This window comes from Priestia sp. GS2, assembly GCF_036409025.1.
Classification (GTDB): Bacteria; Bacillota; Bacilli; order Bacillales; family Bacillaceae_H; genus Priestia; species Priestia aryabhattai_A.
The window spans coordinates 1799711-1857381 of record NZ_JAZGJX010000001.1 but is presented as its reverse complement, the minus strand read 5'-3'; the positions used below and the strand labels follow the sequence as shown (position 1 = coordinate 1857381).

Genomic DNA, 57671 nt, shown 5'->3' with positions numbered 1-57671 from the left:
TCCTGTTGCGGGAATACCTCCAAACAAAGACGTGGCCATGTTAGCAATTCCTTGTCCTACAAGCTCTTTGTTGCTGTTGTGTTTTGTCTTTGTCATACTGTCAGCTACCATAGCTGATAGAAGTGATTCAATTCCGCCAAGCATAGCGATTACAAGTGCTGCTGGTAATAGCATAACAATGGTATCAACTGTTAATTCAGGCCACTTAAAAGCAGGGAGCTCATTCGGAATTGGACCATAGGTTGATCCAATAGTAGCAACCTTGCCTTGAAAAAAAAGAACGGCAATCAAGGTGGAAAACAGAATGCCTAACAATGCACCAGGAACCTTTGGAATAAATTTGGGCGCAATAAGGACAATTACTAAACAAATAATAGCTATTAGTATGCTATAAATATTGATAGCAGATAGGTTTGTGATAATTTCCCACATGCTAAGGTGAAAAGTCTCATGTTTTTCTATATTGTGTAACCCTAAAAAATTTGCAATTTGTCCTGAGAAGATAATAATTGCAATACCGGCAGTGAAACCAATTGTCACGGGCTTTGGAATGAATTTGATAAACTTTCCAAGCTTAAGAAGGCCCACAATAACTAAGATAATTCCTGCCATAAAGCCAGCTATAATTAAATTCTCATAACCATATTGCATGACAACTCCTAACAAAATAGGAACAAATGCACCTGTTGGACCTGCAATTTGGAACCGGGATCCCCCCAATAAGGAGACCAAAATCCCAGCAATAATCGTTGTATAAATACCATATTCAGGTCGGACGCCAGAAGCAATGGCAAATGCCATAGCTAAAGGGATTGCTACAATACCCACCACGAGTCCAGCAATCAAATCTTTTTGCAAACGTTCTGCGCTATAATCTTGAAATCTAGTCGCCTTTTTCATTTGAGTATCCTCCTTTTATGTAATTGGTAGACGAGTTGTTCTAAGTTGATACACTTAGTCTAAAGAGCAATCGTAAAGAAAGGTGAAAAGAATTATTAAAAAATTCTTAAAAGAGGGCAAAAGTTATCTAAAGTGAAGAATGAAAATATGCTTAAAATTATAATTAGGTAAAATCAATATATTGACATTAACGTTAACGTCAGGTATTCTTATATAAGTAAAGTTAACGTTAACGTTAACGTCCTGGAGGTTTATTGTACATGTACAAAATTGATGAAGTAACAAAAATGACAGGTTTAACAAAACGAGCAATTCGCTACTATGAAGAAATAGGGTTAATTTTGCCACCCTCACGTACTAAGGGAAATGTTCGACTCTACACAGAAAACGAAATAAATGAGTTAAAAAAAGTTGCTGAAGCGAAGGAAGTACTTGGCTTTTCCTTGCAAGAGCTTCAAGAATTTATGTCGTTAAAAAGAACGATTGAACAAGCAAAAAGAGATCAGAATGTCTCAGCTCAAGATGTATTGGAAATTGAAAATATGATCCATACCCAAATAGAAATGATTATGTATAAGGTCGATAAGATGATGACATTTAAACAAGAATTAGATGCCATGCATAAACGAGCTAGAGATATTCGAAAACGAAAGGAACAAGAGGAGTGACGCGTGTGGAACAACAGTATTCTAAAAGCCGTGTTGGTCAAATCATCACGGTTTTTGCTACGTTTTTAGCATTTATGGGAATAGGAGTTGTGGATCCAATTTTACCGGAGATTGCGGCTCAAATAGGAGCTTCTCACTGGCAAGTTGAAATGCTATTTACGTCATACTTATTAATGATGGCTATCATGATGATTCCAGCTGGTATCTTAGCTTCCAGATTTGGAGATAAACGCTTGATGGTTACAGGGCTTATTATTGTAACAATATTTGCTGCGCTCTGTGGGTTGTCGAGTAATATTCCACAGCTATCAATTTTTCGTGCCGGTTGGGGATTAGGTAATTCATTCTTCTTCGCAACTGCTATGACGCTGTTAATAGCCCTATCAGGCGAAGTGAAACAAGCAGTTGGAATGTACGAAGCAGCCATTGGATTAGGCATGGCTGGTGGACCACTGGTTGGTGGTGTACTTGGTAGCTCTTCATGGAGACTACCGTTTATTGGAACTAGTATTTTGATTTTTATTGCATTTATTCTTGTTTTAACAATCGTTAAACAACCTGCTTCTAGTAAGCCAAGAAAGGCAGCAGGCTTTAAAGATATTATTCAGCTCTATAAGTGTAAGCCGTTTACTCAAGGTGCACTTTCTGGAATGCTTTATTATTATGGCTTCTTTACCGTGTTAGCTTATACACCTCTTATCTTGCCGATTAGCGCTTTGCAAATTGGGTTTGTCTTCTTTGGTTGGGGGTTATGCTTAGCTTACGGATCTGCTATTTTAGCTCACAAATTAGAAACGAAATATCAGCCGAAACAAGTGCTCCATATTAGCTTGATTATCTTTGCTGTTATCTTAGCTTTACTATTTGTAACGGATAATACGGCGCTGCGGATTGTTCTTGTTATGCTATCAGGCTTAGTATCAGGACTAAACAATGCACTATTTACAAGCTACGTTATGGAAGTATCACCGTATGAAAGAGGAATTACTTCAGGTGGATATAATTTCCTTCGTTGGTTAGGAGCTGCGTTTGCCCCGTTATTATCAGGTGTAATCGGTCATGCAATAGCACCTCAAGCACCTTTTTTAGTTGCTGCTATTATTGCAGTTGTTGCGTTTATTATCATGAAAGTGAAAGTAAAAAAAGTTTAAAAACAATAGGTTAAAAGAACTAAGAGAAAGGCTGGCTAGCCTTTCTCTTTTTTGACTAACTTTGAGGGAATTAAAAAATAGTGTATAATAGAGACGAGAACGTAAATTTTGTTCTAGATTATAGGAGTGTGATGCGAGTGGCCACCTGTAAGAACTGTGACCATAAATGGAATTGGAAAACGTCTGTTAAAAAATTATTAACGCTTCGAAACGTAATGAAGTGTCCACATTGTGGAGAAGAGCAGTATATGTCCGCAAAATCTCAAAAAAGATTGTCAATCTACTTATTTACACCTCTGATTCTCTGGCTTATCTTATCCGTACTTAATTTCCCTCTACAAAGTGTAATGACGGTTACCGTTCTCGGATTTGTTGTTTCAATTATGATGATGCCTTTTTCATACGAGTTAAGTGATGAAGAAGAGCCGCTATGGTAAAGCTCATGTCTACATGAGCTTTTTTTATGCCTACTAATAAAAGTTACCATCGTAACAAAGTCTAATACTAAAGGCAGCCAGCTAACGGAAACGCGCCTTCAAAAAAGAACCATCTAGTCCTAAAATGTTTACAGCATATGAAAAAAGGGAAAATAATTTTATGTTTTTTATGGCTAATGACAGACCAGTTAGGCATTTATTTTAGGAATTTCAGCTCATTTTCAAGTCTGGGATGATCTTATATGCTTCTTTATTCGTTTAGTTAAGCGTAGCGGGTAAATATGTTACGAAGAAATAAGTAATGAAACATATTTTGATTTATTATACTAAAGCAAAGTGCATGTACAAAAAGAAGGTGTATACAAATGGTAGTTCAAACATCAAAAACGGTCTTGCAGCGCTTTTTTTCAGAGCGTTTTTTTGACCAAGCAGCCCAAACAGCATACTATTTTTTATTGTCCTTTATCCCATTCATCATTTTTTTATTTTCATTGCTAAGCTTCTTTCCCATTGACACCAATAATTTATTGGTGCTTATTCAGCCCTTTGTGCCGGAAAGTGCATACGATATTATTGAAAGATCCGTTACGTCTGTTTTAAACCAAAGCGGAAAGAAATTATTGTCTTTTAGTCTTATTGCTACGTTTTGGCTTGCTTCAATGGCAATTCAATCTCTTGTACGTTCTTTAAATGATGCGCATCAAATTCAGCGTAAGCAAACTTTTCTTCATGCATTAATCAATGACTTGATTTTGACTCTTGGCTTTATGATTATTGTATCATTATCGCTTTTTGTCCCAATCATAGAGGAGATTTCGCGACATTTTATCGTAACAAAAGTTAAGATTCCAGATTTTTGGTATACAAGTTGGACCATTATTCGTTGGGGAATTGGTACGAGTTTTCTGCTTTTATTCTTTGTCTTTTTCTATAAAATGGTGCCGAGTGCCAAAATTGCATGGAAAGAAGTATTACCAGGAGCTATCTTTGCAACCTTAGGCTGGCAGGTGGCTTCAACTGGATTTTCGTATTACGTGAAGTTTGGTAGCTATTCTGAAATATATGGTCAATTGGGGAGTATTATCATCTTAATGATTTGGTTTTATTTAACTGCTGCTATTTTATTAATTGGAGGGCTAATAAACGGTCATCGCTATCAACGATAAAACCCGCTGCTACAAGCAGCGGGTTTTTCTATTTACTATGAATAGAGCTGGTAGAAATACTTGGGCGCGTTACAGCGATTACGGTTGCGAGTAAACCTAGTAAAACTAAAATGGACCCGACCCAACCGTTAAATAATGAGGAATAGCCGTTAATAATTATTCCGCCCACATAAGATCCTGCAGCAATTCCCAGATGTGAAATAGCAACATTTGTACTGATTAAAACATCTGGGTTGCCCTTTGCACTTTGAATAATTAAATTGTTCTGAGCAGGTGAAACAGCCCAGCTTAGAGCGCTCCAAACCGTCATTACAATTAAGAACAAAATAAAAGGAAGCTTAACGGCAAAAGGAAGAGCGACCATGCTTAGAAAAAAAGCACCGATGATTCCAATGACGGCAGTAGGTGCTCCAAGCTTATCTGAAAGAACGCCACCCAAACCTCCACCTGCTACGGCTGCTAATCCGAAAATTCCGTATACAAGGGTCACCATTCCGCTTGATAACCCAAATGTTTCTTGTAAAAATGGCGTGAAGTAAGCATATAGCGTTAAGTGCCCGGCTAATACAAAAAAGGTTGCGATATGAATGGACAGCATTTTTGTATTTCGAAGTGCATTAAGCTGCTGCTTAATCGGTACTACTGGAGCAGGTTCTAAGCGCTCCATGCTAATTGCAACAATAACCATAATAACCGCTGTTAACAGCGCAATTAAAATAAAGACTTCACGCCACCCAAACGTGTTTCCAATGAAAATGCCAATTGGAATTCCAAGTACTAACGAAGCGCTAATACCCATAAATACAATTCCTAGTGCTCTGCCTTGGTATTCCGGTTTCACAAGGCGCGATGCCATTGTAGTAGATAATACTATAATGAACGAACCGCTCATAGCAGCTAATACGCGAGAAACCATCAGCATGGAGTAACTCGTACTAGCTAGCGCCACGATATTACTAAGTAAAAAGATAAATAAAGCCCATAGATACACTTTTTTACGTTCAAATTTTGCCGTAATGTTTAACAAAACTGGTGCTGAAATCGCATAAACAAGAGAGAAGATGGAGATTAGATACCCAGCCTTTGCAATTGATACTTGAAATGAACTTGCGATGAGGTCGAGAATGCCGCCTAAAATGAGCTCAACAGTTCCTACAACGAAGGAAGCAATCGCAAGTATGTACACTTTATGATTCATAAATAAAACTCCTTCTAATAAAAGTTACAACTGTAATAGTAACTTTTATTTCATCTTCTTTCAAGTGTAAAATAAAAAAAGATTGCTTTTATGCAATCTTTTTTACTTTACGTTTATTATGGAGTAAGCAAGTAACGTCGGAGAGCTAGGGTGACTACTAATAGCGAAGGCGAGTAAGAAGTCGCATAATCGTTTCATCTTCCAGCAGCTGCTCTTGGTATTTCTTTGTGATATAGGTAAGAGCGACATCGTGATAAAAAAAGTCGGTAAATACTTTAACAAGTGGCTGAGAATTTGTCTTAATAGCTTTCCAAGTCTCGTTTTCGATTCCTGCAAATAGCAAAGACTGTTCATCCACGATAACGAGCTGAGATGGTTCTAGCTTTTCATGGTGTTCCATGGGATGAAGGGTACTCGTATTTTCCAAGGTCGTTCGCAAGTCTCCAATTGTTAAGATTTCAACCGAAACTCCTTCTCTTTCTTTCTCTTCTAATAAGGGGCGGTAGTGCTCAAGCGTTGTATTCCAAGCCGATAGTAAAATCGAATGCGACGCATCTTGAATGAGTTCATCAATCGTGGCTATAATAGTTGCTTCATCTTTTAGTGTCCACACGTGATCATCTTGACTAACCTTTCTTATCTTATAAGACTGCAAATCGCGAATATCTTCTTCAAACTCTAAGCTTAATTTTTTAATAATGACATCAAGTGATACAGCGGAATAAAACTTTTTTTTACCTGAAAGAGTGTTTAATACGACACCTTTTTCAACGAGTTTATCTAATACTTCATAAATCTTTGCTTTTGGTACTTGAGATGCACGAACAATAGCCGTTGCGTCCAACGATTCTTCGCTCGATACAAGCGCTTCATATACCTGACTTTCATATTGAGAATAACCGAACTTTTGTAGCATAAAACCTCCAAGAGTCTCTAGTAATAAGTTGTATGTATTTTATTATAACAAATCTAGTTTACAAAACCATGTTGTTAGCGGGAATAGTGCGATTATTATCTGTTTTTTGCATAAATTGTTTGAGATGAAAATACTAAATGATGTATATTACATAGAATGTATATTGAGTAGTGTTCAATTAATCCTCTTAAAAATGGATGAGACACAAGGAATAAGAATGAATCCTTTCATGAATCTCTAGACGCACGCCTTGTTATAGCAGGATTTTATTCATGACTTTTAGCTGTTGAGTGTCTTACTTTCCCATATAAAAATTGAATGCCGGCATAAGTAAAGATAACAATACTACCTAGTAGTAAAACGACGCATGCGCCTGCTTGAAAAAAATACTTCAATCTAAATCTCTCCTTTAACTCTTTGTTTTCTATTTAAAATCTAAGTAGCGAATGTAGTCACATTAAATAGAAGACTATTTTTGTATCTCCATTATAAAAGAACGTACTAATCACACCCTACTACGGGAGCTTACAGTTTTCTTACAGAGCTGTAAGGAAACAAGGGTTCATAACATTTCTCTAATTAAAGCGCATACTATATAATAAGGATAAGAAAATACTGGAGAAAACAAGCATGGTCTTTTGGCGATGCTTTTATGTATAGAAAAGGAGGAATGAGTCGATGAGTTTACGAGAACGATTGCTATACGTTGCTGAAAATTTTTCTGCAAAGGAAAGCGATGCTTTGCTTTCTCACGAAGTCGACAATATGCTAACGAGACGAATTCCACTTTCGCTTTATAAGCTTTCTGAAATTAACCGCGAAGAATTCAAAATAACCGGGATGCAAACTGCGTCTTTTCCATACATCAGCATATTAGATAAAAAGAGCGTAACAGGCCTTGCGATATCGTATGTGCTGAGTGAAGATGGACAGAGGCTATACCTTGTTTTAAAAAGGGAAGAAGAGGATGCACCTACTATTGCTGACATTCGCTTTTATACTCCTGAGCATGAACGAATAAAGAAGGATCATTTATTGATGATTGGCACAAGTAGTTATGCAAAGAATTTTGAAGATAACGTAGCGTTATACGTGCCTTATCACATCGAAGACTTTGCAACTGATCGTCAGCTTTATGAAGATCTGACATTATTTATTGAAATCCACCGTCAGTTTTTAAAAGCACACGGAATGAGCAAAGAGCTTTTATCGGACAAAGATGTAATAACTCACATGAAAGAATATATCAAATCACAAGGCTTTACGTATGAAGATGAGGATTTAACAAACATTTATTTGTCACTAAAAACAAAGCCGTTTATCATTTTGTCAGGCATGAGCGGAACAGGGAAAACCAAACTAGCGCAGCTACTAGCAGAAAGCCTTGGCGCAACGTTTGAAAACGGAAGGTTAGCTCTAATTCCTGTTAGACCAGACTGGCATGATGGTTCAGACTTGCTTGGTTACATTGACCTTAGAGGTGATTTTCGAAAAGGAGCCTTCTTAGGAATTGTGCAACAAGCCATTCAACATCCCAGCTATACATACGTGGCAATATTGGACGAGATGAATCTAGCCCGTGTTGAACATTATTTAAGCGACGTGTTAAGCGTAATAGAAAGTCGAAAGTGGCAAGAGCGTAAAATTAAAACAGCACCGCTATTACCAGGCCACAGAATGTTTCGTGATGTATATATACCTCCTAATTTATTAATTGTAGGTACGATTAATATGGATGAAACGACTCATTCATTCAGTCAAAAAGTGTTAGATAGGACTAATACCGTCGAGCTTAATACAATTCACCTTGATTCTTTTGAAAGTCTTACACAGGATTCTATAGTTACGGCAGGAGTTGAAACAACACAGATTCAAAGTATATATATTCATTTAAAAGATGCGTACGTTGAGCATGCGGAGTTGATCCATGAAGTTACAAATGAATTAATGTCTTTAAATGAATTATTAAAGCCTATTGATTGTCAAGTTGGTTATCGGATGAGAGACGAGATTTGTTTTTATATGATTTATGCCATTAAAAGTGGCGTGTTTACGTTTGACCAGGCATTTGATTTTCAGCTGCTACAAAAAATAGCTCCACGCATTAGCGGAGGTGACGCATACACGTTTGAAGTGTTAAAGGAACTATACTATTACTGTACCAATACGTTTGTTGATCAAGATATTGAAACAGCTGTTATTGAAGCAGAACGAATGCGCTTCCCTCGCAGCGCGAAAAAAGTAATGGAGATGATTAGAAGGTATGAGGCATTCGGATATACATCATTCTGGACAAATACCGTTCGTTAAAATTACAACGAAAGACTGTGCGATCACTATTAGCGGAAAAGTTGAAACGCTTAATAAAGACGCAAGCGAGTCGATGTTCTTTTCTTGTACAGGGCAAGATATTGAAACGGTGGAGGTGTATCATCCTGAGGAGGGAGAACATGTACAAAGCTCACCTCTTCAGCCTTTATTTTTTGAAAATGAACAGTATGAAGTAATGGTTGTGTTAAAGGGGAAAAAAGAGCTGTTTTTAGTAAATGAAATGACAGGTATTAAGCAAAAAAGTCGTAATGTGTATGGAGAGGGACAGTCAATTTTGTTCAGTACAATTTTTCTGCAAAATGAAATTGGCTATACAACGTTCCACGTTATGAGCGGGATAGAAAAAATTATAGCGTTTACGCTAGAAATATTCCCTATCAAAATGGACTATAAAAGTGATTACCTTTCTATGGTTAAATCCATTAATCAATCAACGTATGGGATGGCTTACAAATTGATTGGCAATACGTATTTAGAAGGTTCTTTGGATTTGACAGTTAAAGAAGGAAATTGGCTGGAATTTTATCATGTTTTATCTCATCACTTTCAACCTTTTATGAAATATATTAACCAAATAGAAAAGCAGCCAACACGCACGATTTTAAAGGAGAAAGAGTTTATGAGAGGAGACCAGCTCAAAAAGCCAGATAGCTTATCAATAGGATACTTGCGTAAACACCCTAATTATTTCGTACCTGCTAAAAGAGGTATCCGTTTAAAACGGAATAAATATGTAATACCGAACAAAGCCATTGGCACAAGTAGAAGCGACACGGTAGATACGCTTGAAAATCAAACGATGAAATGGATGTTAATGACTGTTGAGAATAAGCTAGAACAGCTTTTTTTCCACGTTATGAATCGAAAGGAAGAGTATCATGGTTCCATGGTGAAACGGAATATGATAGAAGAAATTAATCGCATGCAGCAAGCTGTAAAAACAGTTCACTCCAACTTTTTTTGGAAACAGATAAGTACTAAATCAGTCTATTCAATAGATCGTCGTATTCGCCAAATTCCTGTCTATAAAGAAGTATGTAAGTACTATATGATGTTAATGCGAGGAATTACATTGAATGGAGAATTTTATACGCTATCTCTGAAAAATACGGCGTGGTTATATGAATATTGGGTTTATTTACGAATACGTGATCTACTTCAGACACATGCGACCTTAATAACACATAACAGCATAAAAATGATAGAAAATGGGCTGTTTATGAATACTGGAGCATCACACCATGCATTTGTTTCAAACAGCGGGAAGCGTATTTATCTTTTTTATCAAAAAGAATTCAGATCAAAGTACACCACTACTCAAAGGCCGGATTTAGTATTGGCGTTTGAACAAAGCAATGGAAAATACGAGAACTATGTTTTTGATGCCAAGTATCGGGTACAGCGCAAAAATCACAAACTTATTCCTAAGGAAGAAGATCTAAATACGATGCATAGATATCGCGATGCTATTTTAAATAGTGAAAATGAGCGTATTATTCAAAAGGCGATTGTATTGTTCCCGAGCAATGATAAATCTTCTGCAGACCCTTTTCTTCAAAGTGTTGAAAAAGTAGGGATAGGAGCGCTCCCTTTCTTACCGACCAATGAAAGCATAGTAAAAGACTTTATCTTAGGTCTTTTGACCAAATTTAACTAGCATATACTTTAAAAGAAACGTAAGGCTGCACCGTTTTCTCAACCAATCTATATACTGAAAATAAGTTCAATTGAACTCCTTTAAAAAATAGAAAATGGAGGGGAACAATGATGGTAGAACAATCAATATTTCAGCAATTAGTAAATGCTTCTGCTCATGATCGCTACACGTATTTTATCGAGCAAGTAATTAAATGCAAACGAGTTTGGATTGTTCTTGATGAACATAATCAGGTAAAGATGACTGGAAATGATGATAACAAGCGGTTAGTACCCGTATGGCCTTGCAAAGAATATGCACAGTGCTGCTTACAGCATGCACCATCTGGTTGCAGAGTCATTGCTATTTCTCTTGATACATTTATGAATGAACTCTTACTAGGTATGAAGAAAAAGGGCATGTTATCCTCTGTATTTTGGAATGGGTTAGATACCATTATTATCGGTGTTGATCAGCTATTGTTCGACTTAGAGTGGGAAATTGGAAAGACAGAGATTATTCATTAACCCTTTTAGGTCTTAGCGATTTTTATAGTTAGATATAGGACCTTTAGATTGTTTTGGATTTAAATTCTTCAGCTTATTTTTGAGATAATCCTGTAGAATTTTTCGCTTTTTCTTTCGCTGTTTGTCGCGGTTTTTCATAAGTAATCACCACCTTCCTTTACTTTTATTATACGTAATAATTAGTATTGGTCACTAGTCAAAATAAAAAAATAACCGAAAAGCGTTTGCTTTTCGGTTATTTTTTTTGAGGATCATGAATATCTGAATCATGTTCTTCTGCAAATTCGGTACTATATGCAAATCCTTTTCGAAACTCTGTTCTTTTTACAGAACGCGTTCGATTTTGAAAGAAATGCGCTAGTGAGTAGCGGTGTACAAGCACTTCAACACCAGTAATAATCGTTGCTGATAAAATGCTTCCCCATGCTATTTGCATATAGTTATTCAATAAAATTGTCCCGAACACCCATACGCTCATGTAGGTTAAGATGAAATCAAAAGCAGTAGCTGCTTTATTACCTAAAGCAGGAAGAATAATGCGATCACCTAATATGTAAGATGCAGCGGTTACAAAAGCGCTAAACGATAAAATGTCAACAAACGTTGCATCGAAAAATAAGTCTAGTCCAATGGCGAATGCAATTATACATGAAATGAATTTTACGACGATAATGGAAATGTGCTTCATGTGTTTTATAAACCTACCTTTTCTTCTTAGTATGGACGAAGAATTATTTTTTATACAAAATCAAATTTTATGTAATATTTCTGTGACAAATTTAGATATTAGTTGTAATTTCTTGTTGGATTTTCTAAAATGTAAAAAGATAGAGTCGCATCATATGTATATACGACAACGATGAATCTGACAGGAGGAGCAGATTGTGAAGAAGATTTTATTGTTCACAGTAGCTGCATTATTAGCTACATTTTTTATTGACCGTGCCTATAGTGAACGCAATCAGGCACAGCTAGAGTCTCAATTAGTAGATGAAATAAATAAAACAAAAGAAGAAACGAAAAGTGATTACGCAGTAATTGATTTTAATGAACTCTTTGATTTTAACTGGGATGAAGTATATGTCTTTGGTCCAGAAGCGTCAGTAAAAGATGTTAATAAAGAACTTGGATTTAAATGGTCGGATGCTACATTAAACAGCGTGTTAAATAGTGAGGAAAATGTCGTTGTATTTGTAGAAAACAAACAGATTACCCAGTATATCAAGGTTCCAGTCGATTATGGCACCATTATTCCTAAAGAATCTGTAGTAAAAAAAGCGAACAATTAACTGTTCGCTTTTTTTATGCCTTTTTCTCAATCGTCTTTTTACGAGGTTTTTTGGGCTTTAAGTTAGATTGATCAATACTCAGTTTTAACATTTGCATCAGCTTGGTAACGTCTTGTTCAGACTGCTGCTGGTTAAAAGAAGCCATCGCTTCTTTGTTTTGAATAAGCTCATGTAGCATATCGCGATAGTCATCATGATGCACTTTTGGTTCAAATGGAGCAGATAATTTATTAATAATCTCTACAGCGGCTACACGATCTTTCGTTGATAGAGATGGTAACGAATCAATATGAGGAACGTCTTGTATATGCCGAAGCTCTTCATGAAAGTGTAGCGTTTGTAATAAAAGGCAGCCTTCATAAGAGCGGATGATTGCAAGCTGTTGCTTAGAATATAAAAAGACTTTTGCAATACCAACCTTTCCACTTTGTGCAAGCCCTTCCAATAGTACGCTATATTCGCGCCCACCAAATTCAGTGGCTGAAATATAATAACTTTTATCAAAGTAGATTGGGTCAATTTCTTCTAGCTGGACAAAATGTAAAATATCGATAGTTTTACTTTGAGAAAATTGCTTTTTTAGCTTATCTAGCTCATGTTCTGATAGCGTCACAAAGTGACCTTCGCTTGTTTCATATCCCTTAATCAGTTCATCTGAATGAACATCACGTTCACAATGTTCACAGCGTTTTACATGATGAATGGGTTTGTAACAAACTGAGTGAAGCGTTCGCAATTTGATATCTTTGTCTTCAACTGCTCCGTGAAGCTTAATTGGAAATTCAATCAATCCAAAAGATAGCTGGCCTTTCCATGCTGTATGAAGCAAAAAATCACCTCGTTTTTTCTATAGTGTGCAACGAGGGACAGAAGATATGTACATCATTAATTAAGACTATTAAAACATAAATAGTCTTAATTAATCTATGTTCTAAATAAACAATATAAAAGAGGATTTGAGTAAAGCTTATTCATTGAAGAATGGTTGGATAGGAACATGAGAAGCAGGAGAAGTAACGTTTGAGTTTTTATAGATGGTGATTTCTAGTATGGAGTTTTGAAGAGTTCCAATAATCTTTTTATTGGTCAACAAAAATGGGAAATCAATGGTTTTTTCAATCTTTTCTTCACGTGAAGCTTTTTGAGACGTATGCTGTTTATCATCGTATTCCTCATAGGTCACTTGTTTCGTCGCTACAAGGAAAAGTGATTGTGATTCAACTGATACATGAATATGTTGAGGGTGGTAACCAGCAAGCTCTATTTCCACAATATAAGTATCTTCCGTTTCGAATAAATCTGCGCGAACAGAATCATAATCTAAATAGCTCATAAAAGGATTTTCCAAAATTAACTCTAGCAGTTCTCGAAAACTTTTTGAGCAATCGTTCTTAGAATGTTTGTTGTTCATACTTGTTTCCTCCGTTAAGATACACGTTCTTCCATAACCATCATATGCAAGCTTTCAAAGAGTGTGAAATGATGTATAGAAAGGAAAAGGTACCATGACTCGAGATAAACGAAGAACTGATGAAGTTACAACAGAAATTTTATCAGGAGTTATGCCATTATCTCTTTCAACAGAAAAAGGTAATGAGCTTCCAGAGGAAATTTAAGCGATGCAAGCCAATAAAGAAAAAAAGAGCCGCTAACGGCTCTTTTTTTGTTACATATCGTGACCGCTATTATGCTTTTGACGAGTATGCTGACGATTTTTTACTTTATGAGATCCACTAAGTGGTTCAGGTTGCCCAGTTTGATGTCCTTTAGGTGCGTTTTTATGCATGTCTTTACTATCGTTTTTGTTCATATGAAAGCTCCTCCTTTTCGTTGCTTCTCTTTTAATGTCGTTCATTATAGAAGCATTTATGCTCGGCATTTTTAACCTGTAAAACAAGGGTATGAATAACAGAAGGATATGAAACAATACAACAGAACAATGTAAAAAGGAGAGATATTATGCCATATCATAAAAATAGCCAGCAGGCTTTTCAAGCGGCTCAACAAGGTCATAAACAAACGTTAGACGCGTATGCACAATCAAATATTGTAAAACACGATGCAGCGTATGGACACGAACTAAAACTTCTTAAAGAAGAAATCAATGAAACATATCAACAAATTAATAATGCGCTGGAAACAGCTACTGAAACACAGCGTCAGCAGCTTACACAGTTTCAGCAGGACTTGCAGGGGATTATGAACGAAGTAAATGAGTAAACAACGAAAAAGCCATGTGGAAACATGGCTTTTTATGCTAGAAATCATGAGGTTTAAGGTATGTGCTTATCTAACACTAATAATCATTATGACCTATAAAAGCTCATGTTAAACGAGATTATTGATTTTTTTTACGTTTTTTATTATTTTGCTTTTGTTGTTCAGTAAGCGGCTCATTTGAAAATTCTTCGTTAAAACCCGCTCCTTTTCCTTGAGCGCTAGCAGCGTTTGCCCCAGGAATGACATGCTTTGATTTATGATTAGCCATTTGACTTCACCTCCATTTTTAATATGCGCAAAAGTCTATGAAATATGAATTATTAGAAAATGTTTGTGATTAATGATTATGTTATAAGAAAAACTTATGTAAATTAATAACATTCTTTTTATTTACTTATGTATAACATTATATTAAGATAGATGGTGAAGGGAATAGAGGATGGGGTAAGTAAAATCCTTTATACATAGCATTTAAGGGGGTAATGAAATGACTAAAAAAGACGTTTTTAACGCTCGTTCGTCATTCACAGTTAACGGTAGCACATATAATTATTACCGCTTACAAGCATTAGAAGAAGCGGGTTTAGGAGCGGTTTCAAAATTACCGTATTCAATTAAAGTATTATTAGAATCTGTTCTTCGTCAAGTAGACGGACGTGTAATTACAAAAGAGCACGTAGAAAATTTAGCAAAATGGGGAACTGATGAAATTCAAGAAGTAGATGTGCCGTTTAAGCCATCACGAGTTATTCTTCAAGACTTCACAGGTGTACCAGCAGTTGTTGATTTAGCATCTTTACGTAAAGCAATGGCTGATTTAGGTGGGGACCCAGATAAAATCAATCCAGAAATTCCAGTAGACCTTGTAGTTGACCACTCGGTACAAGTAGACAAAGCTGGAACATTAGATTCTTTACGAGTGAACATGGACCTTGAGTTCCAACGTAACACAGAACGTTATAAATTCTTGAACTGGGCTCAAAAATCATTTGATAACTATCGTGCTGTACCTCCTGCAACAGGAATCGTACACCAAGTAAATTTAGAATATTTAGCAAACGTAGTTCATGCAGTAGAAGAAAATGGCGAATATTTAGCGTTTCCAGATACATTGGTTGGAACTGACTCTCATACAACAATGATTAATGGTATTGGCGTTTTAGGTTGGGGCGTTGGTGGTATTGAAGCAGAAGCAGGAATGCTTGGTCAACCTTCATACTTCCCAGTACCAGAAGTTATTGGCGTAAAACTAACTGGTGAATTACCAAATGGTACAACAGCAACAGACCTTGCTTTAAAAGTAACACAAGTACTTCGTCAAAAGGGCGTTGTTGGAAAATTCGTTGAGTTCTTCGGACCAGGTGTAGCCCAGCTTCCATTAGCAGATCGTGCAACAATTGCTAATATGGCACCAGAGTACGGAGCAACCTGTGGATTCTTCCCAGTTGATAGCGAAGCGTTAGACTATATGCGTCTTACAGGTCGTGATGAAGCTGATATTCAGGTTGTCGAACAATATACAAAAGAAAACGGTTTATTCTACACTCCAGATGCAGCAGAACCAACGTTTACAGACGTAGTAGAAATTAACTTAGCCGAAATTGAAGCAAACCTTTCAGGTCCAAAGCGCCCTCAAGATTTAATTCCGCTTTCAGATATGCAAAGTGAATTTAAAAAAGCGCTAACGGCTCCTGTAAGTAACCAAAGCTTTGGCTTAAGTACTTCTGATGTAGAAAAAGAAGTAACTTTCAAGCTTGCTGATGGTACAGAAACAACAATGAAAACAGGTGCAATTGCGATTGCTGCAATTACAAGCTGTACAAATACATCAAATCCATATGTATTAGTAGCAGCTGGTTTAGTAGCTAAAAAAGCAGTTGAAAAAGGATTAGATGTTCCGGCTTACGTAAAAACATCATTAGCACCAGGTTCAAAAGTTGTAACGGGTTATTTACAAAGCTCAGGCTTACTTCCATACCTTGAAAAGATTGGTTACAATGTAGTTGGGTATGGCTGTACAACATGTATCGGAAACTCTGGTCCATTAGAGGACGAAATCGAGCAAGCAATTGCAGATAACGATTTATTAGTTACGTCAGTGTTGTCAGGTAATCGTAACTTTGAAGGTCGTATTCATCAGCTTGTAAAAGGAAATTACCTAGCATCTCCACCGCTTGTTGTAGCGTATTCTCTTGCTGGTACAGTTGATATTGATCTGCAAAAAGACCCAATTGGTGTAGGATCAGATGGTAAAGAAGTATTCTTTAGTGATATTTGGCCATCTCAAGACGAGATTAAAGAAGTAGTAAAAGCAACTGTAACGCCAGAATTGTTCCGTAAAGAGTACAATCGCGTGTTTGATGATAACGAGCGTTGGAATGAAATTGAAACAAGTGAAGAAGCTCTTTACACGTGGGATAATGATTCAACATATATTCAAAACCCACCATTCTTTGAAGGATTATCTGAAGAGCCAGGTGAAGTAGAAGCATTAAATGACCTGCGTGTTGTAGCGAAGTTTGGGGATTCTGTAACGACAGACCATATTTCACCAGCGGGTTCAATTGCAAAAGCATCGCCAGCTGGTCTGTATCTACAAGATAAAGGCGTTGAGCCAAGAGACTTTAACTCATACGGATCTCGTCGTGGTAACCATGAGGTAATGATGCGCGGTACGTTTGCAAATATCCGTATTAAAAACCAAATTGCGCCAGGCACTGAAGGTGGATGGACAACGTACTGGCCTGAAAATAAAGTGATGAGCATTTATGATGCTTGTATGAAATACAAAGAAGAAAACACAGGTCTTGTTGTGTTAGCAGGTAAAGATTACGGAATGGGAAGCTCTCGTGACTGGGCTGCTAAAGGAACAAACTTACTTGGTATTAAAACAGTTATTGCTGAAAGCTTTGAGCGTATTCACCGTTCAAACCTTGTATTAATGGGTGTTCTTCCACTTCAGTTTAAAGAAGGCGAAAGTGCTGAAACATTAGGCTTAACTGGAACAGAAACAATTGCTGTTCAAATTGATGAAACAGTAAAACCACGTGACTTTGTAAAAGTTACGGCAACGGATGAAGCTGGAAACAAAAAAGAGTTTGACGTATTAGTTCGTTTTGATAGCGAAGTAGAGATTGATTACTACCGTCATGGCGGTATTTTACAGATGGTATTACGCGATAAGCTTCAATCAAAAACGCACGCATAAGATAGCAAAAACGCACCTTTTGAAGGTGCGTTTTTCTTTTCATTTTTATAAAACGCTTTCAAGTATGATATGATAATAAAAGATTCACATTTTAGGATGATTTTGCATGTTCTTGTACATATATAAATAAAAAGGGTCTTTGATTTCATAGAAGTTGGCTGAAGGGAGTAAGCGTAATGCTAAAAAAAGTTATAGCAACATTTTTGTTGGTGGGATTTGCTGGTTTTGCTGTGTGGCAAGCTTTAGCACCAAAAGATGATGAAGGAGAAAAGCTGTCATCGTATGCAGATTTAAACCTAAAAGAAGGACAGGCTGAAGTAACAAATGGAGAGCCTTATGGCCTAGAGCCTGGAGACCAAGCCCCGCCCTTTACGTTAAAGGATACAGAAGGTAAATCAGTTCAGTTATCAGACTTTAAAGGGAAGAAAATTATTTTAAATTTTTGGGCTACGTGGTGCCCTCCTTGTAAAGAAGAAATGCCAGCTATGCAGCAGTTTCATGAAACATCAGGAAAAGAAGTTCATATCCTAGCTGTGAATTTAACGTCGTCTGAAGGTAGTAAACAAAGTGTTTCAACCTTTTTAAAAGAAAACAAACTATCGTTTCAAGTGCTTCTAGATGAAAAAGATGAGGTAGCTACAAAATCATATCGTGTGATGACCATTCCAACTTCATACTTTATTAATGAAAAAGGTAAAATCGTTAAGCGTATTAATGGACCAATGACGCTAGAACAAATGGAGGCCTTTGCGTCTGAAAGCAGCTCATAACAGCTGCTTTTTTTTGCGAATAAAATGAAACCTTTCATTAGGCATGTTCGTATAGAAAGTATGGTCGAAAATTGATCTTTACTTTAGAAAAAGCTGCGTGTTTTAGCAAAAAATGATCAAATTTGGAGCGTTTTGAATTTTTTAGGTTTAATGTAAAGGATTATGGCAAAAATAATAGTAATTTATTGCAAGGTTATTTTTCAGACTTTTCCAAAATTTAAAAAGAATAGGTGATAAAGATGAGAAGAGTAAATAAACGCACGTTTGAAGAGTTAGTAAAAGAGAATAAAACTAAGTTGTTAGAAGACCGACAAGAAATTGACAGAATTGAGCGTGCCATCGAAGAGCGTCTAGAAAAACGTATGCTTGAAAAGGCTGAATAGTCCCTCTTGAAACTGGTTACAGTAACAGCAAGGAGGGGTTAACATGGGAAATCCGAAGAAATTCGCCAAACGCTTTGTACCTGACCACATTGGCACTCAGCCGCGAGAAGCCGGTGGTAACAATGGCAAGAAAATGCAAGATAAATCAGGAAAACACCCTCAGGTTATTCAGACAAAGGGAGAATAAAAAGCCGCTGTTTAGCGGCTTTTTTTGTTTTAAAAGGGTGTTATTTTCCACTTATACAAAGAGGAAACCGCTGCATACTAGAGGTGTACGAAAAAAGTATTTTAAAGGAGGTTTTTACTATGACATGGGGTAAACCAAATCCAGATGACCGTAGCAACAACGTAGAACGTTTGCAATCAATGGTTCAAAATACAATTGATAATATTGAAAAAGCTGAGGCTACAATGGCGCATGCGACTGGAGAAGAGCGTGCAAAAATTGAGCAAAAAAATCATAATCGAGAAGTAAGCATAGAAGCGATGCGCAACGAAATTCAAGACGAATCTAAAGCGCGTGAAGAAGGATATCCTAATTCGACTAACTAAGAAACATAAAGGCCAATTTTGGCCTTTATGTTTCTTTTATGTTTCTAATGAACAAAGAAAGGGAATAAACAGCTGATACTATTCATGAGGAGGAAAACCAGTGGGGCGCCTATTAACAAGTAAAGCAACATATCTCATGCTTGCACTTATATTATTACTAGCAATCGTTGCATTCTATCATACATACAAGCCGTTGCCTCAAGGCGTTTCATATGAAGGAAACGTACATTATGTACAGGACGTATCGCTGTTATATGACTTAACGTATCAAAGCGGTGATGAAGGTAAGAGTGAGCAACAAATTTTCCGGCGGATTTTTGAAGCAATTGATAATGCTGAAAACTTTATCGTTATGGATATGTTCTTATTTAATGGCTATTATGATCAAGGTGAAACCTATCCAGCTATTAGCGATACGCTAGCAGGAAAATTAATTGAAAAGAAAAAGAAGGAACCCAACGTAGATATTTATTTTATTACCGATGAAGTAAACACAACGTATGGTTCACATCAATCAGAGTGGCTAGAGTCATTAAAACAAGCGGGGATTAAGGTTGTGGAAACGGACGTTACAAAGCTTAGAGATTCCAACCCTCTATACTCAAGCGTTTGGAGAAGTTTTTTGCAGTGGTTTGGACAATCTGGAGAAGGCTGGATTGCTAATCCATTTGGTGAGAATGCACCGAAGATTACGGCAAGGTCTTATTTGAAACTGTTTAACGTAAAAGCTAATCATCGGAAAGTAGTGGTTACAGATAAAACAGCTATTGTTTCATCAGCTAACCCTCACGATGCCAGTGGTTATCATTCTAATATGGCTTTTGAGGTGCAGGGAGATATCATTGATGATGTGGTTAAGACAGAAAAAGCCGTCGCCGATTTTTCGAGTAATGTGCAGGTACCGAAGCTCAGCTATGAAAAAGCTCCAAGTGGTGATATCGGTGTGCAGCTATTGACAGAGGGGAAAATATACAAAGAAATCATAAGCACGTTGGATCACGTACAATCAGACGATGAAGTATGGGTGGGGATGTTTTATCTTGCGGATCGCCAAGTTGTCAAAAAGTTAATACAAGCTTCTAATAAAGGTGCTAAAGTTCGGCTTATTCTAGATCCAAACGTCAATGCTTTTGGACAAGAAAAAATTGGTCTGCCTAATCGCCCTGTAGCTGCTGAGTTGTTAGATGATTCAAGCAACAAAATACAAGTAAGATGGTATAACACGGCCAAAGAGCAGTATCATCCCAAAACTCTATTTGTTCGTGGAAAGGGCGAGAGTACAATCATTGGAGGATCAGCCAACTTTACAAAACGTAATTTAGATGACTTGAATTTAGAGACCAATGTTAAAATTACCGCAGATTCTGATGAAGCTATTATGAAAGAAATGACTCAGTATTTTACACGTTTATGGGGAAATGAAGATGCAACTTATACCCTTCCATATGAAAAATACGAAAATAAAATGACCATTTTCCAAACATTACTTTATCGCATTCAAAAGATGCTTAGCTTCACAACGTATTGAATGCTGAGCCGATAAGTAGTGAAACTACACCAATTTGTGGTAATATAATACCGGTATGATTGCAATGTAGGAGGAAATGAAAAGTATGATTGCAATAAAAGAAATTGATGTGCGTTATAGTGAAACCGATCAAATGGGCGTAGTGTATCATGCAAACTATTTAGTATGGATGGAATTAGGGCGTACGCAGTTTATTCGAGATTTAGGCTTTAATTATGCTGAGATGGAGCAAGAGGGCATTTTATCACCAGTCATTGACATTAACGTTTCCTATAAAAAGCCACTTCATTATGGAGAAACAGCTAAAATTCAAACATGGCTTGATTATTATGATGGCTTGCGCGTGGTGTATGGATATGAAATTACAACGCCGGATGGAAGTATTGCTCTAACTGGCACTTCTTCGCATGTTTGTGTAAAAAAAGAAAACTTCAAGCCAATCTCCATTCGAAAGCAGTTGCCTGAATGGCATGCAGCTTACGAAAAAGCTAATAAAGGTAAAGAGTAAAAAAAGCATCGATGTATAGTCGATGCTTTTTTTATCATGCTTCGTAAATAAATTCAGGTTCACTTGCCTCTTCATTAAAAATGACTTTTAAGTCATGACCATCGAAATACCAGAGATCTTCTTCTTCTACAAAGAATGTTAAACCATTAACTTCAGTTTTTACACCGATATTGGACGGTTGGTCTTTATTAATACCAAGCGAAAATCCTTTTTGAACATTACTACAACCACCGTAGCGAACGAAAAAGCGTAAATGTTCATTGCCTTCTAACATCATTTCATCTTTGTACCATTGGGCAGCTTGTTCTGTTACGTTTAATTTCATTATGTGTTGCTCCTTCCATCACTAGGGTTCCTTTCTTATTATAGTAGAAAAAAGCTAAAATTACCATTAATACAATTGGATGAACGTGGAAGCGTAAAAAAGATAGTCAAAGGAGTTATAAAGTAAACACTGTTCTAAATAACCACTTTGACTACCTTCTTCATTTAAATTCATAGGGTTTCTCAATTGTTTCCCAACAATGAATACAGTAACGACTGCTTTGCGTTTGTTTATGAATCTTTTTTTCACGTTTGCACATTGGACAGCGGCTTTGCTTCATCTCAATCACCTCCTACTGTCAGTATAGCTAAAAAAACATAAATGTATTCGCTTACATTATTGAAAAAAAAGAAGTGAAGGCTTTTAACCTTCACTTCTTTTTTGAGAAAAACGTAACTTTTGGTTCTGTTCCTTGACGAATTCGACCAAGGTTCGCGCGATGACGATAGATAACAAAAGAAGCCAAGAATCCAACAATGATGATTAAAATTAGTTCGCCTGTAAATAGTGTATAAATAAATGCGATGATACCTGCAATCATTGAGGATAGCGATACATACTTGGTGATGTATAAGCAAATGAAGAAGCACGCAAGCAATGTTAAAAATAAAAGAGGCTCATAAAATAATAAAACACCAGCGGATGTGGCAACGGCTTTGCCACCTTTAAACTTCGCAAATAGCGGATATGTATGTCCAATAACAGCGAATAAACCGACTAAAAGAGGATGAAGCCCTGAATGAAATAAAACAGCTAATGAAGCAGCAAACGTTCCTTTCAAAATGTCTCCCAACGTTACAAGGATACCAGCTTTTACTCCTAGTGTTCGAAAGGTATTGGTTCCTCCTAGGTTTCCGCTCCCGTGTTCACGTATATCAATGCCGTATCCCCATTTTCCAACAACTAGTCCAAAGGGAATAGAGCCGATGATATAGGCCAGAATAGGTAATAGATAATCCATTTGACAAAAGCTCCTTTATCTATATATCGTATCTATTTTACCATGAGATAGCAAAAACACCATACATAGTTTTTAAGTAGGGTATTTTTTTCTATATGTTTAAAGGAAATGTTTACAAAACACTAAAAAACGGGTAACATATGCAGGAAAAATTATTTTATACATCGAACGTTTAAGCATAAAAGGAGATGAAAAGTGTGACAGTTCAAATTCCACCACGTGAAGAATTAGGAAAGATTCTAAAAAACAGCAAACGAATTGCGGTAGTAGGGTTATCAGATAATCCAGAACGAACGTCTTATATGGTTTCAGAAGCTATGCAAAAAGCTGGATATGAAATTATCCCCGTTAATCCATTAGTCGATGAAGTATTAGGCGTAAAATCGGTAAAATCATTAAAAGACGTTAAAGGACATGTTGATATTGTAAACGTGTTCAGAAGATCTGAGCATTTATTAGATGTCGCAAAAGAGTTCTTAGAAATTGATGCGGATGTTTATTGGGCTCAGCTAGGATTAATAAATGAAGAAGCATACGAGCTTCTAGCAAGTAAAGGCTATACGGTTGTCATGGATCGTTGTATTAAAGTAGAACATGCGCTAACGAAATAAACCCTTGATAGGATATGAAAAACCCATGCATGAATGGAAGCATGGGTTTTTCATATCTTCAATCAAATGACTGTTAGACAACGGTTCCAAGGTCATCTATAATCAAGGGATAAGGACTATATAGCTTTTATAATGCGGAAATATGTGCTAAAATCGTTTAAGTATGCTAAAATAGAAACGTATGTTCTTACTGAGCGGATAAAACACGAACAAGTAAAGATAAACATATAAAAGGCAGCACGCTGCTGCCTTCTACATAATGAGGAAAGTGTGTTTGTATGGAAGGGGTATGTATGAATGGCTCAAAAGCAAAAATTTAATTATAACGAAGACGCGATTCAAGTATTAGAGGGATTAGATGCTGTTCGTAAACGACCAGGAATGTATATAGGTAGCACAGATACAAGAGGGCTTCATCACTTGGTTTATGAAATTGTTGATAACTCCGTTGATGAAGCATTAGCAGGGTATGGTGAAGAAATCATTGTAACCATTCATCAAGATAACTCTATTTCAGTGCAGGACAAAGGGCGCGGAATGCCGACGGGTATGCATAAATTAGGAAAACCTACGCCGGAAGTTATTTTAACAGTACTTCATGCTGGAGGTAAGTTCGGACAAGGTGGCTATAAAACAAGCGGTGGTTTACATGGTGTAGGTGCATCGGTTGTAAATGCGTTATCTGAATGGTTAACGGTTACAATTTACCGAGAAGGAACTATTTATGAACAGCGCTTTGAAAACGGCGGGAAACCTGTTACAACGCTAGAAAAAAAAGGAACAACGAGAAAAACAGGAACGACAATTCACTTTAAGCCAGATCCATCAATTTTTTCAGCGACTGTTTACAACTTTGATACGTTAAGCGAACGCTTACGTGAATCAGCGTTCTTGTTAAAAGGTTTTAAAATTGAACTAATTGATAAGAGACATAACCAGCACGAAGTGTTTCACTATGAAACGGGAATTGAAGCTTTTGTTACATATTTAAATGAAGAAAAAGACACGCTGCATCCAGTTGTTTCTTTTGAAGGCTTTCAGAATAGTATTGAAGTCGAATTTGCTTTTCAATTTAATGATGGCTACTCAGAGACGATTTTATCCTTTGTTAATAACGTTCGTACAAAAGATGGTGGGACGCACGAATCGGGAGCAAAAACGGCAATGACACGTGCGTTTAATGAATATGCAAGGAAAGTAAACCTTTTGAAAGAAAAAGATAAGAATCTTGAAGGAACGGATATACGTGAAGGGTTAGGTGCCATTGTTTCGGTTCGTATTCCTGAAGAATTTCTTCAATTTGAAGGTCAAACAAAAGGGAAGCTTGGAACAAGTGAAGCGCGTTCGTCTGTAGATGCCGTGATCTCTGAACAATTAGCCTACTTTCTAGAGGAAAACCCAGACGTCAGCTCGCTGCTTGTAAAAAAAGCTATTAAAGCTGCTCAGGCAAGAGAAGCTGCGAGAAAAGCAAGAGAAGACGCACGTAATGGAAAGAAAAGAAAGCGTCAAGAAACAGTGTTAAGTGGCAAGTTAACACCTGCACAGTCACGCAATCCTCAAAAAAATGAGCTATATTTAGTTGAGGGAGATTCAGCGGGTGGTTCTGCTAAACAAGGACGTGACCGTCGTTTCCAAGCCGTATTGCCTTTGAGAGGGAAAGTTATTAATACGGAAAAAGCAAAACTTCAAGATATCTTTAAGAATGAAGAAATTAGCACAATCATTCATGCAATTGGTGGAGGTGTTGGAGCTGAGTTTGAAGTGGATGATATCAACTATGACAAAATCGTCATTATGACTGATGCAGATACGGATGGTGCTCATATCCAAGTATTACTTTTAACATTTTTCTACCGTTATATGAAACCATTAGTTGAAGCAGGGAAAGTATTTATTGCTCTTCCACCTCTTTATAAAGTAAGCAAAGGAACTGGGAAGAAAGAAGTTCTAGAATATGCTTGGAGCGATGAAGAATTACAAGGAGCAATAAAAAAAGTAGGAAAAGGCTATATCATTCAGCGCTATAAAGGTTTAGGAGAAATGAACGCAGATCAGCTATGGGAAACAACCATGAATCCTGATACAAGAACGCTCATTCGAGTGCGTATCGATGACGCAGCACGAGCAGACCGCCGCGTTACTACCTTGATGGGTGATAAAGTAGAACCGAGAAGGAAATGGATTGAAAGCAACGTTGCATTTGGACTCGAAGAAGATCCAAATATTTTAGATAATGAAAATGTAGTAACGGTCGCAGAGGAGGACGCACAATGACACAAGCAGAACGATTTTTAGATTTACCTCTTGAGGACGTAATTGGCGACCGCTTTGGACGATATAGTAAATATATTATTCAAGAGCGTGCGCTACCCGATGCAAGAGATGGATTAAAGCCGGTACAGCGCCGCATCTTGTATGCAATGCATGTGGAAGGAAATACGGCTGAAAAAGGGTTTCGTAAATCAGCAAAGACAGTTGGTAACGTAATTGGTAACTATCACCCTCATGGAGATTCTTCAGTTTACGATGCGATGGTGCGTATGAGTCAAGACTGGAAAGTACGAAACGTACTCGTTGAAATGCACGGGAACAACGGTAGTATTGACGGTGATCCACCAGCAGCAATGCGTTATACGGAAGCGCGTTTATCAGCAATGGCCTCTGAGCTGCTACGTGATATTGACAAACAAACAGTAGAGTTTGTTCCTAACTTTGATGATACTAGCGAAGAACCAACCGTGTTACCAGCAATGTTCCCGAGTTTACTTGTAAATGGCTCAACTGGAATTTCAGCTGGGTATGCTACTGAAATTCCACCTCATCATCTCGAAGAAGTCATTGACGCAACAATTATGCGAATTGATAATCCATCAAGCTCAGTAGAGGAGCTAATGACGGTTATTCATGGTCCTGATTTTCCAACAGGTGGTATTATACAGGGCGTTGATGGAATCAAAAAAGCATATGAAACAGGCAAAGGAAAAATCATCATTCGAGGAAAAGCCGAAATTGAGGATGTGCGCGGAGGCAAGCAACAAATTGTCATTACAGAAATTCCGTTTGAGGTAAATAAAGCAAATCTAGTAAAAAAGATGGATGAGTTGCGCATCGATCGCAAGGTAGAAGGTATTGCAGAAGTTCGTGATGAAACTGACCGCACGGGTCTACGCATTGTTATTGAACTAAAGAAAGATGCTAATGCACAAGGTGTACTAAACTATTTATATAAAAATACGGATTTACAAGTTCCTTATAGTTTTAATATGGTAGCTATTTCAAAGAAAAGACCAACATTAATGACCCTACCAAGCATTTTAGATGCGTATATTGATCATCAGCGTGAAGTGGTTACAAATCGCTCAAAATATGAGCTGCAAAAGGCAAAAGAGCGAGAACATATTGTAGCTGGCTTAATTAAAGCACTGTCTATTTTAGATGAAGTAATTTCTACAATCCGAGCGTCAAAAGATAAGCGAAATGCAAAAGATAACTTAATGACGCAGTTTGAGTTTACAGAAAAACAGGCAGAAGCAATTGTTTCCCTGCAGCTCTATCGTTTAACAAACACGGATATCACCGCACTAGAACAAGAGTCGGAAGAACTTAAAGGTAAAATTACAGAGCTTGAAGCCATCTTAGCTAGTGAGAAAAAGCTTTTTAGCGTCATTAAAAAAGAGCTTCGTCGCGTGAAAAAGCAGTACGGCGACGAGCGTCGTTCAAAGATTGAAGCAGAAATTGAAGAAATCAAAATTAATCTTGAAGTGATGGTACCTTCAGAAGATGTTATTGTCACAGTAACAAAAGATGGTTATGTTAAACGTACAAGCTTACGTTCATATTCAGCTTCGAATGGACAAGATTTCGGTATGAAAGACACGGATCGCATCCTTTCAAAGCTGGAAATCAACACAACTGAAACACTTTTAATTTTCACAAGAAAAGGAAACTATTTATACTTGCCTGTACATGAACTTCCTGATATCAGGTGGAAAGATATGGGGCAGCATATCATGAACATTGTTCCAATTGATAAAGACGATTATATTGTGAACGCAATTCCAATTAAAGAGTTTAAAGACGATCACTATTTGTTATTCTTTACGAAAAACGGCATGATTAAAAAATCTGAATTGCTGCAGTATAAAGCGCAACGTTATTCTAAAGCTCTTGTCGCTGTGAATGTTAAAGGTAATGACGAAGTGGTAGATGTGTACGTAACAAATGGCAAACAGCAGGTCTTTATTGCCACTCGTCAAGGATACGGCCTATGGTTTGCTGAAGAAGAAGTCAATGTTGTGGGAACGCGTGCTGCAGGTGTGAAAGGGATTAATTTAAAAGAAAACGATTATGTCGTGAGTGGCGTTGTTTTTAGCGAAGAAAAAGTAAAGGAAACTGATTTATTTATTACAACGCACCGAGGTGCTATTAAGAAAACAAAAATGACGGAATTTGAGCAGTCGTCTCGAGCGAAGCGTGGATTAGTAATGGTTCGTGAATTAAAAGCAAATCCTCATCAAATTACAAAAGTGAAGGTTGTCACGAAGGAAGATGAGGTTGTGATACAGTCAGAGAAAAATCAAATAGAGCGCATTGATCCAGCGTCAATGCGACCAAGCGACCGCTATAGCAACGGTTCGTTTGCAATCGATCAAGCGGAATCTGGAGACGTTATTGATGTATGGATTGAGAAAAAATTAAAATAAAGCAATAAAAAGAACGCTATTTTGTAGCGTTCTTTTTATTGCAGTTTAATTCTATATAAACTATGTTCTAAATAAACAACATAAAAGAAATAAGCAGCTAAAAAATATCAACATGAATATAAAAAATCAACATAAAAATAAAGTAGGCATAATGAAAGGAAGTGTGCGTTTATGGGCTATTACCTTACCGTTGATCGAAAAGGTACAAAAATATATGTTGAAGATATTGGAAGTGGAATGCCTGTATTGTTTCTTCACGGTTGGCCAGTTAATCATAAAATGTATGAATATCAGTTTAATGTTCTTCCGAAATATGGGATTCGCTGTATTGCAATAGACTTACGTGGGTTTGGGAAATCAAGTCGTCCGTTTAAAGGTTATACATATAACTCATTAGCCGACGACGTTCGAGCAGTTATTCATGCGTTACAACTTCCAGCTGTAACGCTAGTGGGTTTTTCAATGGGAGGGGCAATTGCTTTACGTTATATAAGCAGACATTTAGGGTTCGGAGTGAACAAACTTATCCTAGCTGGTGCAGCCGCGCCTAGCTTTATTAAAAGAAGCGGTTTTCCCTATGGGTTTTCTAAAGAAGAAGTAGATGCTATCATTCAAGCGACGTACCAAGACCGGCCGGCCATGCTTGCTGATTTTGGGCAAAAATTTTTCAATTCAAAACTTAGCCCTTCTTTTAGAGATTGGTTTCAATTGTTGGGTCTAGAAGCTTCGGGTCACGGAACAATTAAAACAGCAAAGTCACTGCGTGATGAAGATCTACGTGAAGACCTCAGTCAAATTTTTGTAAAAACATATATTTTACATGGAAAAAAAGATCAAGTTTGTCCATTCCCCTTAGCCGAAGCTATGCATAATGGAATTGAGGATTCAACGTTAATTCCTTTTGAACAGAGTGGTCACGGCCTTTTTTATGATGAACAAAAAAAGTTTACTGAAACCTTAAAAGATATTGTTTATTCTGCTGAAAAACGAGAATGACGGAGCTAAAAAAATGAAAAAGGCTAGTCAGAGGCTGTTTCCTATGGACAAAAGCCTTTCTTTCTGCCAGCTTGCTTATAGGTTATTCTTGTTACTTGTAAAGTTGAAGAATATAACAAGAAGTAAACATAAAGCACACTACTTCTTAATAAAAATGTATGGTGGAAACCTGTAAGGAGGGTTTTAATGAGAAATAAAAAGCTATTTAACAGCAAGGAAATTATGGATTCGTCGATTGTGCCTGAATGGGGAAAAGAAGTTTTTACTAATTTTAGTCAAGATATGCTTTCTGAAGAGAATCCTTTCCCATGCATTTTAGGAGTAGAAGGATTAAAGAAAGATTTGCTGCGCTTTGCGTTTGTTTCTTCACCATACAACTATAAAGATATTAAACTCTGTGCAGAAGCACTTAAAGAATATATTTCATGTTTTCGCACATTAGGTCGTTATACATCATTTGTTGTGTTCTTTGAGCCTGAACATAAAAAACGTACGATGACTCAGTATGAAACAATGTTTTGGGATACACTCACATTTTTACATCAAATTGACAGAAAGCCTTGGCCAGAAGATATCCCCAAAGACCCTAATGATCCTCTATGGGAGTTTTGTTTTGAAGGTGAGCCAATATTTGTTGTATGTAATACACCTATACATGAATTACGAAAAAGTCGGAAGAGCAGCAGTCTTATGATTACATTTCAGCCGAGATGGGTGTTTGAAGGAATGACACCTCATACAAAAGTTGGTCAGCAAGTTCAAAAAACAGTTCGAAATCGACTTGAAGAATACGACAAAGTTGAAGCGCATCCTCATCTAGGATGGTACGGGAATCAAGAAAATCATGAATGGAAGCAATATTTCTTACGAGATGTTAACAACTCATTTCCAACAGAGTGTCCATTCAAACTAAAAAGGAGTGAAAGAGATGGAACTAAAAAAAGCCTTTATTAAAAAAGGGATTGGCGGTGGACTTGAAGAAGTTATACATGAACTACTTCCAAAACATACCGGTTATGTAGAAGTTCAGCATGATGTTGCAGGGCAAGAACACCCAAGTCATACTCACCCAACCGACGAGATTCTTCATATTATTGAAGGGTCTATCTACTTTACAGTTGAGGGAGAAACAACTCGGTGCGAAGCGGGAGATCGCATTTATTTACCAAAACAGACGCAGCATGCTTCAAAAGCTGATGTAAATGGTTGTACGTATGTAATCTCCATTTTAAAATTTTGATGAAAGAAGTTGATGACTGGAATGATTCAATCAAACCCTGTTTTAATCATCATAGATGTACAAAAAGGTTTTGAACAAGATGCTTGGGGAACTCGTAATAATGTTCATGCAGAAGATAATATGCTCACTCTTTTACAAGCATGGAGGAGACAGCAGTTTCCAGTTATTCACGTTCAGCATGCTTCAAAAAGCGAAACATCTCCTCTTTTTCCAGGGACGGAAGGCTTTCGTTTCAAAGAAGGATTTGGTCCTGTTGGTGATGAATACTTAATTCGCAAACATAAAAATAGCTGCTTTATAGGGACAGAGCTAGATAACTATCTAAAGGAAAACGGATATGATACGCTTATACTAGTGGGGTTAACAACCAATCATTGCGTCTCTACAACGGCACGTATGGCAGGAAACTTAGGTTATCGCACCTACGTAATACACGATGCAACTGCGTGTTTCAACTTGTTATCATACGATGGGGAAACAACTTTTGCGGCAGAAGATGTTCATCGCTTAAGCTTATCATCGCTTCATAATGAATTTGCGACGGTTACTTCAACGTCTGAAGCGCTACGTGTACTGCAATCCTATCAATATATTAAATAAACCCTGATGCAACAGCATTAGGGTTTTTTGTGTAGATTATTCTGAAAAAAACAAGTACAATAGAAACATCATTTTGAAAAAGGAGCAAGATACATCATGACAGTAATTAGAAAAGCTTTAGCAGAAGACTTACCTTCAATGGTAGATATTTATAATCAGTCAGTGCGCCAAAGCGCAGCAACATTTGACTTAACGCCTGTAACGATTGAACAGCGTAAAAGTTGGTTTGAATCTCATGACCAAAGTCAACTATTTCCTCTGCTTGTTGCTGAACGAAATAGTGAAGTAGCTGGATACGCATCTTTGTCTTCCTATCGTGATAAAGAAGCATATATTCGAACAGTTGAGCTCTCTGTATATGTCGATGAAGCTCATCAGGGGTATAGAATTGGTAAAAGCCTAATGGAAGCTATTTTAGCACAAGCAAAAGAGTTAAATCATCACGTTGTTATTTCCGGTATTACAAAAGGAAACGATAAAAGCATTAAAATGCATGAACAGTTTGGATTTACGTTTTGTGGAGAGTTCAAAGAAGTAGGTTGGAAGTTTGATCAATGGCAAGATGTTCTGTTTTATCAGCTTATTCTTTAAATAAAATTTGCTTCTTACTTATGTGAGAAATATGGTATAATAGGAAGCGTTCTAATAATACATATCAACGTACCACAGGGGGAGCCTGAATGGCTGAGAGTGAACCAATTGTTCTGACCCTTTGAACCTGTTAGTTAATGCTAGCGTAGGGAGTGTGGATCGTGCAGCTTGTGCTGTCTCCTGTGTTTGTCGTTGAATACTAATGATTTTACAACAGGAGTGAAAAGACGATGAATAAAGGAATGTCTTTACAAGCGAAAATTGAAGTGGCAATCTTTGCAGCTTTAGCAATGATTATTGATATATTGCCATCCATCACAATTGCACCCGCCGTGTCCATATCTTTTTCCATGGTACCAATCTTCATTATTTGCTTTCGATGGGGATTTAAATCCGGTGTTGTAGCTGGATTTTTATGGGGATTACTACAAGTTGTCACGGGCACTGCTTATGTGTTAACACCTCTACAAGCTTTTATTGAGTATTTTATTGCATTTGCGTTCATTGGCCTAGCAGGGCTATTGTCAGGTGTTATCAAGCAGAACTTAGCTGCTAACAATCGAACAAAAGCATTTATGTTTATTATTTTAGCTATCATTATCGGAAGCGTTGCTCGTTATTTCTGGCACTTTGTTGCAGGAATTGTCTTTTGGGGCTCTTATGCACCAAAAGGAGTATCGGCATTATGGTATTCATTTACAATGAACGGATTGGCAATGGTGGGCTCCATGATTGCTTGTCTAATTATTTTAGCCGTATTAATTCCGTCTGCTGCAAGAGTGGTATTAAACCGCGCTTCATAACTGAAATGAATGGAACCTATAGGAGTAACATCCTATAGGTTTTTTTGCTTTTTCAAACGAATCTACATGTTTTCAGTGTTTTTGTTCTTTTTATGAAAGGGTTGAGGGTTTTTTTGTAGAATGGTATACTAGGTCTGTTTGTTGGAAGAATATACATACCATTTTTTTGTAGGAAGGAATCATTTTAATGAACAAACGTAATCTCCTTTATATGACGATTGCAACATCCCTTTTACTAGCAGGGTGTCAGCAAAAAGCTCAAAAAGCAACTGAGGTCGACACAGACTTGATGATTGCAGGAGAGATAGAAAGTCATGATCAAGAAGAAAAGAAAGATATTGGTGAAAACCAGTACAAATATGATATTTCAGATGCAATAGATGAAAAAACAATCTCACAATTTATGAATAGCTACTTCAAGGCTTTGCATGATGGAATTTTTAATAAATCGGCTAAGGCGATTCAAACTTATACAATAGAAGATAGTGAGTTTTATAAACAGCAAGTGATGAAAATTGATAACTTTTCTAAGCAAGGAATTCATCAAGAACTAAAGACGATTCAAGTTGTGAATTGGTATGAAGCTGAAAGAAACCAAATAAAATTACAAACATTTGAAGAGATCATTATACATCAGCCTAATAAAAAGGATTATACAAAGAGCGTCAACCAATTGTATACGCTCATAAGCAATCAAGGTACATTGCGGATTAAAAGCGTAGAGCCTTATGCATTGAATGAAGCGGAAGACACAAGTTCAAATGCACCTGCTATTACAAGAGCAGCTAGCTTAAATGAGTATAACGGTAAATGGTCCACTGCTAATTCAGACTTAAAAGGCGCTCCTATCGTAGAGTTTTATGCCTCTTCTAACTCAGAGGCTACGGTGAAGATTCATGCGTATAAGCCGCCAAATTCAGTAGAAGTGGCTACAGTAGAAGCAAAAAACGTAACGTTTAAACATAATCAGGCTGTCATTCATTATGATGCGGACAGTAATGGAAACAAAGGAACCATTGTCTTAACACTAAAAGCAAATTCTCTTTTTGTTATTCATAAATTAGAAAAAGCTACTGAGTCTAAATGGACCATTCCAGCAGGCGCATTTGAGCTGTCTACGTTTGAAAGCTAAACAAGATAAAAGAAAAAAGGGGGATTCAAATGCGAAATCTATGTGTAGTGGCCATAATTTGTTCCCTGTGGCTTTTGTTGTCAGCATGTAGTGAGCCAAAGTCTGCTCCAGCCCCGACACCCAAAGAAACTAAATCAGAAGCTACTGTTCCAGCTGAAGCTGTTGATGAGTCAGCTAATGAGCCTAAGAAAAATTCTTCTCTTCCCGTTGTAACAAACGAAGAAGCTAAGCAGCTTGCTACAGATTCACTGTCAAATGTTGTCCAAACCTTTGACGTGTTAGGGAAAGAAGAGGAATGGGACAATGAGGAGAAACCAGCAGATTTTCAACTGCTAAGTCCTAAGCTTAAAGAGTTTGCTACGAGTTCATTAGTTGCTACAAAGCTAAAAACAATCGCCACTTCTTATTACTGTCAATGTGATGAACAGCCTATTCCAGATCTAAAAACAACGGTGCGTTTTAAAGTAATTAACAATCGCCCTGGTCAATTTTCAATTTCAGCTATTCAACCTCTGGATGAAAAAGGGAACGGAGGTACAACTATTTATTTAAATATGAAATATGGAAAAGATGGTTGGAAGTTAAATGAATGGGACGAAATGACGTATCGTCAAAAATCATTAGATATTTCTTCAGATGAGTATATAGAATATCGAAAAATAATAACGCCTAACGAAACAGTGTCGTTTAATAAAGAAACGGCCATTGAAGATAAAGATGGTAATCAAGAGAAGGTTTTACTTTTTAAAGATGGTTCTGGAGAATTTGGTGTTTTAGCAAAGAGCTCGGAGCGGATTAACCAACTTAAAGAAGATATGCCAGTCATTTTGCCTGTGGAAGATATTGAGGTAGATTTGAACAAAGTTACAGAAGTAGATGCTTCGGTTGTTCGTGCATTTACAGAAACCTATTTACGTGATTTAACAGAAGCTATTAATCTTAATGAGTTTGATCGTATTCAACATTATTTTGAAAAAGATAGCACATTGTTTAATGAACAACAGCAGCTCGTTAAAACACTGTATGATCGAACAATACGAGAAGATCTTGCAACGGTTGATATTTTAGAATGGACGCCTAAGGAAGAAAATAGCTACGAAGTAAAAACGAAAGAAGTTATGAACATTACCATAAATGAACATACGGAAGAAAAAGAATATTACCGAGTATACACAATCGTACATGAAAATGAAAAGCTCGTCATTACTCAATTAGAATCTTACTGAAAACTCAGCACCTAGCTGAGTTTTTTTCGAGGTAAATACTTTATCATACTAACGCAAGATAACTCTTCCTTATCAAGCGTTAGTATGATAAAGTAAAGAAAAAGCAGAAAAAACGCCAATAAATTACATATTTTTACATAATTATTGATGTGTTTAAAAAAACGACCTCTTTAAATAGGGTTATATATCGTTTTGAAATAACTTTAATACCATTACATTTAATTTTTAAAAAACCTCTTAAAATGGATTTTGAAGCTTTTGAGAGATGGTGATTAAAAGAAGGTGGAAATAATGAAAAATGAAAACAAATTAATGCAAAGTCAATCTTCTCTGTCTTTTCGGCAATTAAAAGAACAGTGGGGAAATCTGTTAGATGAAAATCAAAATTTATCGTTGAGTCATACAGACAATGAAACATTTGTTGAGCTTTTTATGAACATTAAAATGATAAAGCCTGAGCTGTCTCCACATACCATTCGAGCGTACCATCAAGATTTAAAGACAGTTTTGACTTTTTTTAAAGAGATAGATGTTTCCTTAAAAGAAGTTGGGTTTATGGAAGTGAAGGCATTTAATCATTGGGTGAATCAAACGTATGCAAAAAGAAGCGCTGCAAGAAAGTTAGAGTTTTTTAGAAGGATGCTCACCTTCGGTCATGAAACGCAGTTTTATCCTTCGTTGTATACAACTTGGATTGAAAAGCCTACGATTTCAAAGGGACATTATAGTGAAAAAAAACAGGTCAATCGAACGGAATACAGAGAGTTAAGTGTAAGAGAAGCTGAAGTCATTGTAAAAACGCTTGAAGATGTTGTAAAACATTCAATGCTACAGAAAGAATATCAAGCACGAAATCGGCTGATGGGTATGCTTTTATATTTAAGCGGAATGAGGTCTAGTGAAGTATTAAGCTTAAACTGGGGAAGTTTCCGTGAAGATCGTCGTGGCAATATACTAGTGGATGTGTTCGGAAAAGGAAAAAAAGAACGAACAATCCCAGTGTTTAAAGACGTTCAAAACGCCCTGTTTCACTACCGGGAGAGTTTAGGAGAATCGATGATGCTGAATCCTTCAGATGAAACGCCCCTTTTTTTTCAGCTTAAGCCGTTTATCAAAACGGGAGTTAAAAAAAGATTATCGTATACAACGCTTTATCGACTCATCAAAACAGCGGTTTATGCAATTCAAGGTAATTCATCTATTTCACCACACTGGTTTCGTCACACCTTCATTACGAACAGCTTAGCAAATGACGTACCCTTATCAGTGGTAAAACAAGTAGTAGGACACGCCTCTATTGCAACGACTAATATATACCTAGAAAAATTACAAGAAGACACCGTTTACGATGCGTTTCGAAATTCTGGTTATCGCTAGATTTCTATAACTATATTATGTAAACTTTAAGAATGAAACTCTCTCATTTCTCTTCTTTTTCGAATAAACCCTTCATTTATCAAATATAATGGTCTAAAAAGGGAGGCGAAGTGCAATGGGCGTTAAGCATCCGCTTCAACATCATTTCGGAGAAGTGACCGAAATATTTCATTATATTCATGATTTATGTGAAAGTGCAGGACTGTACATTGATTGGCACGGCACTACACAGACCGTACAGCTATATCGAAATAAAGAATCAAGAGAAGCGGGAGATCGATACATAGGAGCCATTCAATATGAAGGTAGTAATGAGTTGCAAAAGCGAACGCCTTCAACGGTGAGTTTACGTTTTCGAAGGAGTAACTTAACATCACCATTTAAATATTTACTTGAAAACATTACAACGTTTCGAAAAGACACTAACAAAGAACCTTTCGTTAACCCAGAGGCTGAGTCGATTGCGTTTAAGTTTACGGCGCTGGATGAAGAAGCGAGGGAAACGCTGAGACAAATTGAAGATGTGCTAAAAATGGCAAGGTGTATTTAAAGCAGGCCCTCTAGTTGAAGTGCCTGCTTTACGTATGTCCAATCTCTTCTTGTAGAGATTCCGCTCTTTTTTCCAATTGCTGAAGTACGTTAAAATAAGCAGCTAAATCAGCTTCATTCATTTCCTCAGTTAGCATGTTAAAAAGGTTTTCAATAGGGCCCGTTATCTCCTCTTGCAAAGCCATTCCTTTTTCTGTTTGCTGAATATAGTAAGAGCGGCGATCTTCAGGGTTTTTTATTCGCTGTAAGTGACCGCTTTTTTCTAATAAATCTAAAATTTTTGTAAGCGTAGCTTGGTCTTTATCCGCTTTTATAGCTAGTTGCTTTTGTGTAATACGATCAGCTTCCGATACCTTCTTTAATACCGTCCATTGTTCAGGCGTTATGCCATAAGGGCGTAAGAAACTGGCTACCAGCCTACTCAAGCGCTTTCCAACCTTTGCTGTCGTAAAGCCGTACATTTCTTCCAGTGATTTCATTTGTATACCTCCAAGTGCATCCTCATTCTTTTCATCATATCACATTCTACTCTTTCAGTTACATTCCAAATAAGGTTTTTTAATATGATAACGCTATCATTTTAGAAGAATCCGAATTTAGCTAGACTTCTTTAATTGAACAATGTAATCTAGTGTTAGAATAGTTCAACTTTTTCAATAAATAAAAGAGGTGTCTGAATGAGTACTGATAAAATGAATATCAAAGCAATCTTTTTCGACTTAGATGATACGTTACTATGGGATAAAAAGAGCGTCGCGGAAGCATTCCGTGCAACGTGCGAGTACGCAGCTCAAAGGTATGATGTTGATCCTGCGGAGTTGGAAGCAGCTGTACGCGAAGCGGCCTCTACACTGTATGCTACATATGAAACGTACGAGTTTACAAAAATGATTGGTATTAATCCGTTTGAAGGGCTATGGGGAGATTTCCATGATGAACATGAGAACTTCCAAAAAATGAAACAAATTGTGCCAACTTATCGTAAAGATGCATGGACACAAGGATTAAAGTCGCTTGGACTTGATGACGAAGCATTTGGTGCAGAGCTTGCAGAACGATTCCCTAAAGAACGTCGTCGTAATCCGTTCGTATACGAAGATACGTTTGAGGTATTAAATGAACTACGCGCAAACTATAAGCTGTTGCTATTAACAAACGGATCGCCTCAGCTTCAGAATACAAAACTAGAAATCACGCCAGAAATTGCTCCGTATTTTGATGAGATTGTCATTTCTGGAGCATTTGGAAGAGGCAAGCCTGATCCGTCAATTTTTGATCATGCGTTATCTTTGTTAAACTTATCAAAAGATGAAGTGATTATGGTTGGTGATAATTTAATGACGGACATTCTTGGCGCTTCTCGAGCTGGAATACGCTCTGTCTGGGTGAACCGTGACAATAAAAAAGCGGATAAAGTTGTACCGTTTCATGAAATTAAAAGACTGAGTGAGTTGCATGAGTTCTTAAATCAAGAATAATTTTAATCATTTTTTTTGCAAAGCTCTTGATAGACACAATGTCTACAGCGAGTGCTTTGTTTCAATGGAAACGCACTTAGTGGCTTCGGTTGATTGTACTCTGGGTGTTCGATATATAGATGCATGTTTATCAGGCTCTCTTTAAGAGTATGATGGAATGCATCTATTTCTTTTTCTGTTACAGAATACGTGTGGTTACCTCCTGAATAAAGGTATTCGTTACGAATCTGAATAGAACTTAGTGGAGCATTGTAGGTTCTTTGTATATAAAGAGCGCAAAGAGCGAGCTGTGTCAGGTGGTCATGCGCCTGCTTTCCCGTTTTCCAATTCACGATGATGTATTGGTTTGTATCTGGCTTATAGTAGAGAAGGTCTAATGAAACAAATACTTTAACTGAGTCAAGTTCTACTGATTGAAACGCTTCTTGCGGAAGAATTTGAATTGAATCACTTGACTGAAGGTCTCTAAATGTTTTACTTCGAAAAAAAGAGGTGACACACCTCTCGATGGACGTTTTGGTTTGCTGAATTTCATAATCTGCTAAATATCCTTTTTGGTAGTATTCTAATATCATGGTGTACACATTCGGCTCATGATACCAATCGTCGCCGTAGTCTCTTGTTTGCAAATAAACACGACGTAATTCGTGATCAACGAAATTACGCATGGCAGTCCTTTGCTCTTCAAGTGATGCTGTGTTCTCCCTAAAAGAATAATTTTGAATAGCTTGCCTAACTGCTTGTCCCACTAAGAGGGGCAAAGTAACCATTTTCTTTAAGCGATAGGCTTGTTTTGCAAGTTTAGTAGAAGAAGAGAGCCAACCTTCATGGGAAAAATAGTACTGATAAGCATATTTTCTTGGGCATTCTATCATCTGATTATGGCGAGCGTGTGACCATGAAAAACGAGGGGGATTGGCTAGGAGCATAATCATCACGTCCTTATCCTTTTTGTAGCATACATATGAAGAAATCTAAAATTTAGAACGAAAAATGACGAAAGAACTAAAAAAAGCTTGCCGTTTCACTCCGGCCATGCTATAGTAAAGAAGCGATGAGCTAATTTGTGTAAGTCGAAGGATATGCTTTTGCTAAACGTATGAATGTGGTCATACGGTCCTCGCCTCAAAACGCATCAAAGACGCCCAATCGGGCGTCTTTTTGTATATTCAGTACATGAGTCATTTGAAGCAAGACTATAGCGTTACTTTTCATATTCCTTTAAAATAAATGCTAGATAGAAAGAGAAAAAAGGGGAGTCTATTGTGATACGTGAAATAGAGATGACTGATGCGCCTCAATTTGTTGAGATGATTAAGCAAGTAGAAACTGAAAGTCAATATATGCTCTTTGAAGAAAACGAACGAAAGTTAAGTTCAGAGCAACAGGAAAAGCAAATTGAAATGATGAAACAACAGCGAAACTCTACGCTTTTAGTAGCAGAAGTAGAGGGGGAACTAATTGGTTACTTACAGGCTGTGGGTGGAGTGGTGAATCGAAGTGCCCACGTCGCGTATGTATCAATGGGTATTTTAAAAGACTACCGAGGAATGGGTATCGGTTTGCAGTTGTTCCAACAGCTTGAAGAATGGGCAAAAGAGCAGGAAATTCATCGCCTTGAGCTAACAGTTGTAGTTGAAAATGTAATTGCAATCCATTTATATAAAAAAGTCGGCTTTCAAATTGAAGGCACAAAAAAGCATTCACTGCGAATTAATGGACAATATGTCGATGAATATATCATGAGTAAGTTATTAGAATAGATCAAAATAAAAAGGAGCAGCTTAAGCTGCTCCTTTTTATTTTAACTACCTCGATAAATTTGATATCCCCATGGAGAAACAAGAAGGGGGACGTGATAGTGTTCAAATGTTTCTGAAAGCCCAATCCTAACTGCTACTTTTGTTAAAAAAGCAGGGGTGCTCGTTTGCACTGATTGGCTTATCGAAAAGTACGTTTCAATATCGAATAAAAGTTCATACTCACCTGAAGTAAATGGTTCCTTGCTGAAAAAAGGTTGGTCGATGCGTCCATCTTCGTTTGTGATTGTGTCCCCGATCCACAAACGTTCAGTATTACCTTGAATTCTGTAGAGTGAAACAACAATTCCCTTAGCTGGTTTTCCGCTTGTTAAATCTAAAACATGAGTCGAAAGCGTCGTCATGTTAATTCGACTCCTCGAGTGCAGATGTAACCGCTATTTTGACATCCTCCTGCGTTACCGTAAAGACTTGAAAACCAAATGGTGGCTTTGGCTCGGTATACACTTTTCCGTTAGAATTTGGGATGTCTTCAACGACTGAATCCCATGTGTGGTTTTGTGACTCGAAGGTAATATCTTTTAGCTGTGGAAATCGTTCGAGTACGCGAATGCCAATTAGATAAATTAAGTTTTGAATAGACGGTGTTTCAGTTTCGTTAAACACGGAGCACGCGATGTCTCTTACCTGTTCCGCCGCTACATAAGAAAGAGGCGCATCACCTATTGCATCTTCTGACTGTGTATATGTCCAGCCAATGTTTAAATAAACAAAGAGAGGGCGATTAGAATCTTCAGGTAACGTTGTATATTCATCCCTAACAAATCCAATAAATGAATTGCCTTCTACTTTAATTAGCTGCAAATCTTTTAGTTTGCTATATTGCTCGGTAATTTGTTGACCTTGAGCTGTTCGTTCTAGTTTGATACCTGCTTGCGCATACTCATTTCGAGATCTTTTATAAACGAGCTTGCTTTCAGTAAGCGTATTGCCAACCATACCGTTTGTGGCTTCAAATGGGACTTCGTCTCCGATTAATTCAACTGTTTCCATCTGAGGGTATTTATCCAAAAACGCTTCAGCGACATACTTTAAGAAACCTTCAATCGTTGAACCTTCATAGCTACCTAAATGACGCTGAATAAAGTTTTTCATAGAATCTGTTGCAACGACAAGGCTATTATCACCTTCTGTAAATGAAGACAAAAACTGACTTCCTCCTATCGCAACTTTTACATTAACACCAAATACGATGTTGTTTCGTCCGCTAAATTCAGACTCTGGAATGACCTTCACACCTTTAAGCGGTTTTAAATACGTACGATAAGCAAATACATCCCCTTTTCCATAATACATTTGACGGTTTGAGTGGTTTGTCATTGTAACACGCTCCTCAGTTTTTATTTTGTCTGTTAATCGAAAGTAAGCAATTTTATATACTTCAGCTAACGCTGTTGTAAACTCTGTGTTTTTATCGTTCTTTAGACGATCAAGTAAGATTTGATAGATTGTGCTTTTCGTTTTTCCTCTTACCGCAATGATAAAAGGAAAACCAAAGCGATTCATATAGGCCTTGTTTGCATGTATGAAATCTTCATATTCTCTCGCTGTAAGAGAGGTTAAACCAGCACCTTTTTGCTCATTGATAGAGTGAGTAGTCATAGCGATTTTGGCTCCTAGATTTGGATGCGCTTGTAGTAAGTCTAATTTTCTTTGATCAGAAGCTTCATTAATAATTTTGATTGTTCGGTGGTGAAATTCTTGAAGAGAAATAAACGGCCGGAGCGGAACAATTTTTTCTACAATCCAAGAAGAGTGTTCGTAGATATCTTGAAACAATTCAATAAACGTTTGCTCAGGTAATTTATTTACCTCGTGAATCGTTCGCTTTATCATGTTAGCACCTCATTATTTAGATTCTGAATAATCAGTTTTTTTGAAAGTGACGATAGGTCTATTTTGGGTTTCACTAGAATGAAAGATTAAGTTTAGTAAAATAGCAGCGATGCTTCCTGTAATAATACCATCACTTACAAAAATTTTGAGTGCAGCTGGGAGCTGAGCGAATAGATCAGGTACGACCGTAACTCCTAAGCCAAGTGATAATGAACAGGCGATAATTAATAAATTATTTTGATTAGAAAAATCAACGTTGCTCAGCATTTTAATACCTGATGAAATAACCATTCCAAACAATACAATCATTGCACCGCCCAGTACAGGAGTAGGAACGATCGTTGTTAATTCAGCAATTTTAGGAACTAGACCTAACATAATTAAGATAATTCCTGCTACTACTACGACATTTTTAGTCTTTACTTTCGATAGTTGAACAAGCCCGACATTTTGAGCAAATGTATTGTAAGGAAAAGCATTAAAAATACCACCTAGCATAATAGCTAATCCTTCAGCCCGATAACCTTTAACGAAATCTTGATCGTTTAAATCTCGCTCACAGACTTTGCTTAGTGCAAGAAAAACCCCTGTAGATTCAATTATAATTACGACCCCAACCAGTATCATAGTTAGAATAGGGCCAACCTCAAATGTGGGTACACCAAAATAAAAGGGAGTAGGAATATGTAACCAGGAAGCTTCTTTTACACCTGACAAATTAATCATACCCATACATGCTGCTACAATTGTTCCTGCTACAATGCCAAGGAGTACGGACAATGCTCGCAAAAAGCCTGTAAAAAAACGATTTAAAAATAAAATGAAAGCGAGTACTCCAAAAGCCAATGCTAAATTTTCTATAGACCCAAATTCTTCACTGCCAACACCGCCACCCATATTTCGAACGGCTGATGGCACAAGTGACAGCCCAATCATTGTCACGACTGTCCCAGTTACAACCGGTGGAAAAAGTTTAACGATTTTTCCAAAGAAGTTAGCAAATAAAACGATAAACAGCCCTGCGGCAATAATAGCGCCGTACACTGCGCTGATTCCATACTGTGAACCAATGGCTATCATTGGTGTAACCGCAACAAATGAGCTCCCAAGTACAACTGGTAAACCGATTCCAAACCAGCGATTGTTCCAAGCTTGCAATAAGGTAGCAATGCCGCATGTTAGTAAATCGATTGCTACTAAATAGGCGAGTTCCTGCGTACTTAAATTTAAAGCGCGTCCCACGGTTAACGGCACAAGGATAGCTCCAGCATACATCGCCAATACATGTTGCAGACCCAATGAAGTAAGTGCTAATGGATTTTGTGTTTTTTTCATACAAAATCTCCTTTCATTATATCACATGTAATGTTATAAAATGTAACATTAATCAGTGTTGTTACTATCTTAATTCGTTTCGAATATTCTGTCATTAGTGAATGTAACTAAAAAATAGAAGTTTTTTTTTGCTCTTTTTCCAAAAAAAGAAATAAATTTAAGGCCATGATATGTTTCTTTACAAAGAAAAGAGTATGAGAATTTTATGAAAATGAATAAGCTCTGTACTCATACACTATTACAAGACTTTATTAATCAATGGAGGTGCATCATGAAAGAATGGATACATCGAAAATTTCAACAGGTAGCAAATGACGAGAGAACGCTTAAGGCAAAAGAAAAACTAGCGGACGGGGGAATTACGGTACCTATTTCAGCTCCTATGCTTACGCGGTTGTTTCAAAGACAGCTAAGGAAACAAGATCAAATCAAGAACCTAAGTATAATTTTTCAAGAAAATATTATTGAAGTAAAAGGTAATGTTCACAAATATTTGTTGAAAATTCCTTTTCAAATAAATCTGGAACCTTCTTCAGCTAACGGACGTGTGCTTTCGTTTCAAATTCATGAAATGAGACCTACAAACCGCGATTTTCTTAAAAAGAAACTATTTGATAAACCTCCAGTAACAGCTTATAAAGATGGGCAAATCCACATTGACCTAAACGAAATTGATAAAGTGAAACTCATTCCAATTGGAACGATTAAGCAATTTTCCATTCAAGACAATAAGCTACGCGTAAAAATCGGCATGTAAGTGTTAAAAAATCTTTTTATAAAAAATTTAGAATTTTTCATCTTTACCTATTGTGACAATCTTCCATCTAGATGTACAATGGAATTTATATAAAGGTAAATAACCCTTAAATTCAAGAAAGCAAGGAGAAGCAACCATGACAAAGTACAATATTGATGTAACATTAACTCAAACAAAAAAAGAAAAACCAAACGCAAATGAATTAGCATTTGGTAAAGTATTCACGGACCATATGTTCATTATGGACTACACAGAAGGTCAAGGTTGGCATGATCCGAGAATTATTCCTTATCAGCCTCTTACGTTAGATCCAGCATCGATGATTTTCCATTATGGCCAATCAGTATTTGAAGGCTTAAAAGCATACGTAACAAAAAAAGAGCAGGTATTGTTATTTAGACCTGACGAAAACTTTAAACGATTAAACAAATCAAATGATCGCCTATGTATTCCTCACTTAGATGAAGAAATAGCGTTAGAAGCGCTAAAAAAACTAATTCAAGTAGATCGCGATTGGATTCCAAATGCTGAAGGTACGTCTTTATATATTCGTCCATTCATTATTTCAACAGAACCATATTTAGGCGTTTCGCCATCTGATCGTTATCAGTTTATTATTATTTTATCGCCTGTAGGTTCTTACTATAAAGAGGGTATTGCACCTGTACGAATTGCGGTTGAAAATGAATTCGTTCGATCTGTAGCAGGAGGAACAGGTAGTGCGAAAACGGGTGGAAACTATGCGGCAAGTCTAAAAGCACAGCAACTATCTGGTACAAAAGGTTACTCTCAAGTACTTTGGCTAGATGGCGTAGAGCGCAAATATATTGAAGAAGTGGGAAGCATGAATATCTTCTTTAAAGTAGATGGTGAAGTAATTACCCCGTCTATTAACGGAAGTATTCTAGAAGGTATTACCCGCAAATCGGTTATTGAGCTATTGAAGCACTGGGGGATCCCTGTTTCAGAACGCAAAATTTCAATTGCTGAAATAAAGGAAGCTTATGCAGCTGGTAAACTAGAAGAAGCATTTGGAACAGGAACAGCAGCGGTTATTTCTCCAGTGGGTGAATTATTCTGGGAAAATGAAGGTATGAGCATTAATGGTGGAAAAACCGGCGAAGTTACAAAAAAATTGTATGATACGCTAACAGGCATACAAAGTGGCACGGTTGAAGATCACTTTAACTGGTGTGTAGAAGTAAAGTAAATACAATCTAACTGAGAATTCAGTATGAATCACAGCTGCACCACTAGAGAGCGTTTAATAGAAGTGATTTAATCCTCAAAAAGAAAGCTAGCATGAGAGCTAGCTTTCTTTTTTTGAGGTGATTATTCATATAATTTTCTCTTTGACGCACATTAACAGTAAACGGTAAATAAAGGAGGCTATATGCGTGGCACAAATCGTAATGTGGGGATTGTTTATTGGACCATGGCTGTTATTCTTTTTCTTTGATAGCAATCGCATAAAGCGTTATGTTCCCGCTGGGCTTTTTGGGATTGTTATGTTGACGATTGTCTTTGAAATGGCTAAACGCTATGATTGGTGGGAAGTTAAACAAACACTGTTTTTCTTAGAAGATATGACCCCATTTGTATTCGGCGTATTTTTTGTGGGTACAATCCTTATTTTTTATTTTACTTATCCCGGTTTTTGGACTTTTTTCATCTTAAACGCTGTCTTTGATTTATTTCAAGCTTATATAATGAGCCCATTTTTTCAACGGTTAGGGATTTATGAAATGCGCTCTATAAATGCATTCCAGCTCTTTTTAATTATGACCGCTGTGGCCATTCTTTTGTATCTTTATCAAAGGTGGCAAGACAGTTCATTTAAAATTGAAATTAAATAATAAAGCGTTAACATAAAATAATTCCATCCATTCATACCGAATAAAAAGGATTTATTTTAGCTAAACGAAAGAATTTTTCAATAAATAGTAAAACGAACGGGAAAGTTTGTGTTAAAATGTCAATGTTGCGTCCTTAAGCGGAGAATTTGCGTCAAAGGAACAAGACTTTTATTTACATAGTTAGAAGGAGAGAGAGTTCTATGGAAAAAGTATTTATTTTCGGACATAAAAATCCAGACACAGATACAATCTGCTCGGCAATTGCTTATGCAGATTTAAAGACAAAGCTAGGTGTGAATGCAGAACCTGTACGTTTAGGGGACATTAATGGTGAAACACAGTTTGCTTTAGAGAAGTTCAACGCAGAAGTACCACGCTTTGTAGCTGAAGTATCAAAAGAAGTGAATGAAGTTATTCTAGTTGACCACAACGAGCGTCAACAAAGTGCAACTGACATTGACCAAGTGCGCGTGCTTGAAGTAATTGATCACCACCGTATTGCAAACTTTGAAACGGCAGATCCATTATACTACCGTGCAGAGCCTGTAGGTTGTACAGCAACAATTTTAAATAAAATGTACAAAGAAAATGGTGTTGAAATCGAGCCGAATATCGCTGGATTAATGCTATCAGCTATTATTTCTGACTCTTTATTGTTTAAATCACCAACTTGTACAGATCAAGACGTTGCAGCAGCAAAAGAGCTTGCAGCTATTGCTGGTGTAGACCCAGCAGAATATGGGTTAGCAATGTTAAAAGCAGGTGCAGACCTTGGAGACAAAACAGCAGCTCAATTAATCTCACTTGATGCAAAAGAATTCACAATGGGCGCTAGCAAAGTAGAAATTGCGCAAGTAAACGCAGTGGATGTTAACGACGTTATTGAACGTAAAACAGAAATTGAAGAAGTAATTGCGGCGACAATTCAAGCCAAAGAATTAGATTTATTCTTATTGGTTGTAACGGACATTCTAAACAGCGATTCAACTGCTATTGCACTTGGATCAGAAGCTGCAAAAGTAGAGCAAGCATATGGAGTACCGCTAGTGAACAATATGGCGCTATTAAAAGGCGTTGTATCACGTAAAAAACAAGTTGTTCCAGTTCTAACTTCAGTATTTGCATAATCTATAAAAAAACCTCGAGGTTCTTTGAGATCCTCGAGGTTTTTTTTATTATTTCAACATAAAAAATCGCTTATTTTGTTATAAGTCTTTACAAAGCATATGTTAATTTGTTAAATTAGTATCTATATTAAAAATTGTTTAACAATTTAAAAGATTTATATTTCTTTAGATCGTTACGAATACGGAGGGAATTATTGTGACAGAATTAAGAAGTAACATGATCAAAAAAGGCTTTGATAGAGCACCTCATAGAAGCTTACTACGTGCTGCGGGTGTAAAAGAAGAAGATTTCGACAAACCGTTTATTGCGGTGGTAAATTCATATATTGATATTGTACCTGGGCATGTACATTTACAAGAGTTCGGGAAAATTGTAAAAGATGCTATCCGCGAAGCGGGTGGTGTTCCGTTTGAAATGAACACAATTGGTGTAGATGATGGAATTGCAATGGGACATATTGGTATGCGCTACTCACTTCCAAGTCGTGAAATTATCGCAGATTCAGTAGAAACAGTTGTTTCAGCACACTGGTTTGACGGAATGGTTTGTATTCCAAACTGTGATAAGATTACGCCAGGAATGTTAATGGCTTCCTTACGCTTAAATATCCCATCTATTTTTGTAAGCGGCGGACCGATGAAAGCTGGACAAACAAGCGACGGTCGACGCATCTCATTATCTTCAGTATTCGAAGGCGTAGGTGCTTACCAAGCAGGAAAAATTGATGGTAAAGGACTTCAAGAACTAGAGCAGTTTGGCTGTCCGACATGTGGTTCATGTTCTGGGATGTTCACGGCTAACTCAATGAACTGTTTAGCTGAAGCTTTAGGCTTAGCACTACCTGGAAATGGGACAATCTTAGCTGTTGCACCTGAACGTAAAGAGTTTGTAAAAAAATCAGCAAAGCAGTTAATGGAACTAATTAAGCTTGATTTAAAACCGCGTGATATCGTAACAGAAAAAGCAATTGACAATGCGTTTGCGCTTGATATGGCTCTAGGCGGTTCAACAAACACTGTTTTACATACGCTTGCGCTTGCGAATGAAGCAGAAATTGACTATCCACTTGAACGTATTAACGAAGTAGCAGCACGCGTACCGCATTTATCTAAGCTTGCACCAGCATCTGATGTCTTTATTGAAGATTTGCACGAAGCAGGCGGTGTATCTGCTGCACTAAATGAGCTTTCAAAAAAGCCAGATGCACTTCATTTAGATACAATCACAGTTACAGGTAAAACGCTAGGTGAAAATATTGCGGGGTGTGAAGTACAAGACTACAACGTTATTCATCCAATCGATAAGCCATTTACTGAAAAAGGTGGACTAGCTGTATTATTCGGCAACTTAGCTCCGGATGGTGCGATCATTAAAACTGGTGGAGTTCAAGACGGTATTACACGCCACGAAGGACCAGCTGTAGTATTTGATTCTCAAGACGAAGCGCTTCACGGCATTGCAAACGGCAAAGTGAAAGCTGGAGACGTAGTTATCATTCGTTATGAAGGTCCTAAAGGAGGACCAGGAATGCCTGAGATGTTAGCTCCTACTTCTCAAATTATGGGAATGGGATTAGGCGCGAAAGTAGCTCTACTAACAGATGGAAGGTTCTCTGGAGCATCACGCGGCTTATCAATTGGCCATGCTTCACCAGAAGCAGCTGAAGGTGGACCACTTGCATTTGTTGAAAATGGAGATCATATCGTAATTGATATTGAAGAGCGTCGCATGGATGTAGAAGTGGCACCAGAAGTATGGGAAGCTCGTAAAGCTAATTGGAAAGGCTTTGAACCAAAAGTGAAAAAAGGATATCTTGCTCGTTACTCTAAACTTGTTACATCAGCAAGTACAGGCGGAATTATGAAAATCTAAAACAAACAAAAGCCCTCTAGCTCATTTACTAGATAAAATGAATGAGCTAGAGGGCTTTTTCATATAGCATTCCTACGATTAATCATTTAATAATTGCAGCTCTTTTTGATAACTTAAATAAGTTTGGACTTTGTGAATAGCAGAAGAGTAATCTTTAATCAGATAATGAATCGAGGTAATAACGCTGTCCGGATAAGCGTCAAGGTTTTGAAGTAATAATAGACGTTGATATCTCATTAATTGTTTTTCAAAATAATGCAGCACTTGTTCAGGGGTTTTGACAACTAGTACTTTCATGTATTCGTGAACCTGCTTTTCGAGAAAGAAATAGCGATCTACAAAAAACATAACCTTCATCTTATCAGCCTCCTTTAAATTATAAGTCAGTAAGTCATACGCTGAAGATTTTACATGATAGACGATTTTCAATCATAACCTTTTATCTTCCGCCTGAGGAAAAAGGAACAAGTGTTAAATAGCAAAAAGAAATCCTCGGTTGAAGGATTTCTCTTCGCAAACAACCTATTACTACGCACTCATATTCGAAATAGAGGACTGCTGATATTTCGCAATCTTACATTTTATATATGTAGGTGTTTCACCAAATAAATTTGCCACAAATAAAACTGCACCGTAACGTGTTTTTGCATTAGAAATTTCACGATTCACAAGGTATTCGTATACGGCCGCTTCCAGATTGTCTATAAATAAAAGAACATGACGCTTTTCGAAGAGCAGTTGATACATTTCAATAATAAGCTCTGATCGCTTTGAGAATTTTTCTTCTAATTGCGTTAAGCGATATGTTGTCAGAGGTACTTCGCATTGGATAATGTATTTTAATTCTTCTAAAAACAATTTATTCACGACGGTCACATCCCTATCCTTTTAATAAATTCATTTTAGCACTAACAATCTATTTTTGGAAGCGTTTTCAATAATATTTTTTTATGAAATTCATCCTCAATTTCTGACATTTTTTTGCGAGTTCTTGTATTAATTGTAGTATAGTTCGAATGAAAATCGAACGCTAGGGAATTGTTAAAGAATCTAACAAACTATTTTTATATTTTTCAAAAATCAAGCGGTAGTTGGAATGAACTACCATTGCTATATGGTACAATAGCTATATATCTAAATTAGGTGATGAAGATGACAAACGAACAGTTGAATGAACTAAAAATATTAAAAGACATTGCAGAAATTCTAAATGAAAGTACAGACGTAAAGCAAATGCTTCAAGGTACTCTGGTCCAACTGCTTAAAGCAACTCAACTGCATACGGGGTGGATTTTTTTAATTGACGAGTGTGGAAATTATGAACTCATGGCTGCTCATAATTTACCTGACGGGTTAACGAATCATCAAATTGAACCTATGCGTAATGGCAGCTGTTGGTGTGTTAGCCGCTATTGTAACGGCAAACTAACAAAAGCAACAAATACAATGGAGTGCAAAAGGCTGGATGAAGCTACCGTTCACGATTGGGGCGAAACGAATAACATCACTCATCATGCAACCGTTCCTCTTTATTCAGGGAAAGAACAGTTTGGCATATTGAACGTTGCGGCACCGGGAAAACAGTATTTTAATCAACAAGAGCTAGATATATTAGGTGCTGTCGCGCTTCAAATTGGGACGGCTCTGAAACGATTAGACTTAATAAAGAAAGAACAAGAGATGCGACTTAGAGATGAAAGAAATCGCTTAGCACAAGATCTTCATGATTCTGTTAATCAGCTTTTATTCTCAATTCAGCTCACTGCTAAAGCAGGAACAAAAATTGGCCACGGGGCATCGGGGGATATGTTTGAACTAATTCAACAAACGGCTAGCCAAGCGCAAGCGGAGATGAAAGCGCTGATTTTACAGCTTCGTCCTGATGGGTTGCAGCAAGGACTTGTTTGTGCGTTAACAAGCTATGGTGAAATGATTGGTTTAAGCGTAAACGCAATTCGAGAAGGCACGGCTTTTTTACCAGCTTCCGTGGAGGAAATGCTGTTTAGAGCTGGGCAAGAGGCCATGAACAACTGCAGAAAGCATGCAGGTGTACATGATGTAAAACTCCTTTTATCGATTCAAAAAGAAAAGGTTACTATGACCGTTAGTGATAAAGGGATGGGTTTTTGCTACGAAGAGTATGAATCAGCAATGCTTCCTACAATTGGCTTAAAAGCAATGAAGCAGCGAGTTGAGAAGCAATCTGGTACATTTCATGTAACTAGTAAACTAGGAGAAGGAACAACGATTCAAATTGCTGTTCCTTTTTAAGGAGAGAGAACGATGAGGATACGTATTTTAATTGCAGATGACCATCATGTCGTTCGCAAAGGGTTAGCGTTATTTTTACAGACCCAACCTGATATAGAAATTGTGGGAGAAGCGTCAAGTGGGCAGGAAGCCGTCCGAAAAGTGAAAGAACTACAGCCTGACCTTGTGGTGATGGATTTATCAATGCCGGGGCTTGATGGCATTCAGGCTACTAAACAAATTAAGCAAGAGCAGCCAAACGTGAAAGTAATGATTCTAACGAGCTTTTCAGATCAAGATCACGTCATACCAGCTTTAGAAGCAGGGGCGGAAAGTTACCAGCTAAAAGAAAGTGACCCGGATGAGCTGATAGTGGGAATTCGAAATGTACTAAACGGTCAACATCAGCTAAGTCCCAAAATAACAGCGCACTTATTAAATAAATTAACGCAACCGGTAAAAAAAGAGCCTTTGTTGTTAGATTTATTAACCAAGCGAGAGCGTGAAGTATTAAAAGAAATTTCTTCAGGAAAAAGCAATAAAGAAATCGCAGCTGCTCTACATATAACAGAAAAGACGGTTAAAACGCATGTCTCAAACATCCTATCAAAACTTCAGGTTCAAGATCGTACCCAAGCTGCTCTATATGCTGTAGAGCATCATGTTTAGAAATAGGTTAGGTAGTACCGAATGGATGTACATGGTATAATGGAGAGATTAAATAAATCATGCTCAAGTATTTTTGAGCATGATTTATTTTATGAGGAAAAAATTAGCGATAGGAAGAGTTAAAAGATGCGAATGTTAAATGAAGCGTATTTAAAAGATGCGTATTCAAGTCGAACCTACTATAGAGGTCATACATATTATCAACAACAGCGAGTTACAGACTTAGAATACAATGAACAAACGAAAACATGGATAGGATTTGTTGAAGGAACGGAATCATATACGGTTATGATTCAAATGAAAGAACAAGGATACGCTTCTTCTTGTGAATGCCTAGCTTATCATGAATTTGGTGAATGTAAGCATGAGGTAGCGGTTCTTTTAGCCATTTGTGAACAGCAAGCAACAAAGACTGACGTTGCATCAACATCTCGGCGGAAAAGCTATGAACACCAGCGCGTCAATTCTTTTATTCAATCCTTCGCAGATTTTCATCAATCCGTTATCGAGAGTGACAGCAAGGATGAGAAGGAACAGTTATCGGTTGAATATATTTGTAAGTCTCATTCAGAACGCTTTTCTCGAGACGAGGAGCTTTACTTAACAATTGAGGTGAAGGTAGGAGTTGATCGTACCTACGTTGTAAAAGATTTGCAATCTTTTTTAGAAGATGTAGCCGAAGATGAACCTCATGAGTTTACCAAACGATTTTCATATGATCCAATCGTACATTATTTTACGAGAGAAGATGAAATTGTTCTTAATCTTTTACAGCAAATTGTTGAAAGCGAACGTTTTTATAAACAAACCTACGCTTCTCCGAGACGAACGGTTACTAATAAAGAGCTTGTTATCCCGACGTCTGTAGCAAAGCCGCTTTTACACGCGTTGAAAGGAAGAGATTGGACTTTTGTTCATGAAGATGAGACATATAGAGATGTATTATTGAAAAAAGAAGGTCTTCCATTTTCTTTTTTTATTGATGAAAACCAAGCCAAAGAGTTTCAAATTAATTTTCGAGAGCTAGACGAAGCTTCTTTTTTCAATCGTTATCGTTGGATTTTTGCGAGTGGTCATTTTTACGAACTCACGAAGAAGCAGCGAAAGCTTGTAGAAGGGTTGCTGGAAAATATGCCAATTCAGCCGATTCTATCGGTTGATGACGAACAGATGGGAACGTTTTTGTCACAAGTAGTACCTGGCTTACGCAAAGTAGGAGAAGTGAAAATTTCACAAGCGGTAGAAAATCAAGTTATGTCTCCACCTTTACAGGCAAAGCTGTGGGTAGAGAAAGAAAGCGAACAGATTCTTGTAACGCTTGAATATCATTACGGTGATTTTGCGATTAACCCCTTCCAGAATACCGATGAAAAACCAAAGTTTATTCTGGTACGAGACATGGAAAAAGAAGCAATTATTATGGATATTATTGAACACGCACCCATTAATATTTATAAAAATCAGCTCTATCTTCAGCAAGATGAAGAAGCGATGTTTGAATTCCTGTTTCGTATTCTTCCTCAACTTGAAGGACTTGTAGACATTCGTATAAGTGAAGAAGCAAAACAAGAAACGCTCTATGATGCTTCAAACTTGGTAACAAGTATTGATTTAGAACAGCAAAGCAACCTATTAGAAATTAACTTTGACTTAGCTGGAATTGATGATAAAACGGTACAAGAAGTCCTGAGATCTGTACTTGAAAAGAAAAAATATTACCGCTTAAATAACGGGGCATTTCTTTCGCTTGAGCAAGATGGATTTCAGCAAATTCGAGACTTGTTTACAGAGCTTAATGTAAAAAAAGAAGAGCTAGAAGAAAATCGCCTTCACGTCCCGCTTTATAAAGGAATGCAGGTTGAAGAAATTCTTGGTCAATCACAGCAGGCTAAAGGTCGATTAAGCGAAGCTTTTCAAACGCTTGTTAAACGTATTGGAGCACCTGATGAAAGTAATTGGCGTCTACCTTCTAGTTTGTATGCAGAGCTTCGAGACTATCAGTATACAGGATTTCGATGGTTTAAATCCCTATCCGCGTATTCATTAGGAGGGATACTTGCTGATGATATGGGACTTGGAAAGACGCTTCAAACGATTGCTTATCTACTTTCAGAAAAAGAACAAAACGATGTATTACAGCCATCGCTAATTGTTGTACCCGCTTCCTTAGTTTACAATTGGAAGAATGAATTTGAGAAGTTTGCGCCTTCTTTAAAGGTGCAAACGATTGTTGGAACTCCAAAAGAGAGAAGCGATTTGCTTCAAGAAAGCGCGGATATTTTTATTACGTCTTATCCAACGCTTAGACAAGATATGCCTTTATATAAAGAAAAAGAGTTTCATGCTCTAATTTTAGACGAAGCTCAAACAATTAAAAACTATGCTACGAAAGCAGCTGCAGCGGTACGAACAATAGCTGCTCCAAAGCGCTTTGCGTTAAGCGGTACACCTATTGAAAACTCACTTGAAGAACTGTGGTCTATCTTTCAAACGATATTACCAGGCTTGTTACCAAGCCAGCAAGGTTTTAAAAAGATGTCTTCAGAGCGTATTAGTAAATTAGTGCGTCCGTTTATTCTCCGACGCGTGAAGAAGGATGTTCTAAAAGAACTTCCCGATAAAATTGAAACCACGCAGCGCTCAGAGTTGTCAAAAGAGCAAAAAGAGCTGTACGTTGGCTATTTAGAGCAGTTGAAAAGCTCGTTAACAACGGAGGATTTTCAGCGAAATCGCATGAAAATCTTAGCTGGATTAACGCGTTTACGTCAAATTTGCTGTCATCCTGCGCTCTTTATTGAAAATTACGAAGCGGAGTCCAGCAAGCTCGAGCAGCTGCTAGAAACCGTGCATCAAGCATTAGCTAATGGGAAAAGGATGCTGATTTTTTCACAGTTTACCAGCATGCTTCATATCATTAGAGAAAAGCTCGTAGAAGAGCGCATTTCCTTTTTCTATTTGGATGGTCAAACAGACGGGAAAGAGAGAGTAGAAATGGCCAATCGTTTTAATGAAGGCGAGCACGATATTTTTCTAATCTCGTTAAAAGCTGGTGGGACAGGGCTAAATTTAACGGGAGCAGATACCGTCATTCTATACGATTTGTGGTGGAATCCAGCTGTTGAAGAACAGGCTGCAGGACGGGCTCATCGTCTTGGTCAAAAGAATGTTGTACAAGTGATTCGCTTAATTGCCCAAGGCACAATTGAAGAAAAAATCTATGAGATGCAGCAAAAGAAAAGAGAATTGATTAGCCAGGTCATTCAACCGGGTGAAACGATGCTAACAAGTCTATCTGAAGAGGAACTACGAGAACTTTTAGAGATGTAGCTCATATGAAAGGAAGATAAAATGAAACGTTTTGCTTTTGTATCGGATTTTGATGGTACCATTTCTCAAAAGGATTTTTATTGGATTGTGATTGAAAAATATTTTCCTGAAGGTAGAAAGCTCTATACAGAATGGAAAGCGGGTAAGCTGAAGGACATTGACTTTTTGTCTACTGTCTTCAGCTCAATTAACCAAAACGAAGACGTTATTTTACAAGACATCGATGAAATTGAAATTGATCCTGGAGTTCCTGCTTTTATTGAAGAAGTGCAAAAAAGAGGCGGAGATTTTTATATTTTAAGTGCAGGTTCAGATTACTACATTCGACCTCTTCTGAAAAAGCATGGTGTAGAGAATGTCGAGGTGCTTTCAAACACCGGTGTGTTCCAGCAAAAAAATGTTCATTTGCAAATTGATCCTAAGCACTGGAGCTATTCTGATCGTTACGGAATTGACAAATCGTTAGTTATTCAGGATTTCAAGAAAAGATACGAGCAGGTCTATTTTGCTGGTGATAGTGAACCGGATTCACACCCAGCAGCTTACGCAGACATCACGTTTGCAAAATCTGCTCTCCAAGATTTGTTGGACAAAAAGAACGTTCCGCACGTGAAAGTAGCGTCTTTTCAAGAAATTACATCGTATTTTAATCAAAAAGGTTTGTGGAACTAAACATATCTACAAGAGGAGAGTTAACAGCATGATTACATTTGAAACGGTCGTAGCAGATACACACTATATCGTTGAAGAAATGTTAAAATCAACGAAGACGAAAAACATAAAGTCAGTTGGGGAGCAGTTTCTAATTAAGTTAGAGGACACGTACATTGGCTATGTGCACACTGAAACCATTAAGAGCACTTGTCACATTCATACTTTCGTTATTCACAACGACTATCAAGGGTATAGTTTCGGAACGCAAGCTTATCTCTTACTTGAAGAGAAGTGTCATGCAACTCAAGTAGAGCTAAACGTCTCTGAGGACAAAAGATACAACCAGTTTTGGGAACGATTAGGGTTTAAAACGGCTGAAAGCGACCCCACTACTTTTGTCAAAACGATATTGTCATGAAAAAGACCATCTTCAGGCTTGAAGATGGTCTTTTTTATTAGCACATTCTTTTAGCACCGGCGTATTTATCTTGCCAATATTTGTCCGTTAAATAATCAACGGTAACCCCTTCTTTATGTTTGGCATGGATCATGCGGTTTTTACCAATGTAAACACCCGCATGCGAAATTCCGCTGCGATATGTATCTTCAAAAAAGACAACGTCTCCAACTTGTAGATCCTCTTTTTTGACATATGTACCAAACTTCCATTGTTGATCCGTAGAGCGTGGGAGTGCTGCGTTATACGCTTCTTTAAATACATATTGAATAAAGCCCGAACAGTCAAAACCATCTTCTGGACTTTCTGCTCCAAATTGGTACGAAACACCTAGTTGTTCCCGGCTCTCAGAGACAATTTTATAGTCTGAAAATGAAAAGGTAGAGGCACTGAGTCTTTTTGCTTTCACAAAATGTTCATTCCAAAATGCACTATCTTTGAAGCTTTCCTTAACAACTTCACCTTTTGAAGTAGAAGGAAATATCATCTGTCCATCTCCAATATAAATTGCAGCGCTTGTAAGGGAAGGAGAGTTTGTAGAGAAAAACAAAAGGTCTCCCGCTTTTAAATCACTTTTATTTACTTCTGTTCCTAGTGCACTTTGTCCTTCTAGCGTGCGTGGCATATCTACATTTAAAGCTGTTTCTACTACATAGTAAATGAACCCTGAGCTATCGAATCCTTCTGTTTTGGTTTCACCACCGCTAACATAGTTAATTCCTGTTAATTCATGAGCAGCCTCCACCACTTTAGTAGTATCCATTTCCGCTGCGTTAAACTTAGTAGGTGAAGTCCAAAGTAAGCTGATACCTATAATTGCAGCCGCAATTAGTTGACGCTTTTTCATTTTTTTCCTCCTCTTCGTTTTTATAAAAAGACTACCTTTTGAATTATGACTTAGAAAACTCTGGATTTCGAGATTCTTTTTTCCTGTAGTGAAATACCTATCCAAGAACTTTTTAATTAATAGAATTGACCTAATATGTTAAATGTTCTGACAACTATCTTGTGCAGCAGACTTTTAAATGATAAAATCAATTTAACCGAAAAACGGAATTTAAGTTCCGTTTTTCGGTACAACAAGATAGATAAGGGGATGAAGAAATGAAACGCATTGACGTGAACTGTGATTTAGGTGAAAGTTATGGAGTCTATAAGATTGGAAACGATAAAGAGATTTTAAAGTTTGTTTCTTCGGCTAATATCGCATGTGGCTTCCATGCTGGAGATCCAACCGTTATGCGAGAAACCGTAAAACTTGCGTTGCATCATGATGTGGCCATTGGTGCTCATCCTGGTTTGCAAGATTTACGCGGGTTTGGACGTCGAAATATTCAAATTACGCCTAATGAAGCCTATGATTTAGTCGTATATCAAATTGGTGCACTCTACGGATTTGTAAAAGCTGAGGGGTGCACTATGCAACATGTAAAGCCACATGGTGCTCTTTATAATATGGCGGCGAAAGATGCCGCATTATCAAAAGCAATTGCTGAAGCTGTATATGCAGTGAATCCTGAACTTGTTTTATTTGGCTTATCTGGAAGTGAGCTGATAAAAGCAGGAAAAGAATTAGGCCTTCAAACAGCTAATGAAGTATTTGCTGATCGTACATATCAAGAAGATGGCTCTTTAACTCCTCGAACAATGAACGGTGCTTTAATCGAAGAAGACGAAGTAGCGATTAATCAAGTTATTCGAATGATTGAGCATAAAGAAGTGCAGTCTCA

Annotated in this window: 62 protein-coding genes and 1 riboswitch (2 of these 63 running past the window's edge); of the genes, 42 read left to right on the top strand and 20 right to left on the bottom strand. The window is 37.3% G+C overall.

Features of this window, described 5'->3' with window-relative positions; translation table 11 throughout:
- On the bottom strand, positions 1–900 hold the 5' portion of the coding sequence (locus tag V2145_RS09730) for a SulP family inorganic anion transporter (RefSeq protein ID WP_131886777.1). It extends 750 nt beyond the left edge of the window; the window shows 900 of its 1650 coding nt (coding positions 1–900); its start codon is at positions 898–900; its stop codon lies off the left edge, out of view.
- 260 nt (positions 901–1160) lie between these two features.
- On the opposite strand from V2145_RS09730, the gene V2145_RS09725 reads away from it, so the two are divergent.
- From V2145_RS09725 to V2145_RS09710, 4 genes are all read left to right on the top strand, one after another.
- Positions 1161–1568, top strand: coding sequence for a MerR family transcriptional regulator (locus V2145_RS09725; RefSeq protein WP_094910007.1), 408 nt, complete (start codon positions 1161–1163; stop codon positions 1566–1568).
- 5 nt (positions 1569–1573) lie between these two features.
- A complete protein-coding gene (locus V2145_RS09720) occupies positions 1574–2719 on the top strand; it encodes an MFS transporter (protein WP_094910008.1) in 1146 nt (381 codons plus the stop codon).
- Between the two features lie 137 nt (positions 2720–2856).
- Positions 2857–3156 (top strand): TIGR04104 family putative zinc finger protein, encoded by a 300-nt coding sequence (locus tag V2145_RS09715; RefSeq protein WP_094910009.1) that lies wholly within the window; start codon positions 2857–2859, stop codon positions 3154–3156.
- Between the two features lie 365 nt (positions 3157–3521).
- Positions 3522–4322, top strand: a complete 801-nt coding sequence (locus V2145_RS09710) for a YihY/virulence factor BrkB family protein (RefSeq protein WP_094910010.1) — start codon at positions 3522–3524, stop codon at positions 4320–4322.
- Between the two features lie 28 nt (positions 4323–4350).
- Here V2145_RS09710 and V2145_RS09705 read toward each other — a convergent pair whose 3' ends face one another.
- The 3 genes from V2145_RS09705 to V2145_RS09695 form a co-directional block, all read right to left on the bottom strand.
- Positions 4351–5520 (bottom strand): MFS transporter, encoded by a 1170-nt coding sequence (locus V2145_RS09705; protein WP_131886775.1) that lies wholly within the window; start codon positions 5518–5520, stop codon positions 4351–4353.
- Positions 5521–5677: 157 nt separating this feature from the next.
- Positions 5678–6436, bottom strand: coding sequence for a TrmB family transcriptional regulator (locus V2145_RS09700; protein ID WP_094910012.1), 759 nt, complete (start codon positions 6434–6436; stop codon positions 5678–5680).
- A 266-nt stretch (positions 6437–6702) separates the two neighbouring features.
- On the bottom strand, positions 6703–6831 hold the full coding sequence (locus tag V2145_RS09695) for a hypothetical protein (protein ID WP_256993251.1): 129 nt from the start codon (positions 6829–6831) through the stop codon (positions 6703–6705).
- Between the two features lie 283 nt (positions 6832–7114).
- Between V2145_RS09695 and V2145_RS09690 the strand changes: the two genes are divergently transcribed.
- The 3 genes from V2145_RS09690 to V2145_RS09680 all read left to right on the top strand — a co-directional run bounded on the left by V2145_RS09690 (position 7115) and on the right by V2145_RS09680 (position 10930).
- Positions 7115–8746, top strand: coding sequence for an McrB family protein (locus tag V2145_RS09690; RefSeq protein WP_094910013.1), 1632 nt, complete (start codon positions 7115–7117; stop codon positions 8744–8746).
- Positions 8700–10424: a DUF2357 domain-containing protein gene (locus V2145_RS09685; RefSeq protein WP_330987634.1), complete on the top strand. Its 1725-nt coding sequence runs from the start codon at positions 8700–8702 to the stop codon at positions 10422–10424. Before V2145_RS09690 ends, V2145_RS09685 begins: the two co-directional genes overlap by 47 nt.
- A gap of 107 nt (positions 10425–10531) precedes the next feature.
- Complete coding sequence (locus V2145_RS09680; RefSeq protein ID WP_094910015.1) at positions 10532–10930, top strand: DUF2750 domain-containing protein; 399 nt, start codon at positions 10532–10534, stop codon at positions 10928–10930.
- A 12-nt stretch (positions 10931–10942) separates the two neighbouring features.
- Here V2145_RS09680 and V2145_RS09675 read toward each other — a convergent pair whose 3' ends face one another.
- Together V2145_RS09675 and V2145_RS09670 are read right to left on the bottom strand one after the other, a co-directional pair.
- Positions 10943–11068: a hypothetical protein gene (locus V2145_RS09675; protein ID WP_330987633.1), complete on the bottom strand. Its 126-nt coding sequence runs from the start codon at positions 11066–11068 to the stop codon at positions 10943–10945.
- Positions 11069–11165: 97 nt separating this feature from the next.
- Positions 11166–11618 (bottom strand): YndM family protein, encoded by a 453-nt coding sequence (locus tag V2145_RS09670; RefSeq protein WP_131886773.1) that lies wholly within the window; start codon positions 11616–11618, stop codon positions 11166–11168.
- A 196-nt stretch (positions 11619–11814) separates the two neighbouring features.
- Here V2145_RS09670 and V2145_RS09665 point away from each other — a divergent pair, with 196 nt between their 5' ends.
- Positions 11815–12219, top strand: a complete 405-nt coding sequence (locus V2145_RS09665; protein WP_094910017.1) for a hypothetical protein — start codon at positions 11815–11817, stop codon at positions 12217–12219.
- A gap of 13 nt (positions 12220–12232) precedes the next feature.
- Here the strand turns inward: V2145_RS09665 and ku are convergent, their stop codons facing one another.
- The 3 genes from ku to V2145_RS09650 form a co-directional block, all read right to left on the bottom strand.
- The gene (gene ku / locus V2145_RS09660; RefSeq protein ID WP_094910018.1) at positions 12233–13048 is read right to left on the bottom strand and encodes a non-homologous end joining protein Ku; all 816 of its coding nucleotides are present in this window, start codon (positions 13046–13048) and stop codon (positions 12233–12235) included.
- 138 nt (positions 13049–13186) lie between these two features.
- The gene (locus tag V2145_RS09655; protein WP_330987632.1) at positions 13187–13630 is read right to left on the bottom strand and encodes an Hsp20/alpha crystallin family protein; all 444 of its coding nucleotides are present in this window, start codon (positions 13628–13630) and stop codon (positions 13187–13189) included.
- A 255-nt stretch (positions 13631–13885) separates the two neighbouring features.
- Complete coding sequence (locus V2145_RS09650) at positions 13886–14029, bottom strand: small acid-soluble spore protein P (RefSeq protein ID WP_061784644.1); 144 nt, start codon at positions 14027–14029, stop codon at positions 13886–13888.
- Between the two features lie 149 nt (positions 14030–14178).
- Here V2145_RS09650 and V2145_RS09645 point away from each other — a divergent pair, with 149 nt between their 5' ends.
- Positions 14179–14439: a hypothetical protein gene (locus tag V2145_RS09645; RefSeq protein ID WP_210608186.1), complete on the top strand. Its 261-nt coding sequence runs from the start codon at positions 14179–14181 to the stop codon at positions 14437–14439.
- Between the two features lie 118 nt (positions 14440–14557).
- Here V2145_RS09645 and sspO read toward each other — a convergent pair whose 3' ends face one another.
- Positions 14558–14707 (bottom strand): small acid-soluble spore protein O, encoded by a 150-nt coding sequence (sspO, locus tag V2145_RS09640; protein WP_094910021.1) that lies wholly within the window; start codon positions 14705–14707, stop codon positions 14558–14560.
- A 219-nt stretch (positions 14708–14926) separates the two neighbouring features.
- On the opposite strand from sspO, the gene acnA reads away from it, so the two are divergent.
- From acnA to V2145_RS09605, 7 genes are all read left to right on the top strand, one after another.
- On the top strand, positions 14927–17647 hold the full coding sequence (acnA, locus tag V2145_RS09635; RefSeq protein WP_094910022.1) for an aconitate hydratase AcnA: 2721 nt from the start codon (positions 14927–14929) through the stop codon (positions 17645–17647).
- A 176-nt stretch (positions 17648–17823) separates the two neighbouring features.
- Positions 17824–18417 carry a TlpA family protein disulfide reductase gene (locus V2145_RS09630; RefSeq protein WP_311858260.1) on the top strand — a complete coding sequence of 198 codons (594 nt, stop codon included), beginning with the start codon at positions 17824–17826 and terminating at the stop codon, positions 18415–18417.
- 239 nt (positions 18418–18656) lie between these two features.
- Positions 18657–18800 (top strand): FbpB family small basic protein, encoded by a 144-nt coding sequence (locus V2145_RS09625; protein ID WP_094910024.1) that lies wholly within the window; start codon positions 18657–18659, stop codon positions 18798–18800.
- A 43-nt stretch (positions 18801–18843) separates the two neighbouring features.
- The gene (locus tag V2145_RS09620; protein ID WP_025911133.1) at positions 18844–18987 is read left to right on the top strand and encodes an acid-soluble spore protein N; all 144 of its coding nucleotides are present in this window, start codon (positions 18844–18846) and stop codon (positions 18985–18987) included.
- 119 nt (positions 18988–19106) lie between these two features.
- The gene (gene tlp / locus V2145_RS09615) at positions 19107–19352 is read left to right on the top strand and encodes a small acid-soluble spore protein Tlp (RefSeq protein ID WP_311858255.1); all 246 of its coding nucleotides are present in this window, start codon (positions 19107–19109) and stop codon (positions 19350–19352) included.
- 100 nt (positions 19353–19452) lie between these two features.
- Positions 19453–20880, top strand: a complete 1428-nt coding sequence (locus V2145_RS09610; protein WP_330987631.1) for a phospholipase D family protein — start codon at positions 19453–19455, stop codon at positions 20878–20880.
- Between the two features lie 85 nt (positions 20881–20965).
- A complete protein-coding gene (locus V2145_RS09605) occupies positions 20966–21388 on the top strand; it encodes an acyl-CoA thioesterase (RefSeq protein ID WP_330987630.1) in 423 nt (140 codons plus the stop codon).
- 34 nt (positions 21389–21422) lie between these two features.
- On the opposite strand, the gene V2145_RS09600 is transcribed toward V2145_RS09605, so the two are convergent.
- Entirely contained in the window at positions 21423–21713 is a 291-nt protein-coding gene (locus V2145_RS09600; RefSeq protein WP_094910027.1) for a HesB/YadR/YfhF family protein, read from the bottom strand.
- A 370-nt stretch (positions 21714–22083) separates the two neighbouring features.
- Positions 22084–22674, bottom strand: a complete 591-nt coding sequence (plsY, locus tag V2145_RS09595; protein ID WP_094910028.1) for a glycerol-3-phosphate 1-O-acyltransferase PlsY — start codon at positions 22672–22674, stop codon at positions 22084–22086.
- A gap of 197 nt (positions 22675–22871) precedes the next feature.
- Between plsY and V2145_RS09590 the strand changes: the two genes are divergently transcribed.
- From V2145_RS09590 to V2145_RS09530, 13 genes are all read left to right on the top strand, one after another.
- A complete protein-coding gene (locus tag V2145_RS09590; RefSeq protein ID WP_131886769.1) occupies positions 22872–23285 on the top strand; it encodes a CoA-binding protein in 414 nt (137 codons plus the stop codon).
- 297 nt (positions 23286–23582) lie between these two features.
- Complete coding sequence (gene parE, locus V2145_RS09585; RefSeq protein WP_330987629.1) at positions 23583–25559, top strand: DNA topoisomerase IV subunit B; 1977 nt, start codon at positions 23583–23585, stop codon at positions 25557–25559.
- On the top strand, positions 25556–27988 hold the full coding sequence (gene parC, locus V2145_RS09580; RefSeq protein ID WP_094910031.1) for a DNA topoisomerase IV subunit A: 2433 nt from the start codon (positions 25556–25558) through the stop codon (positions 27986–27988). Before parE ends, parC begins: the two co-directional genes overlap by 4 nt.
- A 171-nt stretch (positions 27989–28159) precedes the next feature.
- Complete coding sequence (locus V2145_RS09575; protein ID WP_131886767.1) at positions 28160–28984, top strand: alpha/beta fold hydrolase; 825 nt, start codon at positions 28160–28162, stop codon at positions 28982–28984.
- Positions 28985–29170: 186 nt separating this feature from the next.
- Entirely contained in the window at positions 29171–29938 is a 768-nt protein-coding gene (locus V2145_RS09570; protein WP_330987628.1) for a YqcI/YcgG family protein, read from the top strand.
- Positions 29913–30224, top strand: coding sequence for a cupin domain-containing protein (locus tag V2145_RS09565; protein ID WP_094910033.1), 312 nt, complete (start codon positions 29913–29915; stop codon positions 30222–30224). Before V2145_RS09570 ends, V2145_RS09565 begins: the two co-directional genes overlap by 26 nt.
- Positions 30225–30245: 21 nt before the next feature.
- Positions 30246–30824, top strand: a complete 579-nt coding sequence (locus tag V2145_RS09560; RefSeq protein WP_094910175.1) for a cysteine hydrolase family protein — start codon at positions 30246–30248, stop codon at positions 30822–30824.
- A 96-nt stretch (positions 30825–30920) separates the two neighbouring features.
- On the top strand, positions 30921–31415 hold the full coding sequence (locus V2145_RS09555) for a GNAT family N-acetyltransferase (protein ID WP_094910034.1): 495 nt from the start codon (positions 30921–30923) through the stop codon (positions 31413–31415).
- 67 nt (positions 31416–31482) lie between these two features.
- A riboswitch (TPP riboswitch) is annotated at positions 31483–31585 on the top strand.
- Between the two features lie 60 nt (positions 31586–31645).
- The gene (thiT, locus tag V2145_RS09550; RefSeq protein WP_094910035.1) at positions 31646–32218 is read left to right on the top strand and encodes an energy-coupled thiamine transporter ThiT; all 573 of its coding nucleotides are present in this window, start codon (positions 31646–31648) and stop codon (positions 32216–32218) included.
- Between the two features lie 187 nt (positions 32219–32405).
- Positions 32406–33350, top strand: a complete 945-nt coding sequence (locus V2145_RS09545) for a TcaA NTF2-like domain-containing protein (protein ID WP_311858244.1) — start codon at positions 32406–32408, stop codon at positions 33348–33350.
- Between the two features lie 29 nt (positions 33351–33379).
- Positions 33380–34576 carry a TcaA NTF2-like domain-containing protein gene (locus V2145_RS09540; RefSeq protein ID WP_311858243.1) on the top strand — a complete coding sequence of 399 codons (1197 nt, stop codon included), beginning with the start codon at positions 33380–33382 and terminating at the stop codon, positions 34574–34576.
- A gap of 291 nt (positions 34577–34867) precedes the next feature.
- A complete protein-coding gene (locus tag V2145_RS09535) occupies positions 34868–35953 on the top strand; it encodes a tyrosine-type recombinase/integrase (RefSeq protein WP_256993253.1) in 1086 nt (361 codons plus the stop codon).
- Positions 35954–36068: 115 nt separating this feature from the next.
- Complete coding sequence (locus V2145_RS09530) at positions 36069–36503, top strand: hypothetical protein (protein ID WP_210608173.1); 435 nt, start codon at positions 36069–36071, stop codon at positions 36501–36503.
- Positions 36504–36531: 28 nt separating this feature from the next.
- Here the strand turns inward: V2145_RS09530 and V2145_RS09525 are convergent, their stop codons facing one another.
- Positions 36532–36981: a MarR family winged helix-turn-helix transcriptional regulator gene (locus V2145_RS09525; RefSeq protein ID WP_210608172.1), complete on the bottom strand. Its 450-nt coding sequence runs from the start codon at positions 36979–36981 to the stop codon at positions 36532–36534.
- Between the two features lie 198 nt (positions 36982–37179).
- Between V2145_RS09525 and V2145_RS09520 the strand changes: the two genes are divergently transcribed.
- Complete coding sequence (locus V2145_RS09520) at positions 37180–37980, top strand: HAD family hydrolase (RefSeq protein WP_330987627.1); 801 nt, start codon at positions 37180–37182, stop codon at positions 37978–37980.
- A 2-nt stretch (positions 37981–37982) separates the two neighbouring features.
- On the opposite strand, the gene V2145_RS09515 is transcribed toward V2145_RS09520, so the two are convergent.
- Entirely contained in the window at positions 37983–38915 is a 933-nt protein-coding gene (locus V2145_RS09515; protein WP_330987626.1) for a PD-(D/E)XK nuclease family protein, read from the bottom strand.
- A gap of 327 nt (positions 38916–39242) precedes the next feature.
- Here V2145_RS09515 and V2145_RS09510 point away from each other — a divergent pair, with 327 nt between their 5' ends.
- Positions 39243–39743 (top strand): GNAT family N-acetyltransferase, encoded by a 501-nt coding sequence (locus V2145_RS09510; RefSeq protein WP_094910041.1) that lies wholly within the window; start codon positions 39243–39245, stop codon positions 39741–39743.
- A 41-nt stretch (positions 39744–39784) separates the two neighbouring features.
- Here V2145_RS09510 and uraH read toward each other — a convergent pair whose 3' ends face one another.
- From uraH to V2145_RS09495, 3 genes are read right to left on the bottom strand one after another with little or no spacing between them, the layout of a single operon-like run.
- Complete coding sequence (uraH, locus tag V2145_RS09505) at positions 39785–40144, bottom strand: hydroxyisourate hydrolase (protein ID WP_330987625.1); 360 nt, start codon at positions 40142–40144, stop codon at positions 39785–39787.
- A gap of 1 nt (position 40145) precedes the next feature.
- Positions 40146–41636: a factor-independent urate hydroxylase gene (pucL, locus tag V2145_RS09500; protein ID WP_330987624.1), complete on the bottom strand. Its 1491-nt coding sequence runs from the start codon at positions 41634–41636 to the stop codon at positions 40146–40148.
- Between the two features lie 12 nt (positions 41637–41648).
- Positions 41649–42971 (bottom strand): nucleobase:cation symporter-2 family protein, encoded by a 1323-nt coding sequence (locus V2145_RS09495; protein ID WP_330987623.1) that lies wholly within the window; start codon positions 42969–42971, stop codon positions 41649–41651.
- Positions 42972–43242: 271 nt separating this feature from the next.
- Between V2145_RS09495 and V2145_RS09490 the strand changes: the two genes are divergently transcribed.
- The 5 genes from V2145_RS09490 (at position 43243) to ilvD (ending at position 48584) form a co-directional block, all read left to right on the top strand.
- Positions 43243–43728 (top strand): hypothetical protein, encoded by a 486-nt coding sequence (locus V2145_RS09490; RefSeq protein ID WP_094910045.1) that lies wholly within the window; start codon positions 43243–43245, stop codon positions 43726–43728.
- 136 nt (positions 43729–43864) lie between these two features.
- The gene (locus V2145_RS09485) at positions 43865–44938 is read left to right on the top strand and encodes a branched-chain amino acid aminotransferase (RefSeq protein ID WP_094910046.1); all 1074 of its coding nucleotides are present in this window, start codon (positions 43865–43867) and stop codon (positions 44936–44938) included.
- A gap of 187 nt (positions 44939–45125) precedes the next feature.
- Positions 45126–45584, top strand: coding sequence for a hypothetical protein (locus tag V2145_RS09480; protein ID WP_094910047.1), 459 nt, complete (start codon positions 45126–45128; stop codon positions 45582–45584).
- Positions 45585–45784: 200 nt separating this feature from the next.
- Positions 45785–46711 carry a manganese-dependent inorganic pyrophosphatase gene (locus V2145_RS09475; RefSeq protein ID WP_094910048.1) on the top strand — a complete coding sequence of 309 codons (927 nt, stop codon included), beginning with the start codon at positions 45785–45787 and terminating at the stop codon, positions 46709–46711.
- 196 nt (positions 46712–46907) lie between these two features.
- Complete coding sequence (ilvD, locus tag V2145_RS09470) at positions 46908–48584, top strand: dihydroxy-acid dehydratase (RefSeq protein WP_210608165.1); 1677 nt, start codon at positions 46908–46910, stop codon at positions 48582–48584.
- A 78-nt stretch (positions 48585–48662) separates the two neighbouring features.
- Here the strand turns inward: ilvD and V2145_RS09465 are convergent, their stop codons facing one another.
- Both V2145_RS09465 and V2145_RS09460 read right to left on the bottom strand, forming a co-directional pair.
- Positions 48663–48941, bottom strand: coding sequence for a hypothetical protein (locus V2145_RS09465; protein WP_094910049.1), 279 nt, complete (start codon positions 48939–48941; stop codon positions 48663–48665).
- Between the two features lie 171 nt (positions 48942–49112).
- Entirely contained in the window at positions 49113–49451 is a 339-nt protein-coding gene (locus V2145_RS09460; RefSeq protein ID WP_025911084.1) for a hypothetical protein, read from the bottom strand.
- Positions 49452–49736: 285 nt separating this feature from the next.
- Between V2145_RS09460 and V2145_RS09455 the strand changes: the two genes are divergently transcribed.
- The 5 genes from V2145_RS09455 (at position 49737) to V2145_RS09435 (ending at position 55902) form a co-directional block, all read left to right on the top strand.
- The gene (locus V2145_RS09455; protein ID WP_330987622.1) at positions 49737–50855 is read left to right on the top strand and encodes a GAF domain-containing sensor histidine kinase; all 1119 of its coding nucleotides are present in this window, start codon (positions 49737–49739) and stop codon (positions 50853–50855) included.
- 12 nt (positions 50856–50867) lie between these two features.
- On the top strand, positions 50868–51503 hold the full coding sequence (locus V2145_RS09450) for a response regulator (protein ID WP_131886753.1): 636 nt from the start codon (positions 50868–50870) through the stop codon (positions 51501–51503).
- Between the two features lie 126 nt (positions 51504–51629).
- Positions 51630–54830, top strand: coding sequence for a DEAD/DEAH box helicase (locus V2145_RS09445; protein ID WP_330987621.1), 3201 nt, complete (start codon positions 51630–51632; stop codon positions 54828–54830).
- Between the two features lie 21 nt (positions 54831–54851).
- The gene (locus V2145_RS09440) at positions 54852–55502 is read left to right on the top strand and encodes an MtnX-like HAD-IB family phosphatase (protein WP_094910054.1); all 651 of its coding nucleotides are present in this window, start codon (positions 54852–54854) and stop codon (positions 55500–55502) included.
- Between the two features lie 28 nt (positions 55503–55530).
- On the top strand, positions 55531–55902 hold the full coding sequence (locus V2145_RS09435; protein ID WP_094910055.1) for a GNAT family N-acetyltransferase: 372 nt from the start codon (positions 55531–55533) through the stop codon (positions 55900–55902).
- A gap of 37 nt (positions 55903–55939) precedes the next feature.
- Here the strand turns inward: V2145_RS09435 and V2145_RS09430 are convergent, their stop codons facing one another.
- Entirely contained in the window at positions 55940–56788 is an 849-nt protein-coding gene (locus V2145_RS09430) for a C40 family peptidase (RefSeq protein WP_330987620.1), read from the bottom strand.
- A gap of 257 nt (positions 56789–57045) precedes the next feature.
- On the opposite strand from V2145_RS09430, the gene V2145_RS09425 reads away from it, so the two are divergent.
- Positions 57046–57671: the 5' portion of a LamB/YcsF family protein gene (locus V2145_RS09425; RefSeq protein WP_094910057.1), read on the top strand. Its footprint extends 139 nt past the window's final position; 626 of the gene's 765 nt are visible here — the first part of the coding sequence; the start codon lies at positions 57046–57048; the stop codon falls past the right edge of the window.

Bases quoted from the DNA above. Each gene is read 5' to 3' on its own strand.
- V2145_RS09705 (WP_131886775.1), bottom strand. From the start codon at position 5,520: ATGAATCATAAAGTGTACATACTTGCGATTGCTTCCTTCGTTGTAGGA.
- V2145_RS09485 (WP_094910046.1), top strand. From the start codon at position 43,865: ATGACAAAGTACAATATTGATGTAACATTAACTCAAACAAAAAAAGAA.
- V2145_RS09565 (WP_094910033.1), top strand. From the start codon at position 29,913: ATGGAACTAAAAAAAGCCTTTATTAAAAAAGGGATTGGCGGTGGACTT.
- V2145_RS09445 (WP_330987621.1), top strand. From the start codon at position 51,630: ATGCGAATGTTAAATGAAGCGTATTTAAAAGATGCGTATTCAAGTCGA.
- pucL (WP_330987624.1), bottom strand. From the start codon at position 41,636: ATGATAAAGCGAACGATTCACGAGGTAAATAAATTACCTGAGCAAACG.
- V2145_RS09675 (WP_330987633.1), bottom strand. From the start codon at position 11,068: ATGAAAAACCGCGACAAACAGCGAAAGAAAAAGCGAAAAATTCTACAG.
- V2145_RS09555 (WP_094910034.1), top strand. From the start codon at position 30,921: ATGACAGTAATTAGAAAAGCTTTAGCAGAAGACTTACCTTCAATGGTA.
- V2145_RS09670 (WP_131886773.1), bottom strand. From the start codon at position 11,618: ATGAAGCACATTTCCATTATCGTCGTAAAATTCATTTCATGTATAATT.
- V2145_RS09535 (WP_256993253.1), top strand. From the start codon at position 34,868: ATGAAAAATGAAAACAAATTAATGCAAAGTCAATCTTCTCTGTCTTTT.
- sspO (WP_094910021.1), bottom strand. From the start codon at position 14,707: ATGGCTAATCATAAATCAAAGCATGTCATTCCTGGGGCAAACGCTGCT.
- thiT (WP_094910035.1), top strand. From the start codon at position 31,646: ATGAATAAAGGAATGTCTTTACAAGCGAAAATTGAAGTGGCAATCTTT.
- V2145_RS09435 (WP_094910055.1), top strand. From the start codon at position 55,531: ATGATTACATTTGAAACGGTCGTAGCAGATACACACTATATCGTTGAA.
- uraH (WP_330987625.1), bottom strand. From the start codon at position 40,144: ATGACGACGCTTTCGACTCATGTTTTAGATTTAACAAGCGGAAAACCA.
- V2145_RS09475 (WP_094910048.1), top strand. From the start codon at position 45,785: ATGGAAAAAGTATTTATTTTCGGACATAAAAATCCAGACACAGATACA.
- acnA (WP_094910022.1), top strand. From the start codon at position 14,927: ATGACTAAAAAAGACGTTTTTAACGCTCGTTCGTCATTCACAGTTAAC.
- V2145_RS09650 (WP_061784644.1), bottom strand. From the start codon at position 14,029: ATGAACAAAAACGATAGTAAAGACATGCATAAAAACGCACCTAAAGGA.
- V2145_RS09515 (WP_330987626.1), bottom strand. From the start codon at position 38,915: ATGATTATGCTCCTAGCCAATCCCCCTCGTTTTTCATGGTCACACGCT.
- parE (WP_330987629.1), top strand. From the start codon at position 23,583: ATGGCTCAAAAGCAAAAATTTAATTATAACGAAGACGCGATTCAAGTA.
- V2145_RS09530 (WP_210608173.1), top strand. From the start codon at position 36,069: ATGGGCGTTAAGCATCCGCTTCAACATCATTTCGGAGAAGTGACCGAA.
- V2145_RS09560 (WP_094910175.1), top strand. From the start codon at position 30,246: ATGATTCAATCAAACCCTGTTTTAATCATCATAGATGTACAAAAAGGT.
- V2145_RS09495 (WP_330987623.1), bottom strand. From the start codon at position 42,971: ATGAAAAAAACACAAAATCCATTAGCACTTACTTCATTGGGTCTGCAA.
- V2145_RS09620 (WP_025911133.1), top strand. From the start codon at position 18,844: ATGGGAAATCCGAAGAAATTCGCCAAACGCTTTGTACCTGACCACATT.
- V2145_RS09430 (WP_330987620.1), bottom strand. From the start codon at position 56,788: ATGAAAAAGCGTCAACTAATTGCGGCTGCAATTATAGGTATCAGCTTA.
- V2145_RS09600 (WP_094910027.1), bottom strand. From the start codon at position 21,713: ATGAAATTAAACGTAACAGAACAAGCTGCCCAATGGTACAAAGATGAA.
- V2145_RS09690 (WP_094910013.1), top strand. From the start codon at position 7,115: ATGAGTTTACGAGAACGATTGCTATACGTTGCTGAAAATTTTTCTGCA.
- V2145_RS09520 (WP_330987627.1), top strand. From the start codon at position 37,180: ATGAGTACTGATAAAATGAATATCAAAGCAATCTTTTTCGACTTAGAT.
- V2145_RS09570 (WP_330987628.1), top strand. From the start codon at position 29,171: ATGAGAAATAAAAAGCTATTTAACAGCAAGGAAATTATGGATTCGTCG.
- V2145_RS09655 (WP_330987632.1), bottom strand. From the start codon at position 13,630: ATGAACAACAAACATTCTAAGAACGATTGCTCAAAAAGTTTTCGAGAA.
- V2145_RS09575 (WP_131886767.1), top strand. From the start codon at position 28,160: ATGGGCTATTACCTTACCGTTGATCGAAAAGGTACAAAAATATATGTT.
- parC (WP_094910031.1), top strand. From the start codon at position 25,556: ATGACACAAGCAGAACGATTTTTAGATTTACCTCTTGAGGACGTAATT.
- V2145_RS09490 (WP_094910045.1), top strand. From the start codon at position 43,243: ATGAAAGAATGGATACATCGAAAATTTCAACAGGTAGCAAATGACGAG.
- V2145_RS09455 (WP_330987622.1), top strand. From the start codon at position 49,737: ATGACAAACGAACAGTTGAATGAACTAAAAATATTAAAAGACATTGCA.
- V2145_RS09450 (WP_131886753.1), top strand. From the start codon at position 50,868: ATGAGGATACGTATTTTAATTGCAGATGACCATCATGTCGTTCGCAAA.
- V2145_RS09700 (WP_094910012.1), bottom strand. From the start codon at position 6,436: ATGCTACAAAAGTTCGGTTATTCTCAATATGAAAGTCAGGTATATGAA.
- tlp (WP_311858255.1), top strand. From the start codon at position 19,107: ATGACATGGGGTAAACCAAATCCAGATGACCGTAGCAACAACGTAGAA.
- V2145_RS09685 (WP_330987634.1), top strand. From the start codon at position 8,700: ATGAGGCATTCGGATATACATCATTCTGGACAAATACCGTTCGTTAAA.
- V2145_RS09540 (WP_311858243.1), top strand. From the start codon at position 33,380: ATGCGAAATCTATGTGTAGTGGCCATAATTTGTTCCCTGTGGCTTTTG.
- V2145_RS09625 (WP_094910024.1), top strand. From the start codon at position 18,657: ATGAGAAGAGTAAATAAACGCACGTTTGAAGAGTTAGTAAAAGAGAAT.
- V2145_RS09680 (WP_094910015.1), top strand. From the start codon at position 10,532: ATGATGGTAGAACAATCAATATTTCAGCAATTAGTAAATGCTTCTGCT.
- V2145_RS09630 (WP_311858260.1), top strand. From the start codon at position 17,824: ATGCTAAAAAAAGTTATAGCAACATTTTTGTTGGTGGGATTTGCTGGT.
- V2145_RS09710 (WP_094910010.1), top strand. From the start codon at position 3,522: ATGGTAGTTCAAACATCAAAAACGGTCTTGCAGCGCTTTTTTTCAGAG.
- V2145_RS09645 (WP_210608186.1), top strand. From the start codon at position 14,179: ATGCCATATCATAAAAATAGCCAGCAGGCTTTTCAAGCGGCTCAACAA.
- V2145_RS09465 (WP_094910049.1), bottom strand. From the start codon at position 48,941: ATGAAGGTTATGTTTTTTGTAGATCGCTATTTCTTTCTCGAAAAGCAG.
- V2145_RS09440 (WP_094910054.1), top strand. From the start codon at position 54,852: ATGAAACGTTTTGCTTTTGTATCGGATTTTGATGGTACCATTTCTCAA.
- V2145_RS09545 (WP_311858244.1), top strand. From the start codon at position 32,406: ATGAACAAACGTAATCTCCTTTATATGACGATTGCAACATCCCTTTTA.
- V2145_RS09525 (WP_210608172.1), bottom strand. From the start codon at position 36,981: ATGAAATCACTGGAAGAAATGTACGGCTTTACGACAGCAAAGGTTGGA.
- V2145_RS09605 (WP_330987630.1), top strand. From the start codon at position 20,966: ATGATTGCAATAAAAGAAATTGATGTGCGTTATAGTGAAACCGATCAA.
- V2145_RS09725 (WP_094910007.1), top strand. From the start codon at position 1,161: ATGTACAAAATTGATGAAGTAACAAAAATGACAGGTTTAACAAAACGA.
- plsY (WP_094910028.1), bottom strand. From the start codon at position 22,674: ATGGATTATCTATTACCTATTCTGGCCTATATCATCGGCTCTATTCCC.